The 49,867-nt window shown below is 59.9% G+C and carries 41 protein-coding genes (1 of these 41 cut by a window edge); 28 read left to right on the top strand and 13 right to left on the bottom strand.

Features of this window, described 5'->3' with window-relative positions; all coding sequences use genetic code 11:
- The 7 genes from ACYVL5_RS08810 to serA all read left to right on the top strand — a co-directional run.
- The coding region (locus ACYVL5_RS08810; RefSeq protein ID WP_460595188.1) for an IS1595 family transposase at positions 1-657 on the top strand (657 nt) is incomplete at its 5' end.
- A 167-nt stretch (positions 658-824) separates the two neighbouring features.
- Complete coding sequence (locus ACYVL5_RS08805; RefSeq protein WP_460595187.1) at positions 825-1,406, top strand: anthranilate synthase component II; 582 nt, start codon at positions 825-827, stop codon at positions 1,404-1,406.
- 238 nt (positions 1,407-1,644) lie between these two features.
- Positions 1,645-2,709, top strand: a complete 1,065-nt coding sequence (trpD, locus tag ACYVL5_RS08800) for an anthranilate phosphoribosyltransferase (RefSeq protein WP_460595186.1) — start codon at positions 1,645-1,647, stop codon at positions 2,707-2,709.
- A gap of 117 nt (positions 2,710-2,826) precedes the next feature.
- A complete protein-coding gene (trpC, locus tag ACYVL5_RS08795) occupies positions 2,827-3,627 on the top strand; it encodes an indole-3-glycerol phosphate synthase TrpC (protein WP_460595193.1) in 801 nt (266 codons plus the stop codon).
- A gap of 30 nt (positions 3,628-3,657) precedes the next feature.
- Complete coding sequence (locus tag ACYVL5_RS08790; RefSeq protein ID WP_460595185.1) at positions 3,658-5,013, top strand: tryptophan synthase subunit beta; 1,356 nt, start codon at positions 3,658-3,660, stop codon at positions 5,011-5,013.
- A gap of 345 nt (positions 5,014-5,358) precedes the next feature.
- Positions 5,359-5,973: a phosphoribosylanthranilate isomerase gene (locus tag ACYVL5_RS08785; RefSeq protein WP_460595184.1), complete on the top strand. Its 615-nt coding sequence runs from the start codon at positions 5,359-5,361 to the stop codon at positions 5,971-5,973.
- 238 nt (positions 5,974-6,211) lie between these two features.
- Positions 6,212-7,813 (top strand): Rossmann-fold NAD(P)-binding domain-containing protein, encoded by a 1,602-nt coding sequence (gene serA, locus ACYVL5_RS08780; protein WP_460595183.1) that lies wholly within the window; start codon positions 6,212-6,214, stop codon positions 7,811-7,813.
- A gap of 297 nt (positions 7,814-8,110) precedes the next feature.
- Here serA and ACYVL5_RS08775 read toward each other — a convergent pair whose 3' ends face one another.
- The 3 genes from ACYVL5_RS08775 to ACYVL5_RS08765 all read right to left on the bottom strand — a co-directional run bounded on the left by ACYVL5_RS08775 (position 8,111) and on the right by ACYVL5_RS08765 (position 11,678).
- Complete coding sequence (locus tag ACYVL5_RS08775) at positions 8,111-9,175, bottom strand: 3-deoxy-7-phosphoheptulonate synthase (RefSeq protein WP_460595182.1); 1,065 nt, start codon at positions 9,173-9,175, stop codon at positions 8,111-8,113.
- A 150-nt stretch (positions 9,176-9,325) separates the two neighbouring features.
- The gene (locus ACYVL5_RS08770) at positions 9,326-9,922 is read right to left on the bottom strand and encodes a cysteine hydrolase family protein (RefSeq protein ID WP_460595181.1); all 597 of its coding nucleotides are present in this window, start codon (positions 9,920-9,922) and stop codon (positions 9,326-9,328) included.
- A gap of 328 nt (positions 9,923-10,250) precedes the next feature.
- Positions 10,251-11,678, bottom strand: coding sequence for a nicotinate phosphoribosyltransferase (locus tag ACYVL5_RS08765; protein WP_460595180.1), 1,428 nt, complete (start codon positions 11,676-11,678; stop codon positions 10,251-10,253).
- Between the two features lie 363 nt (positions 11,679-12,041).
- On the opposite strand from ACYVL5_RS08765, the gene ACYVL5_RS08760 reads away from it, so the two are divergent.
- On the top strand, positions 12,042-12,887 hold the full coding sequence (locus ACYVL5_RS08760; protein ID WP_460595179.1) for a Rossmann-fold NAD(P)-binding domain-containing protein: 846 nt from the start codon (positions 12,042-12,044) through the stop codon (positions 12,885-12,887).
- A 592-nt stretch (positions 12,888-13,479) separates the two neighbouring features.
- Here ACYVL5_RS08760 and ACYVL5_RS08755 read toward each other — a convergent pair.
- Genes ACYVL5_RS08755 through ACYVL5_RS08740 form a run of 4 tightly spaced genes read right to left on the bottom strand, consistent with a single transcriptional unit; the run spans position 13,480 to position 17,444 of the window.
- The gene (locus ACYVL5_RS08755; RefSeq protein ID WP_460595178.1) at positions 13,480-14,751 is read right to left on the bottom strand and encodes a Ni/Fe hydrogenase subunit alpha; all 1,272 of its coding nucleotides are present in this window, start codon (positions 14,749-14,751) and stop codon (positions 13,480-13,482) included.
- A complete protein-coding gene (locus tag ACYVL5_RS08750) occupies positions 14,735-15,493 on the bottom strand; it encodes an NADH-quinone oxidoreductase subunit B family protein (RefSeq protein ID WP_460595177.1) in 759 nt (252 codons plus the stop codon). The genes ACYVL5_RS08755 and ACYVL5_RS08750 overlap by 17 nt, the downstream gene beginning before the upstream one ends.
- On the bottom strand, positions 15,490-16,335 hold the full coding sequence (locus tag ACYVL5_RS08745; RefSeq protein WP_460595176.1) for an FAD/NAD(P)-binding protein: 846 nt from the start codon (positions 16,333-16,335) through the stop codon (positions 15,490-15,492). The genes ACYVL5_RS08750 and ACYVL5_RS08745 overlap by 4 nt, the downstream gene beginning before the upstream one ends.
- Positions 16,332-17,444 carry a 4Fe-4S dicluster domain-containing protein gene (locus ACYVL5_RS08740; RefSeq protein WP_460595175.1) on the bottom strand — a complete coding sequence of 371 codons (1,113 nt, stop codon included), beginning with the start codon at positions 17,442-17,444 and terminating at the stop codon, positions 16,332-16,334. Before ACYVL5_RS08740 ends, ACYVL5_RS08745 begins: the two co-directional genes overlap by 4 nt.
- A gap of 337 nt (positions 17,445-17,781) precedes the next feature.
- Between ACYVL5_RS08740 and ACYVL5_RS08735 the strand changes: the two genes are divergently transcribed.
- The 17 genes from ACYVL5_RS08735 to ACYVL5_RS08655 all read left to right on the top strand — a co-directional run bounded on the left by ACYVL5_RS08735 (position 17,782) and on the right by ACYVL5_RS08655 (position 35,814).
- Positions 17,782-18,555: a tyrosine-protein phosphatase gene (locus ACYVL5_RS08735; RefSeq protein ID WP_460595174.1), complete on the top strand. Its 774-nt coding sequence runs from the start codon at positions 17,782-17,784 to the stop codon at positions 18,553-18,555.
- 263 nt (positions 18,556-18,818) lie between these two features.
- Positions 18,819-19,853: a polysaccharide biosynthesis/export family protein gene (locus ACYVL5_RS08730; protein WP_460595173.1), complete on the top strand. Its 1,035-nt coding sequence runs from the start codon at positions 18,819-18,821 to the stop codon at positions 19,851-19,853.
- 27 nt (positions 19,854-19,880) lie between these two features.
- Positions 19,881-22,205: a GumC family protein gene (locus ACYVL5_RS08725; RefSeq protein ID WP_460595172.1), complete on the top strand. Its 2,325-nt coding sequence runs from the start codon at positions 19,881-19,883 to the stop codon at positions 22,203-22,205.
- Between the two features lie 3 nt (positions 22,206-22,208).
- A complete protein-coding gene (locus tag ACYVL5_RS08720) occupies positions 22,209-22,490 on the top strand; it encodes a nucleotidyltransferase domain-containing protein (RefSeq protein ID WP_460595171.1) in 282 nt (93 codons plus the stop codon).
- Positions 22,487-22,927: a hypothetical protein gene (locus ACYVL5_RS08715; RefSeq protein ID WP_460595170.1), complete on the top strand. Its 441-nt coding sequence runs from the start codon at positions 22,487-22,489 to the stop codon at positions 22,925-22,927. The genes ACYVL5_RS08720 and ACYVL5_RS08715 overlap by 4 nt, the downstream gene beginning before the upstream one ends.
- Positions 22,928-23,019: 92 nt before the next feature.
- On the top strand, positions 23,020-24,090 hold the full coding sequence (gene rfbB, locus ACYVL5_RS08710) for a dTDP-glucose 4,6-dehydratase (RefSeq protein ID WP_460595169.1): 1,071 nt from the start codon (positions 23,020-23,022) through the stop codon (positions 24,088-24,090).
- Positions 24,091-24,187: 97 nt separating this feature from the next.
- Positions 24,188-24,526, top strand: a complete 339-nt coding sequence (locus ACYVL5_RS08705; protein WP_460595168.1) for a hypothetical protein — start codon at positions 24,188-24,190, stop codon at positions 24,524-24,526.
- Between the two features lie 43 nt (positions 24,527-24,569).
- The gene (gene rfbC, locus ACYVL5_RS08700) at positions 24,570-25,115 is read left to right on the top strand and encodes a dTDP-4-dehydrorhamnose 3,5-epimerase family protein (protein WP_460595167.1); all 546 of its coding nucleotides are present in this window, start codon (positions 24,570-24,572) and stop codon (positions 25,113-25,115) included.
- Positions 25,116-25,231: 116 nt separating this feature from the next.
- Positions 25,232-26,521: an oligosaccharide flippase family protein gene (locus tag ACYVL5_RS08695; protein ID WP_460595166.1), complete on the top strand. Its 1,290-nt coding sequence runs from the start codon at positions 25,232-25,234 to the stop codon at positions 26,519-26,521.
- Between the two features lie 27 nt (positions 26,522-26,548).
- The gene (locus ACYVL5_RS08690; protein ID WP_460595165.1) at positions 26,549-27,730 is read left to right on the top strand and encodes a polysaccharide pyruvyl transferase family protein; all 1,182 of its coding nucleotides are present in this window, start codon (positions 26,549-26,551) and stop codon (positions 27,728-27,730) included.
- Entirely contained in the window at positions 27,720-28,979 is a 1,260-nt protein-coding gene (locus ACYVL5_RS08685) for a Coenzyme F420 hydrogenase/dehydrogenase, beta subunit C-terminal domain (protein ID WP_460595164.1), read from the top strand. The genes ACYVL5_RS08690 and ACYVL5_RS08685 overlap by 11 nt, the downstream gene beginning before the upstream one ends.
- The gene (locus ACYVL5_RS08680) at positions 28,979-30,376 is read left to right on the top strand and encodes an O-antigen ligase family protein (protein ID WP_460595163.1); all 1,398 of its coding nucleotides are present in this window, start codon (positions 28,979-28,981) and stop codon (positions 30,374-30,376) included. The genes ACYVL5_RS08685 and ACYVL5_RS08680 overlap by 1 nt, the downstream gene beginning before the upstream one ends.
- A gap of 5 nt (positions 30,377-30,381) precedes the next feature.
- Positions 30,382-31,767: a cellulase family glycosylhydrolase gene (locus tag ACYVL5_RS08675; RefSeq protein ID WP_460595192.1), complete on the top strand. Its 1,386-nt coding sequence runs from the start codon at positions 30,382-30,384 to the stop codon at positions 31,765-31,767.
- A 6-nt stretch (positions 31,768-31,773) separates the two neighbouring features.
- Positions 31,774-32,802 (top strand): glycosyltransferase family 2 protein, encoded by a 1,029-nt coding sequence (locus tag ACYVL5_RS08670; protein WP_460595162.1) that lies wholly within the window; start codon positions 31,774-31,776, stop codon positions 32,800-32,802.
- 34 nt (positions 32,803-32,836) lie between these two features.
- A complete protein-coding gene (locus tag ACYVL5_RS08665; RefSeq protein WP_460595161.1) occupies positions 32,837-33,907 on the top strand; it encodes a glycosyltransferase in 1,071 nt (356 codons plus the stop codon).
- Positions 33,908-33,928: 21 nt separating this feature from the next.
- The gene (locus ACYVL5_RS08660; protein WP_460595160.1) at positions 33,929-34,849 is read left to right on the top strand and encodes a glycosyltransferase family 2 protein; all 921 of its coding nucleotides are present in this window, start codon (positions 33,929-33,931) and stop codon (positions 34,847-34,849) included.
- Positions 34,846-35,814, top strand: a complete 969-nt coding sequence (locus ACYVL5_RS08655) for an NAD-dependent epimerase/dehydratase family protein (protein WP_460595159.1) — start codon at positions 34,846-34,848, stop codon at positions 35,812-35,814. The genes ACYVL5_RS08660 and ACYVL5_RS08655 overlap by 4 nt, the downstream gene beginning before the upstream one ends.
- An 82-nt stretch (positions 35,815-35,896) precedes the next feature.
- Here ACYVL5_RS08655 and ACYVL5_RS08650 read toward each other — a convergent pair whose 3' ends face one another.
- From ACYVL5_RS08650 to ACYVL5_RS08640, 3 genes are all read right to left on the bottom strand, one after another.
- Complete coding sequence (locus tag ACYVL5_RS08650; protein WP_460595158.1) at positions 35,897-36,835, bottom strand: hypothetical protein; 939 nt, start codon at positions 36,833-36,835, stop codon at positions 35,897-35,899.
- Positions 36,836-37,268: 433 nt separating this feature from the next.
- On the bottom strand, positions 37,269-41,273 hold the full coding sequence (locus ACYVL5_RS08645) for a multicopper oxidase domain-containing protein (protein ID WP_460595157.1): 4,005 nt from the start codon (positions 41,271-41,273) through the stop codon (positions 37,269-37,271).
- 207 nt (positions 41,274-41,480) lie between these two features.
- Positions 41,481-41,828, bottom strand: coding sequence for an FKBP-type peptidyl-prolyl cis-trans isomerase N-terminal domain-containing protein (locus ACYVL5_RS08640; RefSeq protein ID WP_460595156.1), 348 nt, complete (start codon positions 41,826-41,828; stop codon positions 41,481-41,483).
- A 603-nt stretch (positions 41,829-42,431) separates the two neighbouring features.
- Between ACYVL5_RS08640 and ACYVL5_RS08635 the strand changes: the two genes are divergently transcribed.
- From ACYVL5_RS08635 to ACYVL5_RS08625, 3 genes are all read left to right on the top strand, one after another.
- Positions 42,432-42,815 (top strand): hypothetical protein, encoded by a 384-nt coding sequence (locus ACYVL5_RS08635; RefSeq protein ID WP_460595155.1) that lies wholly within the window; start codon positions 42,432-42,434, stop codon positions 42,813-42,815.
- An 835-nt stretch (positions 42,816-43,650) separates the two neighbouring features.
- The gene (locus ACYVL5_RS08630; protein ID WP_460595154.1) at positions 43,651-45,063 is read left to right on the top strand and encodes a sugar transferase; all 1,413 of its coding nucleotides are present in this window, start codon (positions 43,651-43,653) and stop codon (positions 45,061-45,063) included.
- A gap of 199 nt (positions 45,064-45,262) precedes the next feature.
- Complete coding sequence (locus ACYVL5_RS08625; protein WP_460595153.1) at positions 45,263-46,378, top strand: acyltransferase family protein; 1,116 nt, start codon at positions 45,263-45,265, stop codon at positions 46,376-46,378.
- A gap of 156 nt (positions 46,379-46,534) precedes the next feature.
- Here ACYVL5_RS08625 and ACYVL5_RS08620 read toward each other — a convergent pair whose 3' ends face one another.
- From ACYVL5_RS08620 to ACYVL5_RS08610, 3 genes are all read right to left on the bottom strand, one after another.
- Positions 46,535-48,928, bottom strand: a complete 2,394-nt coding sequence (locus ACYVL5_RS08620; RefSeq protein WP_460595152.1) for a heavy metal translocating P-type ATPase — start codon at positions 48,926-48,928, stop codon at positions 46,535-46,537.
- Between the two features lie 13 nt (positions 48,929-48,941).
- Positions 48,942-49,232 carry a metal-sensitive transcriptional regulator gene (locus ACYVL5_RS08615; protein WP_460595151.1) on the bottom strand — a complete coding sequence of 97 codons (291 nt, stop codon included), beginning with the start codon at positions 49,230-49,232 and terminating at the stop codon, positions 48,942-48,944.
- A 596-nt stretch (positions 49,233-49,828) separates the two neighbouring features.
- Positions 49,829-49,867: the end of a type II toxin-antitoxin system RelB/DinJ family antitoxin gene (locus tag ACYVL5_RS08610; RefSeq protein ID WP_460595150.1), read on the bottom strand. It continues 246 nt past the right edge of the window; the window shows 39 of its 285 coding nt (coding positions 247-285); its start codon lies beyond the right edge, outside the window; the stop codon is at positions 49,829-49,831.

The raw sequence follows: 49,867 nt of genomic DNA, 5'->3' as shown, positions 1-49,867 counted from the left end.
AACGTGTCTTGTCTCGAGCTCAAGCGGCTGATCGGCGTCACCTACCGGGCCGCCTGGAGATTGAAGCATAAGCTCATGCAGGTGATGGTCGAGCGCGAGCAGTCCACGAAGCTATCCGAGCGGGTCGAAGTCGATGACGCCTACCTCGGGGGAGAGCACGAAGGCGGCAAACGTGGCCGTGGATCAGAGAACAAAGTGCCCTTTATTGCTGCGGTCCAGACGAACAAGTCGAAGAACCCGGTGTATGCGATCTTTTCGCCTGTCAAAGGGTTCGGCCAGGATCACATCAAGGCGTGGGCTGACAAGAACCTGGTGCCATCAACGACAGTCGTTTCTGACGGTTTGCAAGGTTTTACTGCCGTGACGCGATCCGGCTGCCATCATGAACAAGTCATCGTCGGCAAAGGAAAGAAAAGCACCAAGCTGGAATGCTTTACCTGGGTCAATACGATCCTCGGCAACCTCAAGAATGCCATCACGGGGACTTACCACTCTTTCGATTTCGACAAGTATCCCCATCGTTATCTGGGTGAGTATCAGTACCGCTTTAACCGTCGTTTCGATCTTGCTGCTATGCTTCCCCGCCTCGCTGCTGCCGCTGCCCGGACTGGCAGCCGACCAGAGCGGTGGTTACGCCTAGCGGAAGATTGGCGCTAATCAGGAAAGATTTTAGTTTTATCCGCGTTAATCCGCCAAATCCGCGTCATCCGCGTTCCAAGTTTTTAGGATTAGGTTTTAACTTTAAAGTCTTCTGCCTGATCCGCCTTTATCCGTTCCATCCGTGTCATCCGTGTTCAATGTTTTTATTTGCATGAGGTGTCTCAATGCTTCTGATGATAGATAACTACGATTCCTTCACCTACAACATCGTCCAATACCTGGGCGAACTCGGTGAGGACGTGCGGGTCTACCGCAACGACAAGATCACCATCGCCGAGATCGAGGCGCTCTCCCCGGACCGGATCGTGGTCTCACCCGGACCCTGCTCCCCGGAAGAGGCGGGGATCTCCGTCGAGGTGATCAGGCATTTTGCCGGGAAGATCCCCATCCTGGGTGTCTGCCTCGGGCACCAGTCGATCGGGTACGCCTTCGGCGGCAAGGTGGTGAAGAGCGCGACCCTCATGCACGGGAAGACCTCTCCCATTCATCATGACGGCAAGGGGCTCTTCGAGGGGCTTCCCAACCCCTTCAACGCCACCAGGTACCACTCGCTGATCGTCGAGCGGGAGAGCCTCCCCAAGGAGCTCGAGGTCACCGCCTGGGTGGCCGAAGGGGAGATCATGGGGATGCAGCACAAGACCCTCCCTATCTGGGGGGTGCAGTTCCACCCGGAGTCCATCCTGACCGAGGGGGGGATGGATCTCCTGAAGAACTTCCTGAAGATGTCGAGGCAGGCGAAAGGGTAGAGGCCTAGCACGCGGATGACGCGGATTGAGCGGATTTCCGCGGATAAAGCATTTGAGGGTAAAACCAAAACAGAAGCGATAGAACACGGATCAAATCTGATGTAACGGATTTACACGGATAATGCTTTTTGGGGTAAGGCTTTAACACTAAAAGCTTTTGTTTGATCCCCGAGAATCCGTTCAATCCGTGATCCGTGTTCCATGGTTTTGACGTTATTCCTGGATTTAGGAGCGGTAAATGATTCGTAAAGCGATAGCCCGGGTGGTGGAGCGGCAGGACTTGAGCGAGCCGGAAATGATCGAGGTGATGGACCAGGTCATGTCCGGGGGCGCCACCCCGGCCCAGATCGCCTCCTTCATCACCGCCCTGCGCATGAAGGGGGAGACGGTCGACGAGATCACCGGCGCCGCACGCGTCATGCGCGACCGCGTCATGCCCATCCGGGTGGGGAAACGGGTCCTCGACCTGGACCGCGACGAGATCAACCTCGACCAGGAAACCATCAACATTCTCGATACCTGCGGGACCGGCGGCAGCGGCACCAACAGTTTCAACATCTCCACCACCGTGGCCTTCGTGGTCTCTTCCTGCGGCGTCAAGGTCGCCAAACACGGAAACCGGGCGGTCTCCTCTTCCTGCGGGTCGGCCGACGTGCTCGAGTCGCTGGGGGTGAATCTGGACGTCACCCCGGAAACGGTGGAGAAGTGCATCGCCGAGATCGGTATCGGATTCCTCTTCGCGCCTGCGCTGCACGGAGCCATGAAGCACGCCATCGGCCCCCGCCGCGAAATCGGCATCCGCACCATTTTCAACGTCTTGGGTCCCCTAACCAATCCGGCCGGCGCCGATTGCCAGGTGCTCGGAGTCTACCGCCCTGAGCTCGTCGACAAGCTCGCCCACGTACTGAAGAATCTCGGCTGCAAGCATGGCTTCGTCGTGCATGGTATGGACGGTATGGACGAGATCACCCTCAACGGCGAGACCCGCGTCGCCGAGGTGAGCCGGGAGGGGGTCGAGGTCAAGGTGATCTCCCCCGAGCAGTATGGGCTTAAGCGTTGCGCCGCCGCCGATCTTCGTGGCGGCGATGCCAAGGGAAACGCTGGCATCGTCAAGGACATCCTGGCCGGTGTAAAGGGCCCGAAACGGGACATCGTCCTTTTGAATGCAGGGTACGCGCTGGTAGCGACCGGCAAGGCGTGCGACGTCATGGAAGGGATCCGGATGGCGGAAGACGCCATCGACAGCGGCCGGGCGGCGAAGCAGTTGGAAAAGCTGGCAGCAATGACCAACGAGGAAGCTTAATAACAGTTCTAGGTTCTATGTTCTACGTTCCAGGTTGGAGCCCGAACCTTAGACACAAGCGATTGGACTTTGCTTAGGTTGTAACGTAGAACCTAGAACATAGAACCTAGAACGAGGATTTTTGTGATTCCTGACGTGCTCAAGAAGATAGTCGATTACAAACAGGGTGAGCTCGCCGCCGAGAAGGCCGCCTCTCCGCTCTCCGAAATCATCGCCCGCATCGGCGATCTCGAAGACAACCCCCGCGGCTTCGAGATGGCGCTCCGCAACTCCCGCGAGTCCGGCTGGACCGCCATCATCGCCGAGGTCAAGAAGGGCTCCCCGTCCAAAGGTGTCATCCGCGAGGACTTCGATCCCCTCGACATCGCGATGACTTACCAGAACAACGGCGCAACCTGCCTGTCGGTGCTGACCGACGAGCACTTCTTCCTCGGCCACCTGGGCTACCTCGCCCTGATCCGCGAACAGGTGAGCCTTCCGCTTTTGCGCAAGGATTTCATCTTCGACCCGTACCAGATCTACCAGGCGAGGGCTGCCGGCGCCGATGCGATTCTCCTGATCGCCGCCATGCTCGATCTCCCCCAACTGCGCGACTTCCACGCGCTCGCCCGGGAGCTCTCCCTGGACGTCTTGCTGGAGGTCCACGACGAGGCCGAACTGGAGATCGCCCTCAAGACCGACTGCCGCCTGATCGGCATCAACAACCGTAACCTCCGGACCTTCGAGGTGGACATCGCCACATCGGAACGGCTGGCGGCCCAGATCCCGGACGGCTACCTTATCGTCGCCGAGAGCGGGATCAACACGCGTGAGGAGATCGTCCGCCTCAGCGACAATCGCATCGACGCCTTCCTGATCGGGGAGTCGCTCATGCGCGAGGAAGATATCGGGGAAAAACTGCGCGAACTGCTTGGCTAAACTTTCATGCAATGTAAAAAGGAGCGGGTTATGAACACGAAGATCGTCCTGGAAGAGACCAAAATTCCGAAGCAGTGGTACAACATCATCCCCGACATGCCCGGGCCGCTGCATCCGGTCATCAATCCGCAGACACTCCAGCCCGTCACTCCCGACGACATGCTGGCCATCTTCCCGATGTCCCTCATCGAGCAGGAGATGTCCAACCAGCGCTGGATCGACATCCCCGACGAGGTCCGGGAAATCTACAAGCTCTGGAGGCCGTCGCCCTTGTACCGCGCACGCCGCCTCGAGCAGGCGCTCGGCACCCCGGCCAAGATCTACTACAAGTACGAAGGGGTCTCGCCGGCCGGCTCGCACAAGCCTAACTCAGCGATTCCGCAGGCCTACTACAACAAGCAGGCCGGTATCCGCAGGCTGGCGACCGAGACCGGCGCCGGGCAGTGGGGAAGCTCGCTGGCCCTGGCCTGCTCGATGTTCGGGCTTGAATGCACCATCTACATGGTGAAGGTCTCCTGCAGCCAGAAGCCGTACCGAAAGAGCATGATGCAGCTGTGGGGCGCCCAGGTGTTCCCGTCTCCCTCCGAGTTCACCAACGCCGGGCGCTCCATCCTCGCCCACGACCCCGACAATCCGGGGAGCCTCGGCATCGCCATCTCCGAGGCGGTGGAGGACGCCGCCACCCACGCCGACACCAACTACGCGCTGGGAAGCGTCTTGAACCATGTCTGCCTCCACCAGACCGTCATCGGCCTCGAGGCCAAGGACCAGCTCGCCACCGTGGGGGATTACCCGGACGTCGTCATCGCCTGCTGCGGCGGCGGATCCAACTTCGCCGGTCTCGCTTTCCCGTTCATCTCCGATCGCGCCAACGGCAAGAAGGTCCGCGCCCTGGCGGTCGAGCCCGCTTCCTGCCCGACGCTGACCAAGGGGATCTACGCCTTCGACTACGGCGACACGGTGAAGATGGCCCCGATCGTGAAGATGTACACCCTCGGCCACGACTTCGTGCCGCCGGGAATCCATGCCGGCGGCCTCCGCTACCACGGCGACTCCGCCCTCGTCTCCCAGCTCTACCAGGCAGGGGAGATCGAGGCGAAGGCGTACAAGCAGAACACCTGCTTCGAAGGGGCGTTGCTCTTTGCCAGGAGCGAGGGGATCGTCCCGGCCCCCGAGTCGTCCCACGCCGTGCGTGCCGCCATCGACGAGGCCGTGCTGGCCAAAGAAGAGGGGAAAGAGAAGACCATCCTGTTCGGGCTTTCCGGCCACGGCCAGCTCGACATGGCCGCCTACGACGCCTATCTCTCCGGCGCCTTGGAAGACTTCGAGTACCCGGAAGAGAAGATCCGCGAAGCCCTCCAACGGCTGCCGAAGGTGTCGTTTTAGACTGCAAAAACCATCGAACGCGGATGACGCGGATTGAGCGGATCTACGCGGATAAACCTTGCAGCAAGAATCTGAAACGGGTGAACACGGATCAAATCTGATGAAACGGATTTACACGGATAAAGCTTGAGGGGTAAAGCCTTAACCTAAAAGATTTAGTTTTATCCGCGTTAATCCGCCAAATCCGCGTCATCCGCGTTCCAAGTTTTTAGGATTAGGTTGTAAACTTTGAAATCTTCTGACTGATCCGCCTTTATCCGTCCCATCCGTGTCATCCGTGTTCCATGCTTTGGTTTCAGGTTTTGGGGTGGGAAGGTATCTAAGTAATTTTAAGGGTATACAGCGATGACAAAGGTGAAGATCTGTGGCATAACTTCTGTTGAGGATGCCCTGATGGCCGCCCAAGCCGGGGCCGACGCACTGGGGTTCATCTTCTTCGAGAAATCCCCGCGTTTTCTCGACACGGAAAAAGCCGCCTCCATCATCTCCTCGCTTCCGCCGTTCATCCAGGTGGTGGGGCTTTTCGTCAACGCTCCCCTTGAATTCGTCAACGAAACCGCCGACCGCTGCCGCCTCGACATCGTCCAGCTCCATGGCGACGAGAGTCCGGAGTACTGCCGGCAGGTACGCCGGAGGGTCATGAAGGCCTTCCGGGTGCGGGGAATGGAAAGCCTCGCCACGATGCCCGACTACCGGGTGGCGGGATTCGTGCTCGATGCCTATTCCCCCAACGCCTACGGCGGCACCGGGGACCGGTTCGACTGGGAGTGCGCGGTGGCCGCCAAGTCCCACGGCCCGATCGTCCTGGCCGGTGGACTCGAACCCGAGAACGTCGCCTCCGCGGTTGCGCAGGTCGCCCCCTACGGAGTCGATGTCTCCAGCGGCGTGGAACTCTCACCAGGTGTGAAGGATCCGGAAAAGGTAAGGTCGTTCATCCGGCGGGCCAAAGGTTTGGTATAGTAACCCCTATTCGGCGCCTTGCACCACCATCCTCACCCTGTCCCTGAAGGGGATGATCCTATCTCCTGAAGGAGAGGATACTATTTCGTGAGGGGTGGGCGCTGCTTCTCTTGGCCCGGCTTTAATCAGGTTCTTCCATCTATCGCCAACTCTCCCTCCCCTTCAAGGGGAGGGTAGGGGTGAGGATGGGGTATTTGGCATATCGACGTAAAACGTAAAAAAAAACAAAGGAGTGGAAATGAAGATTATCGTAACCGATGAGGTGGCTCAAGAAGGTTTGGCCCTTTTGCTCAACGACCCGCGTGTGCAACTGGACATCAAGCTGGGACTGAAGAAGGAAGAGCTTCACTCCATCATTGGTAACTACGATGGTATCATCACCAGGAGCGGCACCACCGTCGACAAGGCTCTCCTTGACGCCGGCAAAAACCTGAAGATCGTGGCCCGCGCCGGGGTCGGGGTCGACAACGTCGACGTCGATTACGCCAGCGCCAAGGGGGTCATCGTCGTCAATGCTCCCTTCGGCAACACCAACAGCGCCGCCGAGCACACCATGGCGCTGCTGCTTTCCTTCTGCCGCAACGTGACCCAGGCCAACGGCTCCCTCAAAAGCGGCGCCTGGAAGCGCGCCCCCTTCACCGGCTATGAGCTGAAAGGTAAAAAGGCCGGCGTCATCGGCCTCGGCAAGGTCGGCGGCCGCGTCGCCACCCGCCTCAAAGCCTTCGAGTGCGACGTCATCGCCTGCGACCCGTACATCGCCGAGAAGAGGGCCCAGGACCTCGGTGTGAAGCTCGTTTCTCTCGACGAGGTGATCCGTACCTGCGACATCATCACCGTCCATACCCCGCTCACCGACGAGACCCGTGACATGATCGGCGCCAAGGAATTCGCCGCCATGAAGGACGGCGTGATCATCATCAACTGCGCCCGCGGCGGTATCTATAACGAGCAGGCCACCCTGGACGCCCTCAACTCGGGCCGGGTTACCGGCGCCGCCTTCGACGTCTGGAGCCACGAGCCCCCCGACTCCGAGGTGCTCAAGGCGCTGATCGGTCACCCGAAGATGGTCGTCACCCCGCACCTGGGCGCCAACACCTTCGAGGCCCAGGTCAACGTCGCCGTCGACGTCTCCCAGGAGATCATCCACTACCTCGACGAGCAGCCGCTCGAGAACGCCATCAACATCCCGCGCTTCGATGCCTCCCTCATGGGGCAGATGCGTCCGTACCTGAACCTGGTGAACGTGCTGGCCGATTTCATCATCCAGCTGGTGGACACCAACGTGAACAAGGTGACCTTCTCCTACACCGGCAACCTGGCCCAGTACGACTGCACCCCGATCACCGTCTGCGGTCTGGCCTCCCTTCTGAACCGCCGCGTCGAGCAGGACGTCAACATGGTCAATGCCCAGCTGGTCGCCCAGCAGATGGGGATCGTGGTCAGCGAGGAGAAATCGAGCCAGTCCGAGGCCTTCTCCAACATGATCACCGTGAGCCTCGAAGGCCCGGGTGAAAAGCGCCTGATCTCCGGCGCCCTCTTCGAGGGAGTACCGAGGATCGTCAAGCTGCGCGACTTCCAGATGGACTTCCGCCCCGAGGAGCACATGCTGCTTCTGTCCTACGGGGACCGTCCGGGGATCATCGGCAAGATCGGCACCATCCTGGGCGAGAGCGACATCAACATCGCCTCCATGAACCTCGGCCGCCGCGAGAAGAAAGGGGAGGCCATGGTCATCCTCTCGCTCGACTCCGCCGTCCCCGAGAACGTGGTGGAGAAGGTGAAAGAGGCCACCGAGGCAACCTTCATCAAGCCGCTCTACCTGGTGACCGCCAAGGCATAAGCCGCGGTAACGATAGCTGGCACGAAAGAAGGCCCCGGGGGGAAACCCTCGGGGCCTTCTTTATAGACTTCAAAAACAATGGAACGCGGATGACACGGATGGAACGGATAAAGGCGGATCAGGCAAAAGAGTCAAAAGCATAGAACACGGATGACACGGATTGAGCGGATACACGCGGATCAATCAAAGACTCATTTATTGTAAAGGCATCAGGCCTAAAGGCTTGATCCGTGAAAATCCGTTTCAATCAGATTTGATCCGTGTTCGACGGTTTAAGCTTCATCCGACTTTATCGTTTTACCCTCGCTTCCTACCGCCGCACTTCTTCAGCCGCGCATGCGCCTCGCGCAGCGTCTTTTCGGTGGTCTCCCAGCTGATGCAGCTGTCGGTGATGGAGACGCCGTAGGCGAGCTTGGAGGTGTCGGCGACCAGCGGCTGATTGCCGTCTTTCAGGTAGCTCTCGATCATCACGCTCGAGATGCTGCGGTTACCCGCCTCGATCTGGTCGATCACGCTCGAAAGGACCTTCGGCTGATTCTCGTACTTCTTCTCGGAATTCCCGTGGCTGCAGTCGACCATGATGGTCGGGTTGAGACCGGCCTTGTTGAGCATCTCCTCGGTCTTGGCGATGTCCTCCGGGGAGTAGTTCGGCTTCTTGCCGCCGCGCAGCACCATGTGCACGTCGGGGTTGCCGTTGGTCTGCACGATGGAGGTCAGGCCGTCGCGGTTGATGCCGAGGAAGCTGTGGGAATGGAGGGCAGCCTTCATGGCGTCGATGGCGATCTGGAGGTTGCCGTCGGTGCCGTTTTTGAACCCGATCGGGAAGGAGAGGCCGCTGGCCATCTCGCGGTGGGTCTGCGATTCGGTGGTCCTGGCGCCGATGGCACCCCAGCAGAGGAGGTCGGCCAGGTATTCGGGGGTGATGGGATCGAGCATCTCGGTGGCTACCGGAAGCCCCATCTCGGTGATCTTGCACAAAAGCCCGCGGGCGATCCCGAGCCCCTTGGAGATCAGGTGGGTGCCGTTCATGTCCGGGTCGTTGATGAGACCCTTCCAGCCGATGGTGGTGCGCGGCTTCTCGAAATAGACCCTCATGATCAGGAGCAGCTCGTCGGAAACCTCGCGGGAGAGCGCCGCCAGCTTCTCGGCGTACTCCAGGGCACCTTTGGGGTCGTGGATCGAGCAGGGGCCGACCACCACCATGAGCCGCCGGTCTTCGCCACGCAGGATGCGGATGATGGCGTTGCGGTTCTCGGTGACATAGGTGCTCGACTGCTCGGAGACCGGAAAGACCTGCCTGAGGTCGGTCGGTGCGATGATGGGAGTGATGCTTTTGATTTTGAGATTATTGGTCTTGATCATGAGCGCTCCGCCTAGTGCTTTTTAATGTGACAGCGTAATCTAGCGCGTTTCGCCCATGGTGTCAAAAAGAAATCCCCCCTGGTTACCGTTTTTTGAGACGGGCATACTCTTGTATGGTCCAGCCGTAAATCCGCGGCGAAAAAGGGCGTTTCAGCAGATCGATTTCCTCATGGTGGCGAGGGTGGCCACTTCCGCCCCCGCCGCGGTCATCTCGGCGATCGCCTCCTCCGAGTGGGTCGGGGCGAGGTTGACCCCCCTGACGGCGTCGGTGAGCAGGGTGACCAGGAAACCGCCCTTAAGGGCGCCGAGCACGGTCTCCTTAACGCAGTAGTCGGTGGCGAGCCCTCCCACGAAGAGGCGGTCCAGAGCCATCCGGTGAAGGAGCATGGGGAAAGGGGTCCCGTTGTCGGTCATCCCTTCCATGGCGGAATAGCCGTCGTCCCAGCTGGACATCCCCTTGGAGATGACGATGGTTCCCTCCGGGAGCAGGAGGCCTGGGTGGAAGAGGGCGCCCGGGCTTTGCTGGATGCAGTGCGCCGGCCAGCTTCCACCCTGTTGTTGAAAATGTCTGCTGTCGGATGGGTGCCAGTCGCGGGTGGCGAAGATTGGGCACCCCTTGTCGGAAAAGATCTTGAGGTAACGGTTCAGGACCGGGACCACCAGGTCCCCCTCGGGAACCGGCAGGCTTCCTCCCGGGCAGAAGTCGATCTGCACGTCCACCACTACCAGGGCTCCCCTACGGCGCATTGTGGTGTCTCCTTTACTGATGCCCCCTAAACAAAACCACTAGCACGCGGATGACGCGGATAAACCGAAAACCTTTAGAACACGGATCAAATCCGATGAAACGGATCTACACGGATAGACCCTTTTAGAGTAAAGGCAAAACCACAAAACCTTTAGAACGCGGATGACACGGATTCAGCGGATCTACGCGGATAAACCGAAACCAATAATATCTTGAAAGTTTAAAGTCTTAACCCTGAAATCTTTTGCCTTATCCGCGTAAATCCGCCCGATCCGCGTCATCCGCGTTCCACGGTTTTTAGTTAAATCGCTTTTGCCTGATCCGCCGTCATATGAACCTGCTCTGGACCTCGGCCATCATCTCCAAGCGGAGCTCGTTCAGCCCGGTACTCAGCGATACCTTGTAGATGTGGGGATTGACCAGGCGCTGGCACCCTTCCGGGAGGCGGCGCAACTCCTCGGCGCAGCGGTCGGCCGACTGGCTCAGGGTAGGGGAGGGGAGGGTACGGGCTCCGTGCGACATCACCTGGCCCCGCACCTCCCGGAAGGCTGCATCGGCGGGGATCCTGACGTGCTGAAGCGGGTTGGCCGGGTCGAAGACCAGGTCCCCGGCCCTGATCTCTTCGTCTTGCAAGGTGACCACGTCCTGGACGAAATGGCCGCCGGGTGTGGTGACCCGGATGACTTTCTTGCGGTCCGGCAGGGTTGCCTTGGCGACATCGCTGGTGACTTTCAGCTTCGGGTGGCCGTCCACCCGCACGAGCTTGTACACCCCGCCCAAGGCACCTCCACCCTCGCCCGCGCAGGTGGCGAGCCGGGTCCCGACTCCGTAGATGTCGACCCTGCCGTCCTCGTCCCGGATGGAGTCGATCACGTACTCGTCCAACTCGTTGGAGGCCACGATCTTGACCTCGGGGAAGCCGGCGGCGTCCATGGCCTGGCGGACCTGGCGGGAGAGGTAGGCGAGGTCGCCGGAATCGATCCGCACCCCGACCAGGGAGTGTCCGGCCGCCTTCAACTCGGCCGCCACCGTGATGGCGTTGGGGAGCCCGCTTTTGAGGGTGTCGTAGGTGTCGATCAAAAGCACCGTGCTGTCCGGGAAATGCCTCGCGTAGCTGCGGAAGGCGGTGAGTTCGTCGGGGAAGGCCATGACCCAGCTGTGGGCGTGAGTCCCCATCACCGGCATGCCGAAGAGCTTGCCGGCCAAAACGTTGCTCGTGCTCCGCACCCCGCCGATGTAGGCCGCGCGTGCCACCGAGAGCCCGCCGTCCGGCCCCTGGGCGCGCCTGAGTCCGAACTCCAGTACCCGCGCCCCGCGCGCCGCCCCGGCGATGCGGGCCGCCTTGGTGGCGACCAGCGTCTGGAAATTGATGATGTTGAGAAGGGCGGTCTCGACGAACTGCGCCTCGGCCAGGGTCCCTTCCACGGTCAAAAGCGGCTCGCCTGCGAAGACCACCGATCCCTCGGCAGGCGCGGTGATGCTCCCCTTGAAGCGGAACCCTTCCAGGAAGGTGAGGAATTCGGCCTTGAAGATGCCCAGACCATGCAGGTAATCGAGCTCCTCCGCGGCGAAGGAGAGCCCCTCCAGGTAGTCGAGGGCGGTCTCGAGTCCGGCGAAGACGGCGTACCCCCCCTTGAACGGGTTATGGCGGAAGAAGAGATCGAAGACCGCGGGGCGGTCCTGCATCCCCTCCTCGAAGTATCCCGCCAGCATGGTCAGTTCGTAGAGATCGGTCAAAAGGGGGGAAAAGCGCATAGGTACCTCTTAAACATGAGTGAGCCGGTGGCAGGGACTTCATGATAGATCAACCGGTGGGTAAACTCTAACATATCCTCATTACTTGGCATAGTGGCACAGCATCATGAAACGCGGATGACGCGGATATCACGGATTCACGCGGATAAATCCCTGTAGGTCGCGTTGAGGTACGAAACGCGATGCCCCCCGGCGGTGGCGCCAATCGTTGCGTTTCACGGTGAAGCTCTTCAACGCAACCTACTCCTCTCCTCTATCCGTATAAATCCGCGTCGTCCGCGTTCTCATGGTGGCAGGTTTTCCTTGGCGGAGGCAGGACGTTTCTGGTAGAAAGAGGGCCAGATTCAGCAAAAGGAGCTAGCGATGCAAGAACTTCTACTGATCGGCTGCGGCGCTATCGGGCGCCGGATTGGACAGTTGGCCCTCGAGCGGGGCGACAGCGTGGCGACCTTCAACCGGGGGGAGGCGTGTCTTCCCGGTGCCCGCCACTTCACGGGCAACCTGGACCTACCCGCCACCTTGGGGGATCTCCCCACCCAGGGGGCCTCGGTCATCTACCTGGCCCCTCCTCCCGGGGGCGGGCACGAGGAGACCAGGGTCCGGAACTTCATCACCTCCATCGCTCCCGGCAAGGAACCCGCGAAGATCGTGTACATCAGTACCAGCGCGGTCTACGGTGATGCCCAAGGAGCGGTGGTAACCGAGGAGACTCCGGCTCAGCCGGGGACGGCGCGCGGGAAGAGGCGGCTGCATGGCGAGGAACTCTTCCTCTCCTTCGGCCGCGAGCGTGGCGTTCCGGTGGTGATCCTCAGGGTGACCGCCATCTATGCCGCCGACCGTCTCCCGGTGACACAGCTGACGACCGGGCAGCCGGTGTTGTGGGAAGAGGAGTGCATGCCGACCAACCGGATCCATGCCGACGACCTGGCGCGGATCTGCCTGGCCGCCCTGGAGCGGGGGGAGAATGGCGAGATCTTCAACGTTTCCGACGGCCATCCGACAAGCATGACCAGCTACTTCGACGCCGCCGCCGATAAGCTGGGGCTGCCGAGGCCGCGGCGGGTGACCATGGAAGAGGCGAAGAAGGTAATGACCCCGCTGATGATCTCCTACTTCTCCGAGTCGCGCGTGGTGGACAACCGGAAGATGCTGGAAAAGCTGGGAGTGGAGTTGAGGTGTCCGAACGTCGAGGAAGGACTAAAATCGTAAAGCTTGGCACGCGGATGACGCCGATGAAACGGATTAGCCGGCAAGGCAAAGACAATAGAACGCGGATGACGCGGATTTAACGGATTTACGCGGATCAATCCTTTAAGGGGTAAAGCCTTACCCCAAAGATTTTGTTTAATCCGCGTCGATCCGCTCAATCCGCGTCATCCGCGTTCCCGGTGTTGACGTCAGCTTTTACCCTTCTTTCTCAATCCGCGGCATCCGCGTTTCAAGGTTTCAGGTTTTATCAATAAGAAAGCTCCATGAAGCTATGTTCATGGAGCTTTTGTTGTGCGCCGGCTCTCATGGCCGACATGACTCTGTATCTACAGTCCGGTCGTTTGAGTTGCTGACCGCTCGGGGCAGCGTTGCCCAATAGATTCGCTTCAGGCTTCCCTCTCAAAGTTGAGGGCTTGCACACCGCGACCGGGATTGGGCTTATTTCTTTGTCAAGGTGGTCAGGGGGCTCAAACAGTACTCGGTCCGTACATACAGAGCGCGCATCGTGTGCGCTGACTTCATGGGCAAGCTTAACATCGGCCCTTTGAGTGTCAAGCTGTTATGGAAAAAATTTAGAAGTATATTCTAATCGCTATATCCTTATCATGTGTACAGCGCAGGAAATACAGGGGTCGTAGCAGCGGGTAAGCTGTTCGAGGGCGGTTCTCATGGCCTCTTCGTCGCTCGCCTCGATCCCGCGGGCCAGCACCAGGAGGTCGCGCGAAAGGGCGCGCTGGTTCAAGGAGGTCGGGGTGACCACGTCCGCCTCCCGGCAGATCCCCTCTCCGTCGAAGCGGTAACTGTGGATCAGCACTCCCCGCGGCGCCTCGCAGGCCGCCGTCCCCCATCCCTCCGCCGGGCGCACCTCGACCCTTTCCTCCCCCCGTCCCTCGAGCTCCAAAAGGCGCTCCACCAGGGCCAGCGCCCGCTCCGCCGCGTGGCAAAGCTCCACCGCCTGGGCGAGATTGTTCCCCCGGATGTCCCCGCCGGTCAGCTCGCCTCGGACCGACTCGAAGAGCGCCGCCGCCTCGGGCTCCAGCGGAAAGCCGAGGTTCAACCGGGAGAGGGCTCCCACCGTCGGCTCCTTGCCGTCGGCCAGCGCGAGCTTCGCGTGGGTGCGCGGCCCCACCGTCTCCACCACGTGCTCTCGGTAGCTTTCCACCGCGAATTCCGTCCCCCCCTTGAGGCGGAAACTGCCGCCGGTAAAGCCGGTACGATCGGGCGCCAGCGCCAGGTATTCGGGGGCCGGAAGCGGAGGGAAGGGGAAGGGGATCCTGAAGAGGTTGACGCTCTCCCGGCAGGCGGGGAGCACCGCGGTGAGCCGCTGCTTGAGGCGGAGCAGGTCTGGCCTGGAGATCCTTTGCCCGAGCCCTCCCACCACCACGTTGACCGGGTGGATCATCCTGCCGCCCACCACCTCCTGGATGAGGTTCCCCGCCTCCTTGATGGCGAGCCCCTTCTTGAGCACATCGGGGGCCGCGGCCACGAGTTCGGTGACCCCGCGTTTCCCCATCAGGTCGGGGAGCACCAGGCAGTAGAGGTGCAGGGCGTGGTCCTGGAGGCTACCCCCCTGCGCGATCAGCTCGCGGGTGAGACGGGTGATCTCGGAGACCTCGATCCCGAAGGCACGCTCGATGGCCATGATGGCGGTCAGCTTGTGAATGGTGGAGCAGATGGAGCAGATCCGGCAGACGATCTCCGGCACCTCCTGGAAGCTCTTCCCCACCAGGAGCTGTTCGAAGAGACGGGGAGAGTCCACCAGGGAGAGGTTGACCCGGTCCACCCGCCCCCCTTCCACCACCACCTCGATCCGCCCGTGCCCCTCGACCCTGGTGAGGGGATTGATTTCAACGACGCTGGCCATAGTCCCACTCCGCTTTGAAACGGCTCATCCTCCGGGTGATCTCCTCTTTCGAGAAGCGGCGCTCCAGTAACAGCTCCAACTCCTGGGCCACGTTGGCATCGTCGACCGGGCCGCGGCACCCCTCGCAGGCGATCCCGGTGGCGGGGCAGCGGGCGTTGCACCCTCCCCGGGTTATCGGCCCGAGGCAGAGGTCGTCCCTTTCCAGGAGCAGACAGAGATTCTCCCGGCTTCGGCACTCCAGGCAGACCGGGTACGAGGGGAGGGGAGGGAGGGTGCCGGCCAAAAGCGCGGACAAAAGCGCCAGGATCTCCCCTTTCTCTGGAGGGCATCCGGTGACGGCGAAATCGACCGTGACGAAGGAGCCTAAGGAGGCGGGACGGAAACTGTCGATCTCACCGGCCCCCTCGCCGTAGACCTGGCGGAGCGCCTCTCCCCGGTCCCAGTACCCGTTGTTCATGGCGGCCACCCCGCCAAAGAGCGCGCAGGTTCCCAGGGCGATCAGGGTACGGCTCGCGTTTCTCAGCCGGAAGAGGGTCTGGTGGTCCTTGGGGGTGGAGACCGCCCCCTCCACGATGGCGACGTCATAGCGGTCGCGGGGGTCGCTCCCGCTTTCCCCCATGGGAAAATGCACGATCTCGAAACGCTCGACGATCTCGGGAAGCTCCCCCTCGCAGTTGAGGAGCATCAGCTGGCAGCCGGAACAGGCGGTGAGTCCCGCTATGGCGAGTCGCGGCCGGGTCATAACGCCTCCGGGATACCTTTCAGTTCGCTCAGCCGGAAGACCGGGCCGTCGGTGCAGCAGAGCTTCTGGCCGATGGCGCAGTGGCAGCAGCGCCCGATCCCGCAGCGCATCCGCCGTTCCAGGCTCAAAAGGACGCGGTCGGGATGGACCCCGGCCTGTTCCAGGTCGTTGGTCAGGCAGCGGTAGAGGGGAGGGGGGCCGCAGACCGCCGCGTAGCTGTTGGCGGCGTCGAAGCGGAACCCGGCGAGGAGGTCGGGGAGAAGGCCGCGGGCGCAGCTGTATCCCCCCACCAGGTCTTCGGGCGCGAAGTCGACCGTCAGGTACAGGCGGATGAGGCCGCGGCCGGCCAACTCCACCAGTTCGTCCCGGAAGAGCATCACCGAGGGCTCCCGGGCTCCGTACATGAGGGTAATCTCGCCGAAATCCTCCCGATGGGCCACGAGGTGGCTGATCAGCGAGCGAAGGGGGGCAATCCCCAGCCCTCCGGCCAAAAGCAGGACCGGGTGGCCGGCCATCTCGGCGACCGGGAATCCCCGCCCGAAGGGGCCGCGGATGCCGAGTCGGCTGCCGGTCGGGAGCCGGTGCAACAGGTCGGTCACGTGCCCCACGCGCCGCACGCAGAGCCGGAGCATCCCCGCGGACGGGGGCTCGGCAGGTGAGATCGGGATCTCCCCGCCGCCCGGGACGGAGAGCTGGACGAACTGGCCGGGGACGAAGGAGGAGAGGAAATCGGCCGCCTCCCGCCCGGCGGACAGCGTGAAGAGCGCCGTGTCGGAGGTGAGGTCACGCTTGGCGGTCAGCGTCGCGGCCACCGGAATGTGCGGGGAGGAGGGGCCGGTCATGGTCCCTCCTCCGAAGCCTTTCCATTAAAACCTCCCTCACCCGGCCTTCGGCCACCCTCTCCCGGGGGGCGAGGGGATTCTTCGACCGGGGGGGGAGGGGGGGAGAAAGAGTGCCCGGGCAGCAGCTCCCGGAGGTCGATATCCACCGGACAGACCTCCCGGCAGCGCCCGCATCCCACGCACGAGCTCTCCCCCTCCAACGGGGAGAAGCCGCAGAACTTGTGGAGGAAGCGGTAGCGGAGGCGCTCCAGCCGCTCCAGGCGGAAGTTTCCACCCGCCACCTCGCCGTGGCCCTTGAAGAGGCAGTTGTCCCACTCCCTCATGCGGGTGTGGCCGCCGGAGAGTTCCGGGTACTCCCTGACGTCGAAGCAGTAACAGGTCGGGCAGCAGACCGAGCAGGCCCCGCAGCCGACGCAGCGCTCGGCGAACTTCTCCCAGAGCGGATTGGTTGAAAATCTAAGCTCCGGATCGACGCTTCCCCCTATGGCAATCTCCACTCCCGTTCTCCCTTTGATAAAGGGGAACTGGGGGGGATTGCCTTTGGAGGGCGCTGTTTCCTGACTCGTTTGGTACACCGTCAGGCACCCCCTGGCCGCCGCGGCGATCTCCTCACCGCGCGGCGTGGAGACGGTGATCTCGAAGCCCCCTTCCACCCTGGTGAGGAAGAGGTCGCAGGGGGCGGCCTCCTGCGTTTCCGCACAGAAACAGAAGTCGTCCGGCTCGCAGGAGATGCCGACCAGGGTGAGCCCCGAGCGCCTGCGGGCGTAACCGGGATCGGCGGGGTCGGCGAGGAAGACCCGGTCCAGGTAGGCGATCCCCTCCAGGTCGCAGGGGTGGATGGCGAAGAGGACGGTCCTCACCGGCTCGTCGCCGCCTTTGTGGTAGCCGTCGCCGGAGAAGGAGACGACTTTTTCCCGGAAGGGGAGGAGACACTTCTTGGGGGGGATAAGCGTGCGATGGTAGTCGAGGCAGAGGTCGGTTGCGGTGTTGACGGGGCCGAAAACGGTGACACCTTGCTGGGACCTGATTGGCCCCACAAGTTCGCCGAACAGTCTCAGGGTTTCCAGAAGTTCCCCTAGCAGGCTCTGTCTCAGAAACAACTTTGACAATGGCCACCTCGCGAATTCAAATATTTTAACCGGGACTTTCTCTTATGCAACCGGTGGCTTTTGACTGAGCGGCTCCTTTCCAGTTGTTAACTCTCATAGGCATCCTGTATCGCGAGACAGAAATCTCACCTCTCCTCCCGCTCTACAGCCAGTGCGGTACGTACAACTCCTTCATGGTCGACAGGCCCTGATGCTGCCCAAAAATCGGCCGGGAAGCCTTTGCCTACCCGTGCCAGTCCGGCGGCCTCCAGCTTCGCCATGTTGGTCCCTTTGTGAAAGTGGAGGCCACCGTAACTTTTGACTTGGCTGCTGTATCGTGCTAGTACTCTGTCGCACTATGACCACGCGTTACACCGACTACCACTGCCATCTCCTCCCCGGCATCGATGACGGCTCCAGCAGTCTCGAGCAATCCCTGGAGATGGCAAAGATCCTCGTGGACTGCGGCTTCGGCACCGTTCACTGCACACCCCACTGGATCAAGGGGTGTTTCGACAACGAACCGGAGAAGGTGAGGCTGGCAACCCGCCAGCTTCAGCGACACGTTCACGAGGCGGGGATCGACCTGAAGCTCGTGCCCGGCACCGAGCACTACATGGACGAGTTCCTGCTCGATCAGGCAGGCGACGCCATCACCACCGGGACGCTTCCGCACCTTTTGGTAGAGGTTCCCTTCGCCTCCGGAAAGGAGATCCTCGCCCCCGTCATCTCCTGGATGCTGAACCGGGAGATCGTCCCGCTCCTGGCGCATCCCGAGAGATGCAACGTCTTCGAGCCGGGATACCAGGATGCGGGGCTGATGTCGCTTTTCCTGAGGCGGCAGAAGAGGCCCGACATGGAGAGCTCGCTGATCCTCAACTTGAAGGACGCCGGCTGCCGGTTCCAGGGGAACCTCGGCAGCTTCGCCGGCTACTACGGCCCCGAGATCAAGCGGCGGGCCCTGCTCTTCCTGCAGCACGGCGTCTACTCCTGCCTGGGGAGCGACGCCCATAAAAGCGAGCGCCTGGGCCACATCATCTCCCATGGGATCGACGCCATCGTTTCCGTCGTCGGCGAGGCCGCTGCCGTCCGCCTCCTCACCGGCCAAGATTTGAACCCCCTCGGTGCCTGAACTGGCTGCCCGGCAGCGCCACCCCGTAAAACCCCAATAAAGGATAGAAATTGTCCTGAAAAGATCCGGTCCGCCTTTGTATATCCCCCATTGATATCCCTCAGTAATGCCAGTATCTCTGTCTTAGCGCGCCTAAATCCTTGTATCAAATACGAAAAATTTCATCCAAAACCCTTTAAACATTTGACTTCATGCCCCTGAAATGTTAATCAGAGAAACCTACACATTTCACGGGATAGGTGGAAATGAAAACATATAGCACTTTGCGTACAGTACCCCTGGCAGTACTGTTCCTCACCCTGTTCGGCTTACCTGGTTGTGCCCCCTACCGAGACATTCCCCCTGGTACCGTCAAAGAGATAGGCACTGCAATCGTTGCCAAGGAAGAAGTCTCAGTACCGACTCTCCCCCCCGAATCCGCTCCCCAAAAAGATTACCAGGTAGGCCCCGGCGACGTCCTGCTGGTCGATATCAACGGCCGGCCCGAGTTCACCGTGGCCTCTCCGGGGGCTAACGGCAAGGTGCAGGGGAGCAGGGTGGACGGTAAGGGCTTTCTCCATGTTCCGATGGCCGGAGCGGTCCAGGTCGCCGGACTCACCCTGACCGAGATCGAGGCGAAGCTCTCGACGGTGCTGAAGAAATACCTGCAAAATCCCTGGGTGGTGGTGGAAGTGGCGGAATACAAGAGCCTTCCGCTGTACCTGATGGGGCAGTTCAAGATGCCGGGGACCTATTACATGGACCGGCCGCTGAACCTGGTCCAGGGGATCTCGCTGGGAAGCGGTTTCGACCCCACCGCGAACCTTCGCGGCGCCCGCCTTTCAAGGGACGGGAAGATAGTCCCGGTGGACCTGTGGGATCTTCTCCAGGGGGGCGATCTGAAGCAGAACGTCTGGTTGAAGGGTGGGGATACCATCTACCTCCCGGACAACCGCAACCAGGTCGTCTTCGTCTTCGGAGCGGTCAAGAAGCCGGGTGTGGTGGCGATGCCGAGCACCGGGATGAATCTCGCCCAGGCGATCGGGAGCGCGGATCTGCGCGACACCGGCTACGACCTCGAGCACGTACGGATAATCCGTTCGTTGTCCACCACCCGTGGCCAGCTTATCGTGGTCGACTTCAAGAAGATCCTCAAGGGTGAGGCAATGTCGCCTCCGGTCGTCGATGGCGACGTCATCTACGTGCCGAAGAGCGGTTTCGGCAACTGGAACGATGCGATCGCCGACATGCTTCCCTCGCTGCAGCTGGTAAGCAACGCGCTGCAGCCCTTTGTCTCGATCAAGTATCTGAGCAAGTAATACTTTCACTAACAACCAGGATAAGTTATGAATCAGCCCGCGCCAATCCCGCGAAACGATGAACTACACCTTCAGGATTACATCAATGTCATCCTGAGGCGTCGCTATACCTTCTTGACCGCCTTCTGCTCAGTCGTTCTCGGCGTTGTCCTTTTTGTCTTCCTTTTCCCGCCCCTGTATCAGTCGACCGCCACCCTCTTCGTTAAGGATGATAAGGGGAAAGTGGGGCAGATGGGGGATCTGCTTTTAAACGCCGCCACCCCGATAGACTCGGAAATCGAGATTCTGAAGTCCCGGAGCAATTCGGAGAAGGTTGTCGAGAAGTTACATCTTAACTGGAGGGTGGACAAAGAGTCCGATGACGACATCAAGGCGAACGTCCTTGAGTTCTCCACCGCAGTCTCTCCCCTCGATAAGCCGTCCTTTACCGTGGCACTGCTGGGCGATGGCCAGTACAGCGTGAAGGACGATGACGGCCAGATGCTCGGCACTGGAAAGGCCGGTGCCCTGTTCCGTACCAAGGCCCTGACCCTGTTGATCGGTACCCTGCAGGGAAAGCTCGGCGACTCCTTCCGGCTGACCATGCTCCCTTTCAACGCCACCGTCGAAGCCTTGCAGAAAAAGATCAAGGTTGAGGAGGTCGGCAAAAAGACCAACGTTATGTCGGTGTCGTTCCGGCACAAGAAGGCGACGCGTGCCAGAGACGTCGTCAATACCCTCGTCCAGGTCTACCTCGACCAAGGGGTAGTGCTTCGTGCCCAGGAGGCGACCCTCACGGTCGGCTTTGTGGAAGAGCAACTCAAGGGGATCAAAGCCGAACTGGAGCAGGCGGAACAGAACCTGGAGGCCTACAAGAGGAGCTCCGGTGTCATAAAGCTCGACACCGAAGCGGAGAACCTGATTGACAACCTCTCTGAAGCTGAAAAACTGCAGGCCGCCACGGTCTTGCAGCGTAAACAGGCGGAGTTTGCCCTGGCCTCGCTGAAGGATTCCCGCAAACGGGGAGTCGACTACTCCCCTTCCATCATGCGTGAGGATCCGGTGATGGGGGCCATGGCTTCCAAACTGGCGGATCTTCAGGTCCTGAAGAAAGGGAGACTTTCCGAGAGCACCGAAATCCATCCCGGGGTAAAGAGCGTCCAGGCCGAGATCAACGAGCTCGAGAACAAGATCCTCGCCACCTACGAGACCACCCTCAAGAACACTCAGAAGCAGGAACGGGATATCAAGCAGGATATCCAGAAGCATGAATCTCAGCTCAAGAAGCTCCCCGAGGCCGAAAGGGAACTCGCCCGCCTGACCCGGGTGGCCAAGGTCGATGCCGACATCTACACCTTCCTGCTTCAAAAGCACGAAGAGGCCAGGATTGCCAAGGCTTCGACCATCAACAATATCAGTATCGTGGATCCCGCCATCGCCGCCGACAAGGCTGTTTTCCCGAAAAAGGGACAAAGCCTTGTGCTCGGCCTGATCCTCGGCGTTCTTTGTGGCGCCGGTGTCTGCTTCTTCCGGGAATACCTCGACGATACCCTGAAGGACCCGGAGCAGGCGAGAAAGGTCTTTTCCCCGGTCCCTTTGCTGGGTATCATCCCGTTCATTCCCAAAAAAGAAGGGAACGAGGCGATGGTTACCCATGTGGCGCCCAAATCACCCGCCTCGGAAGCTTTCCGTTCGCTCCGTACCGGTCTCCACTTCAGCGGGATCAACCGGAAGAAGAAGGTGCTGCTCATTACCAGTTCGTTCCCGGGTGAGGGAAAATCGACCGTCTCCTCCAACCTGGCCATCACGCTCGCGCAGACTGGGGCCAAGGTCATCATCGTGGACTGTGACCTTCGCCGTTCCACCCTCCACGAAAAGTTTGGCCTTCCCAGGGGGCAAGGTCTTACCGAACTACTGGCAGGGGATATTTCAGTCCGCGAAATAATGCACAATACGGTGGTGGAGAATCTCGCACTGATCAAGGCGGGTACGGTACCCCCTAATCCGTCGGAGATGCTCGGCTCGGAACAGATGAAGAAATTCGTGGAGGAACTCGCGGCCAGCTACGATCACGTCGTCATCGATGCCCCGCCGGTTTTGGCCGTTACCGACGCCACCGTGCTGACCCAGTTGGCCGACCAGGTACTGGTCGTGCTGGAAGCGGGGAGAGTGCCGATCAAGGCTGCCCAGCGCACCAAGGAAACCCTGCTGTCGGTTTCCGCCCCGGTGTCGGGCTTCGTGGTCTCCGACAAAAACTCCTCCGGGCAGGGGTATGGCTACGGCTATGGCTATGGTTACGGATATGGCTACGGCTACGGTTACGACACGGAGATGGATAAGAAAAAGCCCTGGTGGAAATTCGGGAGAGGGTAGTCTATGCGTCTCAAGGCTGACGAAATAGCAAGCATAGTCAGCACCGTGAAAAGTTTTGACGATGAGGCGTGTGTGTACCTTTTTGGTTCGCGAGTCGATGACACCAAGCGGGGCGGAGATATCGACCTCCTCATTATGTCGACCCTCTTGACCCGGAACGACACGAGGAAGATCAAGGCCCGGCTCTGGGAATTGCTCGGAGAGCAGAAAATCGATATACTCCTGGCCGCCGATGATTCCGAACCGTTTGTTAAACTCGCACTGGAGACGGGGGTTAGGTTGTGACTGACACTCAGAAGCATCTTCTTGAGCAAGAATTGCAGCTGTTGGGTGATGCCACCGAAGTCCTCACATACTCCTTCGACAAGTGCGCCAAAATAGGGATAAAAGCAGCTTACCTGCCGGACGAGTTGGAAAGCTTCGAATCCCTCACCAGTCGATTCGCGCGGCTTAGTGACATCCTGATCCAGAAGGTTTTCCGTCTCATCGACCGGTTGGACCTTGAGACGGAGGGGAGTATAAGGGACAGGATCAACCGGGCGGAAAAAAAGGATTTAATCGGGAGTGCCGAGATTTTTGTCGAAATACGGATGCTCCGCAATGACATAGCGCACGAATACCTCCGCGAGGCTATTCAGGAGTTATATGTCAATGTGCTTTCATTGACGCCTGCCCTGCTTGATTCGGTGGAGAGGGTTAAAAAGTACTGCGAGAAATTTTAGCTGAAGCTACCACGACCTCGCGCTGAAGGTACCTTCTCAAGGAGAAGGACAGGATGAGGATGGGGACAGTAGCTTCCTTTGGAGGATTTGCAATGAATATTTTGGTGACTGGCGGTTGTGGTTTTATCGGCGGCAACTTTGTCCGTCTCATGTTGGGTACCGACCGCGACTTCAGGCTGGTAAACCTGGACAAACTCACCTACGCGGGAAACCTGGCCAACGTGGCCGATCTCGCCGACGATCCCCGCTACCGTTTCGTCAAGGGGGACATCTGCGACGCGGAACTGGTGAACCGGATCTTCGCCGAAGAGAAGATCGACACCGTGGTCCACTTCGCGGCCGAGTCCCACGTGGACCGGAGCATCGACGGCCCGGCGGCCTTCATCGAGACCAACATCATCGGTACCTTCACCCTCCTGGAGGCGGCCCGCGCTGCCTGGCTGGGGGAGGGGAAGGATGCCACCGGCAAGCGCTTTTTGCACGTCTCCACCGACGAGGTGTACGGCTCGCTGGGCGACACCGGGTACTTCACGGAGACCACCTCTTACGATCCCCGGTCGCCCTACTCGGCCAGCAAGGCTTCCTCCGACCACCTGGTCAGCGCCTACCACCACACCTACGGGCTGCCGACCCTGATGACCAACTGTTCCAACAACTACGGACCCTACCATTTCCCGGAGAAGCTCATTCCCCTGATCATCACCAACGCCTTGAAGGGGAAGGACCTCCCGGTCTACGGGGACGGGAGCAACGTCCGCGACTGGCTCTATGTCGTGGACCACTGCCGGGCCATCCTGAGGGTGCTCGATCAGGGGAAGATCGGGGACACCTACAACGTAGGCGGCAACAGCGAGAAGAAGAATCTCGAGGTGGTGGAAACCATCTGCGATCTCCTCGATGAAGTCGCCCCCGCCCTTGCCGATGGCATGCCGCGCCGTTCGCTGATCCGCTTCGTCAAGGACCGCCCCGGCCACGACAAGCGCTACGCCATCGACGCCTCCAAGCTTCGCCGCGAGCTCGGCTGGGAGCCCGAGGTCACCTTCCAGGAGGGGATCCGCCGCACCATCGACTGGTACCTCAAAAACACCCCCTGGACCGACGCCATCCTCAACGGCAGCTACCAGGAGTACTATCGCTCCATGTACGGCGACCGCCTGAAGTAGCCCGCGCGCCATACCCAACGCTTTCCAGTGTAATTCCCTCTCCCTCCGGGAGAGGGTCAGGGTGAGGGAGGGTATATCTGTCAAGGGAGGATCAACCATGGACCCAAATGACCTGCAGTTCATTGAATCTGTATTAAAGAGACAGAGTGAAGAGTTTCAGCAGCATGTTAGCAAGGTCATGGAAAGTTTCGATCACAAGATAGGGCTTTTGGCCGAGGGCCACGTCGCGATTAACGAACGACTCGAGCAGATGGGCGGGAGACTCGAGAGAGTCGAGACCCGCTTAGATACGGTGGATCTGACGGTCGCCCACCTCGATACGAGCCTCAACGCGAGGATAGACCAAGTGGAATCGACCCTCACCGAAAAACTCGACAGGGTTGCCGCCGATTTGAAAGCGCACCGCGCCGACACCGAAGCCCATCAGAACATGTAACGGGTAAAAGAAGGCTAGCCGCATACCGCCTAAGGGGAAAGCAGTGAACGTAATCGACACCGAGATTGCCGACGTAAAGATCATCGAACCGACCGTTTTCGGCGATCAGCGCGGATTCTTCTTCGAAAGCTACAACCAGAAGGAGTGGGAGGATAAGACCGGCCTCAAAACCACCTTCGTGCAGGACAATCATTCGCGGTCGGGCAAGAACGTGTTGCGCGGCCTCCATTACCAGATCAAGAACACCCAGGGCAAACTGGTCCGGGCCACGGTAGGCGAGGTTTTCGACGTTGCGGTCGATATCCGGAAGAGCTCCCCCACCTTCGGCAAATGGGTCGGCGTGGTACTCTCGGCAGAGAACAAGCGGCAGCTCTGGGTGCCGGAGGGGTTTGCCCACGGGTTCGTTGTGCTTTCCGAGGTCGCCGAGTTCCTGTACAAGACCACCGACTACTGGTATCCGGAGTACGAGCGGAGCATCATCTGGAACGATCCCGATCTCGCCATCGCCTGGCCGCTTCAGGGCGAACCGTTGCTGGCTAAGAAGGATGCCGAGGGAAAGCTTTTCCGGGACGCAGAATACTTCGACTAGAGGTGGGGCGGGAGTATAAAGGACGGTTGATCAGGGGGGAAACCCCGGGCTGGAGGTAGGTGCCGCGGTATCGCTGGGTATGCCGGCTTCCTGACTGCTGCAAAGGTTTTGAGAGGATGCTTAAAAATACCTTTTTCATGGCGGTATCGACGTTTATGCGGCTTCTCACCGGAGTCGTGCTGTTCATGGTGCTCGCCCGGGTGTGGGGCGTCGAAACCTTTGGGATCTTCGCGTACCTCTCCACGGCGACGCTGCTCCTGGCCCTCATCGTCGATTACGGATATGCGCAGCAGCTACTCCGCGATATAGGATACGACCCGTCCAACGTAAGCAGGATAGTCTCCGAGGCATTCGCCACCAAGGTTTTTCTGACCGCGATCTTGGTTGTTCTCTCGGCTCTGTTGGCCCCCTTGCTGCTCGCCAAGCATCTGGACTTTTCCCTTTTCTTCGTCCTGCTGATCGCGGCCATCTTCAATTCGTTCGCCGAATTTTTCAACGTCGCCTTCCGAGGGCTCGGACGGTTCAACCGTGAAACGAGCATCGTCACTGCGACGAACTCGGTCCATTTCGTCGTCATCATGCTCCTGGCGTATCTGAGGCAGAGCCCTCTGGTGGTCGCCTGGGGGTTCATGCTCTCCCGTGGGTTCTACCTCTACCTTTCGTGGCGGACCTACCGGAAGGAGATCGGCCCCTTCGAGCGGGGGGGCTTCGACCTCAAGAGGATAGTGCACTCCCTGAAAACTGGCTTTTACTTCTGTGCCGACGCCGCTCTCACCAACTTCTATGCGCAGGTGGACACCCTTATCGTCAACAGCTACCTCGGTCCGGCGGGGGTGGGGATCTATCAGGCAGGCCTCAGGTTGATGCTGGGGGCGAACACCTTCACCCAAGTGCTGAGCAGTGTCTATCTTCCGGTGGTCTCCTACAACCTGAACAACAAGAAGGAGTTCAACCGGCTGCTTTCCAACATGTACCTGCAGATGCTGATGATCGGCGGCCTGGCCTGTGCCGTCTTCATCGTCGGGGCCAAGTTCATCACCTCGCTGGTGTACGGACCGAAGTTCGCGGCCCTGGCTCCGATATTTCCGTACTTCGGGCTGCTCCTGCTGTTCCGGTACTTGGCCGCCGTTCACGGGGTCACCCTGACCGCGACCGGGCTGCAGGGGACCAGGGTCTACTCAATCCTACTGGCGGTTATCGCCCTGGCAGTCTCCTCGTTCTTCCTGGTGCCAAGGTTCGGGCTTTCGGGTATGCTCGTTTCTTCGATCCTGGCGATCGTAACCCTGCACACTTTCTACGTCATGAGGTTGGTCCTTTGCAAGATTCCTCTCGGGCTCAATCTCCGCAATTCCTTTGCCTCGGCGGTGGTTTTCACCTTCGTTTTCGTCGCCTTTGTCAGCTTTTAGCAACGATACCCGTTGCGGTGAACAGATATGAAAAAGAAAATCGGACTTCTCTGGCACAGTTTCTCCTCTGACAATCTCGGCGTGGGTGCCCTGAGCATCAGTCACATGGCCCTCATAGACAGGGTGGCCGGAAAGATCGGACTCGAGCCCACCTACAAGGTGGTCGGAACCCAGGGCGGGAAGAATTACCTCGGCTCGGTGACTCCCCATCAGGCCGAGATCTCCCCGTTCTCTTTGCGCGAGATAGCGAAGGAGCCTTCGCAGCTGCGCCACAAGTTCAGCGACTGCGCCGTTGTGTTCGACCTGGGGGAGGGGGACAGCTTCTCCGACATCTATGGAATGAAGCGCTTTCTCACCCTGGCGCTCAGCAAGTTCATGGTTCTGCGCCGATCGATCCCCCTGGTGCTCTCTCCGCAGACCATAGGCCCGTTCAAGTCTCCGGCCGCCCGCTTTCTCGCCAGGTCGATCATGAAAACCGCCGCCCATACCTTCCCCCGCGACGGTCTGTCCAGAAGGTACGTGGAGGAACTCGGCGTCTCTTCCAACGTGACCGAGGTCATCGACCTTGCCTTCGGTCTTCCCTTCGTCCCCTCGGAGAAGTATGCCCTGGCGGACGGGAAGGTCCACGTCGGTCTCAACGTTTCGGGGCTCCTTTACAACGGCGGCTACAGCAAGAACAACCAGTTCGGCCTCGCCTTCGACTACCGGGCCTTCACCGGTGAATTGATCGGGAGGCTGCAGGCGCGCGGCGACGTCGTCGTCCACCTCGTCTCCCATGTCATCTCCGATACCTTCGAGGTCGAGGACGACTACCGCACCGCGCTCGCCATCCAGCAGAGCTTCCCCACTTGCAGGGTGGCCCCCAAGTTCGCCTCTCCTATCGAGGCCAAGAGCTACATCTCCGGGCTCGACTTCTTCGTCGGGGCCCGTATGCACGCCACCATCGCCGCTTTTTCCAGCGGGGTCACCGTTGTCCCGGTCGCCTACAGCCGGAAATTCGAAGGGCTTTTCAACAGCCTCGGGTACCGCTGGGTGGTCGATGCCACCAAGCGCGGGATGGAAGAATCGCTCGCCCTTATTCTGGAGGGGATGGACCGCCGCGTGGAGCTGCAGGCCGAGGTGACCGCGGGGAACCAGGCTGCCAAGGTTCGGCTCGAAAAGTACGAGGAGTACCTGGTCTCCCTCTTGCGGGTGCTCTATGCTGCTTGACCCGGCCAAGGAGGAGTACCTCCAGCAGATAGTCCAGAACGGGTTGTGTGTCGGGTGCGGGATGTGCCAGGGGCTCTTCGGAAGCGATACCGTGCAACTGGCCAGGAACAATTACGCCTACTTCACGCCGGTGCAATGCGCTCCGCTGACCAGGGAGCAGAGGGTACTCCTCTCCACAGTCTGCCCGGGAGTGTCGCTGGCGGGGAACCGGGAGGCTGCCGCTGAACACCCCATATGGGGGGCCTGCCGGGAGTCGCTCTTCGCGCACGCAGCCGATCCGGAAGTCCGCTTTTCCGGTTCCTCAGGGGGAGTGATAACCGCCGTCGCCATTCGCCTCCTGGAGAGCGGGGCTGCCGACTTCATTGTTCAGATCGGCGTCTCCGCCCACGATCCCCTGGTGAACGAGGTGAAAATCAGCAGGACCAGGGGGGAAGTGCTCGCCAACGCGGGATCGAGGTATGCCCCCTCGGCTCCCCTTTCCACCATCGGGGAACTGCTGGACGGCCCCGGCCGCTTCGCCTTCATAGGCAAGCCGTGCGATGTGGCCTCCTTGAGGCAGTTGGGGAGGACCGATCCGCGGGTCGGCGAGAAGGTGGTCCTCATGCTCTCCTTCATGTGTGCGGGCGTGCCGACCCTGCGCGGCACCCGGGAGATCCTGAATCGGTGGGGGATCCGCCCTGAGGAGGTCGAGTCCTTCCGGTACCGGGGCGAAGGGTGGCCCGGTTTCACCAAGGCGGTCCTGAAAGATGGCAGCAACCGGACCATGACCTACGAGGATTCGTGGGGGAGCATCTTGAACCGGCACCTGCTATTCCGCTGCAAGATCTGCCCGGACGGTTCCGGTGAGCGTGCCGACCTCGTTGGCGCCGATGCGTGGGAAGGGAGGCCCGACGGCTACCCCGACTTCGGTGAGAGGGAGGGGCGCAGCCTCGTGCTTGCGCGCACAGAGAGAGGAGCCGCGGTTCTGAAGGAATGCCTCGAGAGCGGAGCGCTTATTTCCTCCGGTGAGGTTCCCGTGGCCGGGATTTCTGCCATGCAGCCGTACCAGGCCCATCGCAAGGCCAGCATACTGTCTCGGTTGCTGGCCATGAAGGCTCTTGGACACTACGTCCCGGACTATGACAGGAACGCCATCCTGTGTGCCGCTCGCCGAAATTCCCTTTTTGACCATTTCAAGTCCTTTCTTGGGATGTTCAAGCGCGAGCTTGCGCGTAAAAAGGCCGTCGCGGTCGGACCCGAAGGGCGCTGATGCTGAACCTTTTTTATCACGTCGTTAGTTTGGCTCTTTGCGTTGGCACCGGGATCCTGGTTGCGAGCCCGTACGCCTACCTGGTCCCGGTCATATGGAGCGCGATTGCGCTTTCCTTCGTGCTTCTCAAGCGGCCGGTCGACAACTACATTCTGCTTGCGGTCTTTCTGTACCCGTTGCTCCCGTTCCATTTCGGTTTCGATCCAGGAAAGCCGTTGCCGATCATAAAGTTGCATCGATTGCTGCTGTTTTCGGTATACTTCGTGTGGTTCGCCAAACGAGGTTCGGCAGCAATCCTGGAATCGCTGAAAAGCTACCCCCTATACAGGGTGACATGGATAACCGTTTGCGTTCTCGCTCTTGCCTGCCTGCTCAACAGAGCGACGTTCCAAGCCTACAATTACTTGTTATCTTTTGTGGCTGAGAACTGCCTTTTCTCTTTCTTCGTCTTTGATTATTTCAAAAGCGGAGAAAGCCAGTCCCGGCTGCTGAAGACAATCTGCTTTTCCGGATTGACGGTGGCACTCTTGGGAATGGTGGAGCGGGTGATCGGTTTCAATTGGTATTCCCTTGTCCCGAGCTATCGTGAAGAGGTTGATTACGCGCTGGAGGAATACACCCGTTTTGATATGGCAAGGGTTAAAGGTGCCTTCACCCATGCCATCAGCTTTGGTGCAACAACGGCCCTAATTATGGCTATTTGTGTATTTTTCCTGTACCAGGCGACGACGAGAGCAGAGAAGTTAAAGTGGATAACAATAATCACTCTTCTTTTCCTCGCCTGTTATTTGTCGATTTCCCGCGGCCCGCTCGCGATGTTCCTTTTCATTCTCATGCTGATGGCTGCCTACCGTGCCAAGCGTTGGGCCTCTCTTTGCTTGGTTGTTGCGGCTCTAGTCATAGCCCAGCCCTTCGTGGAGATTGAAGCCCTGGCGAAAGTTAAGACAATGATCGACAGCTCTTTCAACTCAAGTGGAGGGGAAATGAGTGAATCATCGTCCATACGCTTGACCCAGTTCGCCAGCGCATGGAAATTCATTGTGGCTAGACCGCTTACCGGACACGGGTTCAGACCGTTCAACAATGATCTGGACAAGACCATAGACAACTTTTACCTGCGGTACGTCCTGAATTTCGGTTTTATGGGCATGAGTGCTTACCTACTGTATATAGTGACCATCTTCAAAAAGTCGTACTTTGTTTTCAAAAATACGGACACTTATTTCAACAAACTCTTCTCGCTGACCGTCATGGCATCGTTTCTCGGTTTACTGTTGCTCTGGTGTACGGTGTCGCTTGAAGAGTATATGTTCTATATCTCCATTATGACCGGTATCTCCATGGTGTTGTATAGCAAACTGCAGGTCTCCGAGACTGGGGAGGGAGGTTGCCCGTGAAGAGAATGTTTCTCTGCATTCTGCTGACGGCCATTATGACCAGCTTGTCCGTGGTCGAGTTGATGGCCGACGATTTCGTCACTGTTGACAGCGGCCAGATCGTGACGAAATCTTTTTTAGGTTTTGGCGCTGAGTGGGATATTTACGATTATCCGGCCAACGGCATCACCGACGCAGACTTCCAGGTGATCGCCAATCGGGTGAAGGCCCTAAAGCTCCCCATCGTGCGTGTCATGATGATGACGAAGTTTTGCTATCTCGGCAACGGTGCCTACGATTGGAACTCGCCTGCCATGGTGATGCTCTACAAGCAGCTCGACTTTTGCCAAAAGGAAGGCATCACAGTTCTTCTAACGGACTGGGGGGGGGAGCAGAGCCTTGCATGGATGAAGACACCAGGGCTGACCGGCGTCGGCGACCCGCAGTACGCAACGGTGGTGGCCACCTACCTCGACTACTTGGTCAACACCAGAGGCTATAAGTGCATCAAGTATTTCTCTCACCTTAATGAGCCGGATCTGCTCCTGGGTGACTGGTCGACCTACAAGCAAAGTCTTTCTTCAGTTACGGCAGCGATCAGGCAGCGTGGCCTGGCGAACAAGGTGGCGGTAACCGGCCCCGAAACTTCTCAAGGCCGTTCCGATAGTTGGCTTGCCAACAGCAGCGGCCAAATGTCTGCACTCCTTGGCGCCTACGATACCCATAACTATGCGCTCAAAAGCACCGTCGCCTCCGGTGGAATGGAGCAGGTAATCCGCACCAACATTTCCCAACTCAAAAGCGATTCCTCTGCGGCCTCCAAACCGTTCTTCATGTCCGAGATCGGGATGAGAGACGATAATGTTCCTCCCGTAGGCAATCCTCACATCGGTGAAGTCGATTACGGCATCTTTATGGCGGATTATGGTGTGCAGGTCGCGCGAGCAGGTGCCACCTCCGTACTCGCGTGGATGCTCGAGGACAATGGCCACAAGGGGTTCTACTGGGGGATGTGGACGGACAAGAAAAGCGGGATGACCGCCAGACCATGGGCATCTTCCTGGTCCCTACTTTCACGATACTTTCCCTACTCGGCGACCATCTATCGGGTTCAGCAGCCCAATCTGATTCGCATGCTGGTGGCAAGGGTTCCCCGGAAGTCCGACCTGCACTCTCTTGATTACAGTATATGTCTCGTGAATCGCGACTCCGGGGCGCGTACCGTCAACGTCAACCTCGCTATCGCAAGGGCGGAGTTGAGGACCTTCAGGCACTACGTTTACTCCGACTCGGCAGTCGCGACCGATGCGGCCTTTCCGAATCTCAGCGTGTCGACCGACGTCTATAACACGAAGGGGCTTATAAAGATCGTCTGCCCCCCCAACTCGGTCACCGTCTTGACGACGATGTAGGACCCGATGCCAACGCCAAAAGTCTACGTCGTCATACTGAACTGGAACGGTTGGGCGGACACCATCGAGTGCCTGGAAAGCCTGTTGCGGAGCACCTACCAAAACTTCCAGGTGGTGCTCTGTGACAACTCCTCCTCGGATGGATCGGTGGAGCGGATCAAATCGTGGGCAGCGGGAGAACTCAGCCTGTACCTTGACAAGGGGAATCCGCTGCGGAAACTTTCCTTTCCTGCCGTTCTGAAGCCGCTTCCCTGCCTGCACATCCGTGCCGGGGAAGAGTTCGATGCTGGCACGGGAGAGGGCTATCCGCTGGTACTGATTGAGACCGGCGGCAACCTCGGGTTCGCCGGGGGGAACAACGTTGGGCTTCGCTTCGCTCTTGCCCGTGACGACTTCGACTTCGTCTGGCTGCTCAACAACGACACCGTGGTCGCCCCCGACGCGCTGGCATCCATGGTCGAGGCGATGGAGCGCCGCCCCGATGCCGGGTTTTGCGGCGCGATGCTGCTTAACTACTCGCCCTCCGAAACCGTGCAGTCCTACGGAGGCTCTACTTACAACCGGTGGCTCGCCGCGCCGAGGAGTTTCGGGGCAGGGGAAACCTTGGGCGCGGCCATCGATGAGGATTCCATCTCCAAAAGGCTCGATTACGTGGCCGGCGCCTCAATGATGGTACCGAAGCGTCTGCTGATCGAGATCGGCCTCATGTGCGAAGATTACTTCCTCTACTTCGAGGAAATCGACTGGTTCCAGAGGGCGCGCAGCCGCTTCCGGATCGCCTTTTCGTCCCGAAGCCGGGTCTACCACAAGGAAGGGGCCTCGATCGGTTCCAGTTCGGTTGCCGTGACCCGTAGCAAGATGTCCGATTTCTACATCGTCAGGAACAAGATACTCTTCACCAGGAAATTCTTTCCCCTGCTCTTGCCGGTGGTGATCCTCTCCACTCTGGCGGTGGCGGCCAACCGGATCCGGCGGGGGCAGGCGGATCGCATCGGGACCGTTTTCAAGGGTGTGTTGGAGGGAATGCGAGGGTAGGGCCACCACCGATGGCCGCTTCTTCCGATCAGTTATGAGCAAAAAAAAGCTCCTTTTTCTGTCCAGTCATTTTCCCTCGAAGTCCGTTCCCCAGGCCGGACAGGCCATCGCCTTCGATCGGTTGGAGGAGTACGCCCGCGATTACGACATCTACCTGATGGCCTTCGTGAATGAGGCCGAGATGGGGCATGTTGACCCCGCCCTGGAAAAACTCTGCTCCCAGGTGTCGCTCTTCGAGGTGTCGGTCCGTCAAAGGATGCTGGGGATCCTGACCCATCCGTCTCTCCCGGTGAGGGTGGCGTCCCGGATTCACCTGGGGTTCGACGCCGAGCTTCGGCGCATACTGCGGGAGCGCCGCTTCGACCGGGTCCATTTCGAGTACACCTCCGTCGGCCATTACCTCGACCGGGTGTCCCACGTCGAGGACCAACTGCTGATCGAGCACGACGTCACCTACCAGTCCTTCCAACGCAAGGTGGAAGGAAGCTCCGGAATCAGGCGGATCCTCTACCGTCTCGAGTACGCCCGGCAAAAGGAGTGGGAGTTGGGCGTCCTGCAACGGGTGAAGCGGATAGGGACGCTCAATTTCAAGGACCGCGATCTCTTGGTGGCCGACGGCGTGGATCCGGCCAAGATTGAGGTCTTCCCCCCCAAGGTCGATGAGCGGTTCAAGCAGGTGACGCGGGATAAGGTGGTTGCCGGCACCATCCTGCTGTGGGGGGCGATGGGACGTTCGGAGAACTCCGACGCGGTCTTTTGGTTCCTGGACGAGATCTTCCCGCAGGTCAGGGCGCGGGTCCCTCACGCCAAGGTGTCGGTGGTGGGGGCGAACCCGCCGGCCCGCATGCTGGAGCGAGCTTCGGACTGCGTGGAGATCACCGGCTTCGTGGAGGACCCTATCCCGTACTTCGAGAGCGCCCAGGTCGCAGCGGCGCCGCTCCGGTTCGGGGCGGGCATCAAGATCAAGGTGCTGGAATTCATGGCCGCCGGACTTCCGGTGGTTGCCACGACCGTCGCCGCCGAAGGTATCGACGGTGACATGCGGATAGCTGACGATGCGAGGGGATTCGCCGACGCCCTTTGCGAGATACTTACCCAAGGGTAGGAGAACATACTGAGGTTTTTGGTGAGTCTGAGCAACTTTGCCGTAATAGTCCCGACCCTTAACGCCGGTCCCGAATTCACCCGTTTCCTGGCCTCGCTGGAGAGCCAGACGGTTCAGCCCCGCTACAAAATCCTGGTGGACTCGGAGTCGACTGACTCGACCGTCTCGCAGGCCACCGCTGCCGGTTTCCAGGTCGTTCCCATCACGAGGTCGAGCTTCAACCACGGTGCGACCCGCCAGTTGGCCGCCACCTACGCCCCCGAGGCGGAATTCCTGGTCTACCTCACCCAGGACGCGGTCCTCGCGTCGCCTGCCTCCCTGGAAAGCCTCCTTGCCTGCTTTGGAGACGACCGGGTCGCCGCGGTCTGCGGCCGCCAGCTTCCCTATGAAGATGCCTCGCCCATCGCCGCCCACGCCCGTTTTTTCAACTACCCGGCCATCTCAGCGGTCAAGGCTCCGACCGACATCACGAGGCTCGGCATCAAGGCAGCCTTTCTCTCCAACTCATTCGCTGGGTACCGCCGCACCGCCCTCGACTCCGTGGGAGGCTTTCCCGCCGACGTTATCTTCGGGGAGGACACCGTGGTCGCCGCGAAGCTCCTCCTCAACGGGTGGAGCCTGACCTACTGCGCGGAGGCGGCCTGCTACCATTCCCACAACTACACCCTGGTGGAAGAAGCCCGTCGCTACTTCGACATCGGCGTCCTCCACCAGGCCGAGCGCTGGATCCTCGATCGCTTCGGCAAGCCTGAAGGGGAGGGGAAGAAGTTCGTCCTCTCCGAGCTGAAGTACCTTTTGAAAAACTCCCCCTTTACCATCCCGGCTGCTTTTCTGCGGACGGCCTCCAAGCTCGTTGCCTACAAGCTTGGCAGCCGCTGGAACAGCATTCCCCGTTGGCTGGTACAGGATCTCAGCATGAACAAAGGATATTGGAAAAAATGAGATATGTGATATTTGGCGGGGCCGGCTTCATCGGCAGTCATTTGGTTAGGGAACTAAAGCGCCGCAACGTGGCCGAAATCGTCATCGCCGACATCGTGGAGCCCAAGGGGGATCTCTTCACCGGGACCAGGTTCGTACGGTGCGATGTCCGGGAACCCATTCCGGCCGAGGTCATGGCCGCCCCGGACGTGGTGGTGAACCTCGCCGCCGTCCACCGCACCCCTGGCCATCCCGACCACGAGTACTTCGACACCAACGTCGCGGGTGCCAACAACGTCACCGCCTTCTGCGAGGCCACCGGGTGCTCCACTCTCTGGTTCACCAGCTCGATTGCCGTCTACGGTCCCACCGAGACGCCTAAGAGCGAGAAGTCGGAACTGGTCCCGAATTCGGCCTATGGCAAGTCGAAACTGCAGGCCGAGGAGATCCACCGCGCCTGGCAGAAGAAGGAAGAGGGGAGGAAGCTCCTCATCGTCCGTCCGGCGGTGGTCTTCGGGCGTGGCGAGAACGGGAACTTTACCAAGCTGGCCAAGGCGCTTAAAAAAGGTTTCTTCGTCTATCCCGGGCGAAAAGACACCGTCAAGGCCTGCGGTTACGTGGGAGAGCTGATGGGAACCCTGTTCTTTATGAATGAGCAGCCCGAGCCGTACCTACTTTACAACTTCTGCTATCCCCGGGAGTACACCATCGAGGAGATCTGCAAGGCCTTCTGCAAGGTCGGGCCGTTCCGTCCCCCGCTCGGGACCATTCCGCTCTCCGTCATGGTCAACGCTGCCCGTCCCTTCCAGCTTTTGAACGCCCTGGGGTTGAAGAACCCGATTCACCCCTCCAGGATGCGCAAGCTGGTTCGCTCGACCAACATCGTCCCCGGTGAGCTCGTGGCCAGGTCCTACCCGTACGCGACCGATCTGGAAGAGGGGCTGACACGGTGGAAAAAAGACGACCCGGCCGGAGATTTCATCTGATCCGTTATCGCCCTGCCGGAAATGCAAAAAGCCTGCTGCTCGTTTGAGCCGCAGGCTTTTTTGTTTTCGTTCAGCGCTACCGTTATGCGCCAACGGTTACCGCGTTGTTCCCTTTGACCGCCACGCCGTAAAGGGTGGTCTGGGCGCCGGAGGTGACGGCGTGCCAGGTCGCTGCGTCTGCCGAGATCACCGTGGCCCCGGACTCGCCCACCGCGAGGAAGCTGCTGCCGGTGAAGGTGATCCCCATCAGGGTGCTGGTGGTGGCGGAGCCCTGCTTTTGCCACGCCTTCCCGTCGGTGGAGGTCATGATGGTTCCGTTTTCGCCCGCCGCCACGATGGTCTTGTTGCCGAATCCTACCGCGTAAAGCCAGGAGTTGTCGCCGGTGGTGGCGGTCTGCCAGGTGGCCCCATCGACGGAGACCGCTACCGTGCCGGCTTCACCGACCGCTACGAACTTGTCGCCGCAAAAGGCGATGCTGTAGAGAATGTTGCTGGTGCCGGATTCCACGTTGTTCCAGGTATGCCCGTCGGTCGATTTTACGATGGCGCCGTTGTTCCCCACCGCCACGAAGACCCCGTTACCGTAAGCCACGCTGTAGAGCACGTCGGAGCCCTGGGCCGCCTCGGTGTTCCAGGTAGCCCCGTCCGCCGAAGTGACAATGGTCTTGTCGCCGCCGACGGCGACGTAGAGGGCGTTTCCGTACGCGACCGCCAGCAAGGAGTTGCTGGTGTTGGAGGCCTGTTCGCTCCAGGTGGATTGGTCGGTCGAGGTGATGATCTTGCCGTTGTTGCCCACCGCAACCACCAGGTCGGCTCCGGTCACTGCGCCGTTTAGAACCTGCTGGGCCTGCACGGGGGCAGCCACGATGGCCGGCGCGATCAGGTCCGCTACCGAGTTGTTGCCCGTCACAGCCGCTGTAACGGAGTTCCCACCGCTGCCGCCGCATCCGAACAGCAGGGAAAGAGAGAGACCAGCCAGGAGCATGTTGAAGTTTTTGGTGATGTTTTTTTGGTCTCGCATGTCGATGTCCTCCTCAGTTCATGTCTGGGGAGTTTCACCGAAGATGCCAGCTTGGATGAGTCGCGATGTTTGTTGATAACATTCCGTAATTGCACGTAAAAATTCGGATTAGTTATTTGTGGATGAAACTAGATTTCAAAAAAAGGTGGGGACTCGTTGAGCCGGGTATTGGGGTAGGTAATAGGGGCGCTGCGAAAAAACAGCTAGTTAGGGGAGATTCAGGAGTTGAACAACTGGCACGATTTGAACAGGAGGATTTCGGGCTGTTTCTAACGGGATTCGGGAGCGGGAAAGGGTTGGCGAGCGGGCGATACCTGGAGTGGTGAGGAGGGGGGACGAGAACCGGGGGGGGAGCTGCGCGGGGATCGCAGGTTCCTGAAATGGTCGGCGGGAGCTCCCGAAGGGGCTCCCGCCGGTTTGCTTTTACCGCGTGCTACTTAAGGGTGTAGTTGATCCATTTGGCGGCCTCGTAGGTCGCCGAGGAGCCGACGTTTCTCGCGTAGACGGCGAGTGTGTAGATGCCGGGTGCGGCGCCAGCGGTGTTCCAGGTGTAGGTGCTGTAGGTACTGTAGGGACCGACAGCCTGGGCAACGGTGCTGCCGGCGGCGCTGATGCGGAACTGGTATTCGTAGTTGCCGCTGCCGCCGGTTGCCTGGCCGCTCAACACGATGGAGGTGCCGACGTTTTGCGGGCTCAGCGGACTGGTGGTAAAGGAAACGCTGCTCGCTGGCGGGTAGGTTACCGTGAAGTTGATCCATTTGGCAGCCTCGTAGGTAGCCGTGGACCCGACGTTCCTCGCGTACACGGCGAGTGTGTAGATGCCAGGGGTGAGGGCGCTGGTGTTCCAGGTGTAGGTGCTAGTGGTACTGTAAGGGCCTACAGCCTGGGTAACGGTGCTGCCGACTGCGCTGATCCGGAACTGGTATTCGTAGTTGCCGCTGCCCCCGGTTGCCGAGGCGGAGAGCTGGACGCTGGTGCCTTTTGCCTGCGGGCTGGCGGGGGTGGTGGTCAGGGTGACGCCGGTTGCTGTCGAGATGTTGGTCAGGTTGAAATTGATCCACTTCGCCACTTGGTACACTGCGGTGGAGCTCGCGTTGCGGGCATAAACGGCAATCGTGTAGGTGCCGGTGGGAAGGCCGGTGGTGTTCCAGGTGTAGCTGGAGGTTGAGGTGTACCCGGTGACGGCCTGGGCAACGGTGCTGCCGGCGGTGCTGATCCTGAACTGGTATTGGTAAACCCCGCTCCCTCCTTGGGCGGCGGCCGAGAGGGTGATTGAAGTGCCGGCCGGTTGCGGGCTAGGCTTGCTGGTGGTCAGCGACACGCTGGTCGGCGGCGGATAATCCGGGGTCGTAACCGAGGTTGTTGCGTAACCGGAGTTCCCGGCCGAGTTGAATGCGTGGATCCGGTACTGGTAGGTGGTGTTGGCGGTAACGGTAGCGTCCACATACGATGTGGCATTCGCCAGTGTGGTTGCCACCTGCGAGAAGGTGGTGGAGGTGCCGGTTGCCCGTTCGATCACGAACCCGATCTCGTTGCTGGAGCTATCCGTCCAGGAGAGGTTGACCGAGTTGAAGGCCGGCGCGGTGGCGGTCAGCCCCGTCGGCGCCGCCGGGATGGTCTCGTTGATCCTGAAGATGAACGGACGCATAAAGTCGTTTTCTTCGTGGCCGAGGATGTGGCAGTGCCAGACGTACTCCCAGCCGAAGTCGGCGACGGTGTTGGTCACACCCTGGCCGGCGGGGTAGGGGTTGCCGGTGGTGGGATCGAGATTCATGAAGCCCATGGTGTCGCCGGGAGCCTGGGCAGGCGCCAGGTAGCGGACGCTGTTCGGGATGCCGAAGCCCCCCAGGGTCGGCTTCTTGGCCCGCACGGCCACGATGATGTCCTCGAGGGGATTCATCCGCACGGTCTCTTTCCAGCCGACTTCGTTGGGGTTCGGCGGCTTCACGGTGCCGTCCCAGCCGACCCGGTTGATCACCTGCACGTTGACCAGGTGGAAGTGTACGGGGTGGGTGTCGACGCCGTTATGGGTGATCTTCCAGATCTGGGTCTCGCCGTCGGAGATCGTCTCGGTGGCCGGGTCGATGTACCCCAGCGGCACGGTGGTCTGGACGTTGGAGCCGGTGTAGGGGATCTCCACCCCGAGGGTCGCGTTCATGCGGCCGTGGGTGTCGAAGAGCTCCTGGATCGCCTTGTTGAGGACCGGGATGCTGGCCACCTGGCCGGGGCCTACGGTGGTCATGGTGGTGGAGCCTTCGGGATAGTAGCTGATGGTGTCGCCGGCCACGAAGTCGAAGGTGTGCTGGGTCGCCGAACCGGTGAAGATCCTCGCGTACTTGTCGGCGTAGCTCGTCCCCAGCGCGGTGTTGAAGGCGGACTCGGCCACCACCGGTTTGGGCTGGGAGTCGGCGAAGGCCTGCGGCAGCGCCGCGAGGAGGGCCTTCTCGTTGAACGGGGTGCCGTTGGTGCTCCCGGTCACCTTGATCTGCATGATGGTGCGGGTGTTGGGGCCGAAGCCCGGGGCGGTGGTGAACCAGCCGCCGGAGTCGGTCTGGTCGACGTCATTCGTGTAGTAGTCGATGCGGGCGTCGAAGGCCGGGATCGGGGCCGGGGCGTCGTTGTACATGATCAGCGTCTTCCCTGCGTACTGCGAGAAGTCGACCACCACGTCGGCCCGCTCGGCGCTCCCCAAGAGGAGGGCGTGGTCGGAGACGTTCAGGACGGTGATCGAGCGGCGCATGTACTCGTAGTTGGTCGGGTTGGCCGGGATGATGGCCGCCTGGGGCAACAGGCCCCCCTCGGTGCCGATCTGGATCATCTTCGGACCGGCGGTGGTCGGATCGGGGACGCCGCCGTCCCTGCCGTCCACCGGCCAGGTGGCGGGGAGACAGTTGTCGGGGATCCCGGTGACCGGGTTGACCGGGGCGTTGGCGGCGCAGGCCGGCATGACCCCCGGGGCCGCCGGGATCATCTTCACCTCGGTGTTGGTCCGGCCGTCGGCGGTGGTCACCGTCGGGTCGGCCACGAAGAGGCTCAGGTTGATCATCCGGTCGTTGGTGGCGTTGAGGATCCGGAGGCGGTAGGCCTTGGGATCAACGGTGACGGTCGGGTAGGGGGTGCCGTTGATGAGCGGGGTGTCGCCGAAGGCCTCGGGGGTGGTGGTCACGTCACCGTACACGCCGGTCGGCAGCGGTTGGTCCGCCGGGAAGACCGGCCAGAACCAGGGACCCCAGTCCCAGCGCCCGACCGGGTTGGTCCCGTCGTAGGAGGTCGGATCCTGGTTGGTCTCGTACACGTGCGGGAACCAGAGATCGCCCGGCTGCCCCCAGTGGAGGGTGTCCCACTTGGTGTCCTGGACGGCGATGTCGGTCGGCACGAAAGTCTTTTCCTGGATGATCAGCGGGATCTGGGGAACGCCGGCCAAAGGGAGCAGGTTCTCGCCGTGCCCGGCCGCGTCCTGGATCAGGTAGCCGGCCGCCTCGCCTGCGTAGACGTTGAGCCTGGTGAAGCCCAGGGTGTGGTCGTGGTAGAACATGAGCCGGGCGCTTTCGCCGTTGGGGAAGTAGTAGGTGGCGGAGCCGGGGCCCGGATCGGGCATGTCGGGGACGTTTTGCTGGGAGGCCCCCTTCGGCCACGGGGTGTTCTCGCCGGCCGGGACTACCCACTGGTGCGGGGTGCCGTCGCTGATCCACGGGTTGTCGCCGCCGTGCAGATGGATGAGGGCTCCGTTTTGGGTGTATTTGTGGGTGCCGTCGGGGCCAAGCCCCGCCCCCATGAGGGTCTCGTCGACCGGGAGGAAGAGGTCGCCGTTACGCTTGCCGGTGGCGGCGTCGAAGCGTCCCTTGGGAAGGAGGTTGGTGAATTTCAGCCTCACCGCGGTACCGCGGGTGGTGACGATCATCGGCCCCAGGTAGTGCGGCTGGTCGACGGCGTAGATCTGGTTCCCCTTGGCGTCCAGGATGGGGGTGCCGTCGGGGTATTTCAGCGCATAGTGTTTGCTCTTGTTGGCGGCGTAGAGTCCGGGAGTCTCCAGCTGGACGTAGCCCCTGAGGGTGGTCGCTTTCGGGAGGTCGGAATGAAGCCTTTCGCTGTACTCGACGACCGCGATCTCGTAGTAGTCGTCATTGGTGGTCACCCCGTTGCCGTTGACCCATTTCTCGGGAACGCCGGCCGGGATGTACTGCCCCAAATTGTTGGCCCCGAAGGTGGTGAAGCCGGGGACGCCGGGGAGGGTGTCGACGAACTTCCTCATCGTCTCGGGGGTGGCCGAACCGGGAATGCTGACCGAGTTCGCGTAGTAGGTGGGGACGGTCCTGATCCCACCGCTGGAGTAGGTGCTGTAACCGATGCCGGCCCCGGCCCGTGCGGTACCGGGCGACAGGAACAGGGCGGCCACAAGCGACAGGCAGGCAGTGCTCAGAATACTTCGCCAATTCATGGTGTCCTCCTTTTCAGTGAATAACTACATGGACTACAGATTGAAACGGTGCCTAAGGGCGATGGAACACGGATCGGCTCTGATGTAACGGATTGACACGGATAAATCCTTTCAGGTGTTCAGGTTTACCCCTTCAGATTTCGTCTGATCCGCCTTTATCCAGTTAAATCCGCGTCATCCGCGTTCTATTGGTTTGGGTATCGTGTTCTACTGGTTTGGGGTTTTATCGTTTGCGGCCGGTTTGGACGGGAACTTCCTGGCCATGGCCAGGTTACGGTGCAGCTCGGACTGGATGTCCTTCATCGTCTTTCTGACCACGCTCTCCGGGAGCTCTACCTTGCCCCCCAGGGCGTCTTTCATGCCGCGGATCACCTGGTCGATGTCGAACTCGATGCTCCCTTTCTGCAGATTCCTCGCGGTCTCCACGCCGATCGAGTAGCTGACGACCTCCTTGCGGCTTTTAAAAGGGGTTTCCTCGGCGTGTGCCGGCACTGGCAAGCAGGTTCCTCCCGCTGCCATCATGGCTGCCATGACAATCGATGCGCTCAATCTCATGCGGTCTCCTGTGTGACTGGATATGGAGTGGAAGTGAATTGTCGGTTTCCTTTACAGTAAGTGTGCCATAATGAACACCGTTTCTAACTATCGAATTAATCAGGATAAATTCTCTCGCGGGGAGCAGGGGCGATCTCGGGGAGGTTGCGAAAAAAAAGACACCGGCAGGATGGGGTAGGGGGGGTAACTACTACTTTTCCTTACCTGTTTAGGGCTCCGGAGCGAAATGGAGGGGCTGCAACTTTCGGGACAACGGTCGCCCGGGGCCGGCAGCCGCACTCCCCCTCCATCCTCATCCATCCCCTTGAAGGGGAAGGGACGCGCCCCCCTTTGCCCCCCGTTCAACCTTTGACCTCGATGCTCATCCTTTTACAAGTCGTGTGCTTTCGCGGGATTAGGGCGTTTACGGGAGGAGTCCTGTGCGGGGAATGTGCAGACGGCGATGAACCTTGATTTCAAATCGGGAGGGGGAAGGAGTGAAAACGATAATTAAATAAAACACATGTTGCCTTTCGCTCAGCGTACCGTCGTGTTGGCACCCTTGTTGATACCTCTCCGGGCAGAAGGCAAACATCAACGCGGTGACGCACAAGGAGGCAGGCCATGGATGAGCTCAAATTCAACGGAACCGGAAGCGATGCGGTGTACCTGACCAACGTCAACACCTTCTTCACGGCACTGTTCCTGTTGGCCATCTTCAGGGAGAAGTGGCCGGAGGATAAGCTCGGTTCGCAGAGCGTGCTGCAAAAGGGGATCGACTGGTTCCGGGAGATGTTCGAGGGGGGGCGGACCGGCAACCGGCTCCATATCGCCTCGCGCAAACTGGCACGCAAGGACCTCGATGTGCGGATTCAGAAGATCCTGAACTACGTGGGGGTGATGGCGGATGACGGGGACATCGACGTCCTGCTGAAAACCAGCGTGGTCACGAAAAAAGGGCAGCGTAAAGCCCGCAAGGCCGCGAAGATCGTCCCCGCCGCAAGCTGACCGCGCAATTCCCCTGCCGCATCCCCCTCGCCAGACCCCGGCCCCAGTCCTCCTGCACCAGGAGACTGCCGCCGGGGTCTTCTTTTTTCTCCCCCCCGGCATCCGTTTGCTCTCCGGTGGCCGTCCAAAGATAAGAGCCTATCGCTTTTTTTAATGTAGGGTCTGCTTCTTTTAGTGTAGGGGTCGTTTTAACTAAAGTAGGGGTCGCTTTAAGTAAAGTGAGGTCTGCTTTTTGTTAAACGCCCTCTTCGTTAACTTCAAGTACCCGACATTTTCGTTGGTGAACCCCTTGATTGCTTATTTACGGCTTGTTTTTTCTATTCGCACACCTTCTTCCGGTTGCCAGGGGTAGCTGACGGCTGTTCGCTGCTTAAGTTTCGAGCAGCAAGGCCTCCCTGAAACTTGCGAGCACCGCCGAAACGTTAATGAGGGTGGCTAAGTTAGTTAAACACGGTCATGATTTAGTTAACTGCGACCCTCTTTGACAAAAAGCAGCCCTGCTTTTATTTAAAGAGGGTCCTCGTCGGCGAAAATGGCCATCCCCCCAAGCTATCCCCCAGAGATATGGAGAAATGTCAACGGGGCTTGCCGACCGTCTACCATTCCTATCCAGCCAGGATTGCTAAAAAATAATGTATTCCCCCCCCCGTCCGCATCCTCTCCGGTCCGTCTAAAACAACACCTGCCTCAGCCAAATTTAACGAGATTGTGAATTTTAAACGCTTGAATCACCGTGTTTTTTCATGTATAAACTCACTCACTTTGTTTTTAGAGGCGACCATGAGAGTGGCGCTTCTTTTTGATTGTCTGCAGGTGCTGTAAGGGGGACGCTGAGATGTTGAAGGAGCAGGCGAGTGTCATAAGGAAGGCGAATATTGTTACCGACGCTGCCATCGTGGTGACTGCATTCCTGGCAGCCTATGACCTCCGCGTGAAAATGGGAGAACTGAGAGATCTCGACGAGTACTCCTGGCTCCTGCTTGCCATCATCCCGATCTGGCTTATCCTCCTGGATCGTTTCGGATTATACGAGTCCCAGCGGGTCAACTCCCTCTGGAATATTTTCGTATCACTCATTAAAGTCACCGCTTATGGCGGGGTCCTCTCCGCCGCCCTCATCTACCTCCTCGAACCCCGGGGCTATTCCCGCGGCTTCTACGGGACCTTCCTCATCCTCTCCTTTTTGATGCTCTTGGCCGAGCAGTACTTCGTGCGGCTCCTCTTGAGGATTTTCCGCCTCGAGGGGTACAACGTCCGCAACCTCCTTTTGGTCGGCACCGGGGAGAGCGCCAAACGGATCCTGACCATCCTCGAGGAGAACAGGGAGTGGGGGTTCAAGGTGGTGGGGGTCATCCACACCCAGGCCAACTACTCCCACCGCACGCTTCTGGGGCATCCGGTGGTGGGGCCCTTGAGCAACCTGGTGGAGATCTGCAAGGACAACCCGGTGGACGAGGTGATCTTCTGCGACTCCAAGGAGGAGGCCCGCTTCGAAATCGCCGCGCATATCGCCGATCTCCACGAGATGGGGATCACCGCCCGCACCGTGTTGAACCTGTTCTACCGTTTCGAGGGGAAGAAGGAGCTCACCATGCTCCAGAACGAGGTCCCCCTTTTGACCTTCCGTTCGGTCTCCGCCGACGCCAACCAGCTCTTCTTCAAGCGCTGCCTCGATCTCGCCGGCGCCACCGTCGGGCTCGCCATCACCGCCTTCCTTTTCCCGTTCATCGCCCTGGCCATCAAGCTGGAATCCCCGGGCCCGCTCTTCTTCGGGCAGACGCGGGTGCGTGAGAACGGCAGGACCTTCACCTGCTGGAAGTTCCGTTCCATGTTCATCGACGCCGAGGAGCGGAAGAAGGAGCTCATGCACCTGAACGAGATGGAGGGGGCGATCTTCAAGATCAAGAACGACCCCCGCGTGACGCGGGTGGGCGCCTTCATCCGGAAGACCAGCCTCGACGAGCTGCCGCAGTTTTGGAACGTGTTGAAGGGGGAGATGAGCCTCGTGGGGACCCGGCCGCCGACGCCGGCCGAGGTGGCCAACTACCAGAACTGGCAGCGAAAGAGGATCTGCATGAAGCCGGGGATCACCGGGCTTTGGCAGGTGAGCGGAAGAAACAGCATCAACGACTTCGACGAAGTGGTGCGGCTTGATCTCGAATACATCGATACCTGGAGCTTCGCCACCGATCTTAGGCTCATCCTGAGGACCTTGAAAGTGGTCATCTTCAGGGAAGGGGCCTGCTGATACTTTGGGACGGCACTTTTTAAGTCTGCCCGTCAGACCTTTGCTGCAACAGCCGTCTTACACCTGACCTTATTAGCCTTTCTAGTTTTGAGCGGCACTGAATTGTTTTGCTCCTGGAGCCGGACTGACTACCTTCCTTTGGAATTCGCTAGCGTTGTCGGGGGCTTCAGGCCGTAGCAGGTATGTGTGGGGGTAGTCGATGAAATACATGTGTCAGCTTGACTCGCTTCGAACATTTGCTGTTTTCGCCGTCATGATGCAGCACTTTAAATTGTTTGACGAAAGTCTGAGACTGGAAACCGGCAGTATGGGCGTACACCTGTTTTTCGTTCTCAGTGGATATCTCATTACGAGCATCCTCCTTAAGAACAGAGAAGAAGTCGACCGCGGTGTAGCTTCTACTAACGGCAAACTTTTTGAATTCTATGTACGCAGAAGCCTCAGGATCTTTCCGGTCTACTATTTCACAATAGTTATCGTGTACATGCTAAATGCGACAAATGCCCGGGACTCTGTCTGGTGGAATGTTCTGTACCTGTCCAATATTAAGGCCGCAATAGCAGGATCCTGGCCGGAGTCGCACGTAATACCTCATTTCTGGTCGTTGTGTGTGGAGGAGCAGTTTTACCTTTTCTGGCCCTGGTTTATCTTATTCATCCCGAAAAAATATCTGGAAAAGGGCATTTGGGCATTAATCGGTTTGGCGCCGTTGTTGCGTTTTATGGTGTCCGTGGCCTTGCCGCCGGATAAAGGTCTTGCTTCATACACCATGACTCCCTGCTGTTTCGACTTCCTTGGCTTTGGTGGTCTTCTTGCTTTCTACTCGTTGCCTGCAAAGGAAAATACAAAGCAAGCTCTTATGAGATTCGGCGTGTACGCCGGGCTCCCGCTTTTTATACTGCTGTTCATCGCGAAAAAATACCTTGGCGTCGCGCCATACTTCACTTTTCTGGATGGCACCTTCGAAGCCATGTTTTATGTCTGGGTCATCGGGAAAACATCGGTTGGAGTTTCTGGATTCGTTGGTGATATTCTGAACTTCAAACCGTTTGTAAACATAGGTAAGGTTAGTTATGGCATTTATCTGTTCCATCCATTCGTTGGAGGATTCGTCAATAAGATTATAAAGCTCAAGTTCGGAGTCGGTCATGATCACGGAGCCGTCTTCTTTGTCGTATGTTCTGCTTTAACTATTGTTGTTGCTACGATCTCCTGGTTACTATTCGAAAAACGGATCAACGATTTAAAATCCAGGATAGGTCGGACGGCCAATGCAACAGTAAATACCAACGCCGCCTACGATGTAAGCGGTTGATCAAAGAGGTGGGCAGCTGAGAAAGAGAACTCCCGCGTCGCTTTCTAGGAAGAAGGCTGCTAGCGGTGGATCCAACTCTTGCAGCACCTGTCCGTTGGTGATTTTCTCTCACCCCGGTCTCTCCCTCGAAAAGGAGAGTCCGGGGTTTTGTTTTTCTCACAGCTTTCCAGCCACCCTTTTCAAAAGCAGCGAGTTGGCCACCACCGAGACCGACGAGAATGCCATGGCCAGGCCGGCGAATTCTGGCTTGAGCGTGATCCCGAAGGGATAGTAGAGGATGCCGGCCGCAACCGGGATGCCGAGCACGTTGTAAAAGAGCGCCCAGAAGAGGTTCTGCTTGATCTTGGCGAGGGTGTATCTGCCGAGCTTCACGGCGCGCACCACGTCCATCAGGTCGTCCTTCACCAGGATCACGTCTCCCGTCTCCTTGGCCACGTCGGTCCCGCCGCCGATGGCTATCCCGATGTCCGCGCGGGCAAGCGCCGGGGCGTCGTTGATACCGTCGCCGACCATACCCACCGATTCACCTCTCCCCTGGTACTCCTTCACCACCTGCTCCTTCCTTTCCGGAAGCACCTCCGCCTCGAAGCCGTCGACCCCTGCGCTTTTGGCGATGGCGGCGGCCACCCCCTTTTGATCCCCGGTCAGCATGAAGGTCTTGATCCCGAGCCTGCGAAGCTCGGCCACCGCGGCGGCCGAAGAGCTCTTGAGCCGGTCGGCCAGCGCCGCGACCCCCAGAAGGCTCCCGCCGTAAGCCACGTAGATGAGCGATTTCCCCTCTTCGGTGAGCCGGGCCGCCTCGGCCGCCACCGGAGCGACGGCGATCCCCGCCTCCTCGAGAAGGAGCGCCTTCCCCGCCATCACTTCGCTTCCCTCCAGCCGGCAGGTGACGCCGAAGCCGCCTTTTTCCCGGTACTCGGTAACCTGGGCAGGCAGTGCGCCCCGCTCGGCGGCGCCGGTAACGGCGGCCTGGGCGAGCGGATGGGAAGAGTGGGCCTCGGCCGAGGCGAGGCAGGCCAGGAAACGGGCCTCGTCGGCACCCGGGGCGGTGACCAGGTCGGTGAGGGTAGGGCGTCCCTCGGTGAGGGTGCCGGTCTTGTCGAGGAGCAGGCAGCGGACCCGGGAGATATTCTCCAGCACCGAGCCGCGCTTGATCAGGATGCCGCGGGAAAGGCCGACCCCGCTCCCTACCATGATGGCGGTCGGGGTGGCGAGCCCCATGGCGCAGGGGCAGGCGATCACCACCACGGCGATGGCCAGCTTGAAGGCGAAGAGGAACGGCTCGCCGGCGGCCAGGTACCAGATGAGGAAGGTGGCGAGCGACAGGGCGATCACCACCGGGACGAAGACCCCGGAGATCCGGTCGGCGAAGCGCTGGATCGGCGCCTTGTCCGCCTGGGCCTCCTGGACCATGCGCACGATCTGGGAAAGGAGCGTCTCCTCGCCAACCCGGGTCACGCGGACCTTGAGGAGGCCGCTTCGGTTGATGGTGGCGCCGGTGACGGCATCGCCTTCCCCCTTTTCCACCGGGACCGATTCGCCGGTCACCATGGATTCGTCCACCGAGCTCGCTCCCTCCACGATCTCCCCGTCGGCAGGGATGGTTTCCCCGGCACGCACCAGCACGAGATCGCCGACCCGGACCATGCCGGCGGGAACCTCCTTCTCACCCTCGTCGGTGATGAGCCGCGCCTTGTCGGCCTGGAGCTTCACGAGCTTCTTGAGCGCCTCCCCCGCCTTGCCGCGGGTGCGGGCCTCCAGGTACTTTCCGAACCGGATGAAGGCGATCAGCATGGCGGAGGTTTCGAAGAAGACGTCGCCGCCGTGCTCGCCGAAGGCGCCGAAGAACGCGAAGAGGGAGTAGAAGTAGGCCGCCGAGGTCCCCAGCGCCACCAGGACGTCCATGTTGGCGCTGCGGTTTTTGAGGGCGAAGAGCGAGCCGCGGTAGAAGGTGAGCCCGGCGCTGAACTGGACGACGGTGGCCAGCACCAGGTTCATCCATCCCACCACGGGATCGTGGTGCATCCCCATGGTCAGCATGATGGAGAGCGAGAGGGCCATGCTGAAGATGAACCAGTTGCGCTGACTGCGGTAGCTCCTGGTGTCGTCCTCCTTCGCCTCCTCGTCGGCCACCGGCTGGTATCCCGCGGCGGTCACCACCGCATAGACCCCGGCGGGATCGATGACGGAGGAGTCGTAACGGACGAAGGCGGATTCCTGGGCGAGGTTCACCACCGCCGCGGCCACCCCGGGGGCGGCGGAGAGTTTCTTCTCCAGGTTGTTGACGCAGGATGCGCAGTGGAGCCCCTTGACGCCGAAGCGGAGTTCGCCCGCGCCCCCCTTGACCCGCGCGCCGTAGCCGAGCCTGGTTATCTTCTCCCGGATCTCGTCGCGGCTGATGGCGGCCTCGTCGAACTCGGCGAGCGCTTCCTCCATGGCGAAATTGACCGAGGCGCGGACGATGCCGGCGGTCTCGGCCAGGTTTTTCTCGATGCGGGCGGCGCAATTGACGCAGGACATGCCGCTGATGGAAAAGGTCGCTTTCTGCATGACCGGTTGCCTCCTATTTCAGAAAACGCGATACGGTGGTCTTCACTTCGTCGAGGAGCTCCTGCTGGGTCATCCGCTGGGCGCTCTCGTGCTCGGTTCCGCTGCCGTGCCCGATGACGCACATCTCCAGGTGCCTGGTGAGGAGCTCGACCCCCAGGGCGTCGAGCGCCGAGCGGACCGCGGCGATCTGGTTCAGGATGTCCACGCAGTAGCGTTTATCCTCCAGCATCCGCTCGATCCCCGCCACCTGTCCCGCTATCCTCTTCACCCGCATAGTAAGTTTCTTCTGCGACGACTTTTCCATGGCGTGCTCCTTTACTCGTTGATACCCCGGTAGGGTATAATGGACGATATACCCGCCCGGGGTATAAAGTCAAGGGAGCATTACGTCGCCGGACGGGGTACTGGCATATTTGGGGCGGGCGCTGCAGTCAAAGGAAGAGAACCGGGCGGGCCGGGTGGTGGAAGGGGGGGGGGCTTTTGAGATGAGTGAGGTGGATGGGTAAGGGAAACTGAAATGAAGCGGGCCTTTAAGGCCCGCTTGCCATCGTCCGGCTCAGCGGCGGGTCACGACGGACGTTGTATCGGGTTACGCCGCCGCCAACGTTAAAGTGCTTTATCTACGATTCCCTTCCCTATTACTCTGTCGACGTGTTGGGATTGGCGGGTCAGGTACTTTCGAGCCTCCTCCTCTCCGAATATGTACTTCCCGGACAGGGTGTCCATCACCGGCGTGTAAGAGACACTGAGCATGAGAACCGACCGGGGGCGTCGTTGGCTATCAACAAAAGCATTGCCGTCTTGAGGCGGGTGAGGTCATAGCGCCCGGATCTGGAGAGGCGCTCCCAATCCTTGAGAAATGGTTTGGTATAGTCGGCGGCGCGTGGCAAGGGAGCGCGCTTACTTGTTTTTGCGGTTGTTTTCTTCGAGGTCATTGAA

This window comes from Geomonas sp. Red276 (assembly GCF_054784495.1).
Note: the sequence above shows the minus strand (reverse complement) of the source record. Positions and strands in the feature narration are given on the sequence as shown.

Excerpts from the sequence above, each read along its gene's own strand:
- trpD (WP_460595186.1), top strand. The coding sequence starts at position 1,645 with ATGATTCGTAAAGCGATAGCCCGGGTGGTGGAGCGGCAGGACTTGAGC.
- ACYVL5_RS08685 (WP_460595164.1), top strand. The coding sequence starts at position 27,720 with ATGCTGCTTGACCCGGCCAAGGAGGAGTACCTCCAGCAGATAGTCCAG.
- ACYVL5_RS08750 (WP_460595177.1), bottom strand. The coding sequence starts at position 15,493 with ATGACCCGGCCGCGACTCGCCATAGCGGGACTCACCGCCTGTTCCGGC.
- ACYVL5_RS08675 (WP_460595192.1), top strand. The coding sequence starts at position 30,382 with ATGTTTCTCTGCATTCTGCTGACGGCCATTATGACCAGCTTGTCCGTG.
- ACYVL5_RS08805 (WP_460595187.1), top strand. The coding sequence starts at position 825 with ATGCTTCTGATGATAGATAACTACGATTCCTTCACCTACAACATCGTC.
- ACYVL5_RS08790 (WP_460595185.1), top strand. The coding sequence starts at position 3,658 with ATGAACACGAAGATCGTCCTGGAAGAGACCAAAATTCCGAAGCAGTGG.
- ACYVL5_RS08690 (WP_460595165.1), top strand. The coding sequence starts at position 26,549 with ATGAAAAAGAAAATCGGACTTCTCTGGCACAGTTTCTCCTCTGACAAT.
- ACYVL5_RS08625 (WP_460595153.1), top strand. The coding sequence starts at position 45,263 with ATGAAATACATGTGTCAGCTTGACTCGCTTCGAACATTTGCTGTTTTC.
- ACYVL5_RS08615 (WP_460595151.1), bottom strand. The coding sequence starts at position 49,232 with ATGGAAAAGTCGTCGCAGAAGAAACTTACTATGCGGGTGAAGAGGATA.
- ACYVL5_RS08645 (WP_460595157.1), bottom strand. The coding sequence starts at position 41,273 with ATGAATTGGCGAAGTATTCTGAGCACTGCCTGCCTGTCGCTTGTGGCC.
- ACYVL5_RS08785 (WP_460595184.1), top strand. The coding sequence starts at position 5,359 with ATGACAAAGGTGAAGATCTGTGGCATAACTTCTGTTGAGGATGCCCTG.
- ACYVL5_RS08705 (WP_460595168.1), top strand. The coding sequence starts at position 24,188 with ATGGACCCAAATGACCTGCAGTTCATTGAATCTGTATTAAAGAGACAG.
- ACYVL5_RS08770 (WP_460595181.1), bottom strand. The coding sequence starts at position 9,922 with ATGCGCCGTAGGGGAGCCCTGGTAGTGGTGGACGTGCAGATCGACTTC.
- ACYVL5_RS08620 (WP_460595152.1), bottom strand. The coding sequence starts at position 48,928 with ATGCAGAAAGCGACCTTTTCCATCAGCGGCATGTCCTGCGTCAATTGC.
- ACYVL5_RS08665 (WP_460595161.1), top strand. The coding sequence starts at position 32,837 with ATGAGCAAAAAAAAGCTCCTTTTTCTGTCCAGTCATTTTCCCTCGAAG.
- ACYVL5_RS08680 (WP_460595163.1), top strand. The coding sequence starts at position 28,979 with ATGCTGAACCTTTTTTATCACGTCGTTAGTTTGGCTCTTTGCGTTGGC.
- ACYVL5_RS08760 (WP_460595179.1), top strand. The coding sequence starts at position 12,042 with ATGCAAGAACTTCTACTGATCGGCTGCGGCGCTATCGGGCGCCGGATT.
- ACYVL5_RS08650 (WP_460595158.1), bottom strand. The coding sequence starts at position 36,835 with ATGCGAGACCAAAAAAACATCACCAAAAACTTCAACATGCTCCTGGCT.
- ACYVL5_RS08745 (WP_460595176.1), bottom strand. The coding sequence starts at position 16,335 with ATGACCGGCCCCTCCTCCCCGCACATTCCGGTGGCCGCGACGCTGACC.
- ACYVL5_RS08755 (WP_460595178.1), bottom strand. The coding sequence starts at position 14,751 with ATGGCCAGCGTCGTTGAAATCAATCCCCTCACCAGGGTCGAGGGGCAC.
- ACYVL5_RS08640 (WP_460595156.1), bottom strand. The coding sequence starts at position 41,828 with ATGAGATTGAGCGCATCGATTGTCATGGCAGCCATGATGGCAGCGGGA.
- ACYVL5_RS08655 (WP_460595159.1), top strand. The coding sequence starts at position 34,846 with ATGAGATATGTGATATTTGGCGGGGCCGGCTTCATCGGCAGTCATTTG.
- ACYVL5_RS08695 (WP_460595166.1), top strand. The coding sequence starts at position 25,232 with ATGCTTAAAAATACCTTTTTCATGGCGGTATCGACGTTTATGCGGCTT.
- ACYVL5_RS08670 (WP_460595162.1), top strand. The coding sequence starts at position 31,774 with ATGCCAACGCCAAAAGTCTACGTCGTCATACTGAACTGGAACGGTTGG.
- ACYVL5_RS08725 (WP_460595172.1), top strand. The coding sequence starts at position 19,881 with ATGAATCAGCCCGCGCCAATCCCGCGAAACGATGAACTACACCTTCAG.
- ACYVL5_RS08635 (WP_460595155.1), top strand. The coding sequence starts at position 42,432 with ATGGATGAGCTCAAATTCAACGGAACCGGAAGCGATGCGGTGTACCTG.
- ACYVL5_RS08735 (WP_460595174.1), top strand. The coding sequence starts at position 17,782 with ATGACCACGCGTTACACCGACTACCACTGCCATCTCCTCCCCGGCATC.
- ACYVL5_RS08720 (WP_460595171.1), top strand. The coding sequence starts at position 22,209 with ATGCGTCTCAAGGCTGACGAAATAGCAAGCATAGTCAGCACCGTGAAA.
- serA (WP_460595183.1), top strand. The coding sequence starts at position 6,212 with ATGAAGATTATCGTAACCGATGAGGTGGCTCAAGAAGGTTTGGCCCTT.
- rfbB (WP_460595169.1), top strand. The coding sequence starts at position 23,020 with ATGAATATTTTGGTGACTGGCGGTTGTGGTTTTATCGGCGGCAACTTT.
- ACYVL5_RS08765 (WP_460595180.1), bottom strand. The coding sequence starts at position 11,678 with ATGCGCTTTTCCCCCCTTTTGACCGATCTCTACGAACTGACCATGCTG.
- ACYVL5_RS08630 (WP_460595154.1), top strand. The coding sequence starts at position 43,651 with ATGTTGAAGGAGCAGGCGAGTGTCATAAGGAAGGCGAATATTGTTACC.
- ACYVL5_RS08775 (WP_460595182.1), bottom strand. The coding sequence starts at position 9,175 with ATGATCAAGACCAATAATCTCAAAATCAAAAGCATCACTCCCATCATC.